The sequence below is a fragment of the Ewingella sp. CoE-038-23 genome, from assembly GCF_040419245.1.
Classification (GTDB): domain Bacteria; phylum Pseudomonadota; class Gammaproteobacteria; order Enterobacterales; family Enterobacteriaceae; genus Ewingella; species Ewingella allii.
The window spans coordinates 2,415,277-2,472,947 of sequence record NZ_JAZHOH010000001.1; the positions used below are offsets into that span (position 1 = coordinate 2,415,277).

Below are 57,671 nucleotides of genomic sequence, written 5' to 3' on the forward strand. Positions count from 1 at the left end.
CGCAATTCAGAATCAAGATTACCCAACGCAAACCCAACCAGGAAAGGCAGAACGGCGCCGACGAATACGTGAGGTTCGAAAGAGGCGATACCGGCAGTGCCGAGGATGATCATGGTCATCAACGGGCCGGATTCCAGAGACATCAGCACGAAAGCGCCCGCCTCTTCTTTGGTGCCGTATTGCTGCATCACCGAGGCGTACAGGCCGCCGTTGGTCATATCCATCGCCGCCACTAAGGCCAGCGTAGACAGCCCGGCGAAGAAGCCAAACTCGACGCCGTTTTCCGGAATAAAGTGCGACGCCAACGCGGCGACCACCCAGGCCACGGCGATTTTAGTCACCACCAGCGTGCCGGATTTACGCAGCACCGTCCCCGTGGCGCTGAGCTTGATTGACGCGCCCATACAGAAGAACCACACCGCCAGAATCGGCACGGTGCCGGAAATCAGCCCGTTGGTGAATGACCCGAAATATTTACCCGCGTCCGGCGCAAAGGTATGGCAAAGGGCACCGATAAACAGCGGCACCAGCATCATCCCACCGGGAATTTTTTCTATAGCACGTTTGATTTGCATGTTGTTTCCACCTGATCGTTTTATTCGCTCACGGCACTGTTTTCCAGCGCCGGGCGGTGTTGTAGTGAAAGCTAGGGTTAAGGGTGTAACGTGCCATTCCCGGTTGGCGTGACGACTTGGTTCTCTCATCGGCTCTTTCAATGATCGCTAAGGTATCCATTTCCGGAAGTTATAAAAGTGATCAAACACATATTTTTGAAACGACGTTTCTTTTTTATAGATCGCTAGTTTCATTTAAATGTCTGGAGGATTTTCAGGCATAAAAAAACCCGCGTCGGGGATGCCGAGGCGGGTTAGATAAGTCGATGAGTAGAGTGCGGAATTAATCCAGCGTGCTGCGCCCGAAAGCCTGTTGCCAGTCATTGTCGAACTGCGCCACGGCGGCGGTCACGGCGGGCGTGGTCAGCAGCTGCTCGGCGACGTCCACCGGCAGAGTGATTGACTGACAGCCCGCGAGCAAGCAGTCCATCGCCTGACGCGGCGTTCGGAAACTGGCGGCCAGCACTTTAGCGCCGGGCGCATGCAGGCTCAGCAGCTGTTGCAGCTCTGTCACCATGGCGATGCCGTCACCGCCCTGCGCGTCCAGACGGTTGACATAGGGCGCGACATATTCCGCCCCGGCCAGCGCAGAAAGTAACCCCTGCCCCGCGCCATAAACCGCCGTTCCCAGCGTGGGAATGTTCATCAGCTTGAGCTTTTTGATCGCCGCCAAGCCTTCCGCCGTCACCGGAACTTTGACCACTAAACCCGGCACGCGCTGGGTCATGCTCACCGCTTCGGCAACCATTTGCTCGGCATCAGACGCCAGCACCTGCGCAAAGAGTTTGCCGGTTCCGCCCAGAGCATCACGCAAGGCAGGCAGGACTTCCCATAGCGATTTGCGCTCTTTCGCCACAATGCTCGGGTTGGTAGTAACACCCTGCAACGGCAGGATGCGTGATAGTCGTTTTACCGCGCCAACGTCGGCGGTATCCAGATAAAGCTCCATCCCTCTCTCCTTAAACTTGTGAACCAAAACAAAGTATCGATGAGTCTACTCTTTCAAACGCCTATTTTGTTGATCGCAGTCAAAATCACTTTCGAATGAAAGTAGCTTAATTGCGAAAGAAAATAAATAGGCCGTTTTTGCTTGGAGTACCTCGATGATTTTTAACCTTCAACGCTATTCAACCCACGACGGGCCGGGAGTGCGTACCGTGGTGTTCCTCAAAGGCTGTTCTCTGGGCTGCACCTGGTGCCAGAACCCGGAGAGCCGCTCGGCCGAGCCGGACATTTTGTTCGACCCGCGCTTATGCAGTGAAGGCTGCAGCTACTGCGCCAGCGCCTTTCCGCACGCTATTAATGTAGAAGACGGCAAGCTGATTATCCGCCGCGAGAACTTCAGCGCCGCCGACCGGGCCGCCATTGAGCGCGTCTGCCCCGCCGGGGCCTTGAGCCTGTGCGGCGAGTCGGCGGATGTAGACCATCTGATGCAGCAGATCCTGCGCGACAAAGCCTTCTATCTGCGCACCGGCGGTGGCGTCACCCTCTCCGGCGGCGAGCCTTTCATGCAGCCGCAGGTGACTCACCGGCTATTGCAACGCTGCCGCCAAGAGGGGTTGCACACGGCGGTTGAAAGCTGCCTGCACGTGCCGTGGAAATACATCGAACCCTCACTGGACGTGCTGGATCTGCTGCTGGCCGACTTAAAGCACGTAGATGAAACGGCGTTTAAACGCCTGACCGGCGGCTCGGCCAAGCGCGTGCTGGATAATTTCCGCCGACTGGCTCATGCCGGGCAGTCGCTGATTGTCCGCGTGCCGCTGATCCCTGACTTCAATGCCGACCGCGCCTCGGTACGGGCGATTGTCGACTTCGCCGCTGAGGAAACCGGCTGCCAGGAGATCCATTTTCTGCCTTACCACACGCTGGGCATCAATAAATACGCTCTGCTCAACCAACCCTATCTGGCCCCGCGCCAGCCGCTGAATGACCCCGATCTGCTGACGTTTGCCCAAGATTACGCCGCCGAAAAGGGGCTGACTGCCCTACTAAGAGGATAATAATAATGACTCAACTGAGGCTGGAACATCTGTCTGACCGCATCAAAGCACACAAAGAGGCGCTGATTCATATCGTCAAACCGCCTATCTGTACCGAACGCGCGCAGCACTATACCCATGTTTATCAACAGCATGCCGACAAACCGCTGGCCGTGCGCCGGGCAATGGCGCTGGCCGAGCATCTGCAACAACGCACCATCTGGATTAAGCACGACGAGTTAATCATCGGCAACCAAGCCAGTGAAGTGCGCGCCGCGCCGATTTTCCCTGAGTACACTGTCGGCTGGATTGAAAGTGAAATTGACGCACTTGGCGACAGGCCGGGAGCCGGTTTCTCGGTCAGCGAAGCGAACAAGGACATCCTTCACCAGCTGTGCCCGTGGTGGCGCGGCCAGACGGTTCAAGATCGCTGCTACGGCATATTCACCGATGAGCAGAAGGCCCTGCTCGACAGCGGCATCGTCAAGGCGGAAGGCAATATGACCTCCGGCGACGCGCATCTGGCGGTCAACTTCCCGCTGCTGCTCGATCTCGGGCTGGACGGGCTGCGCAACAAAGTGGCCGAGCGCCGCGAACGGCTGCAACTCACCGACTGGGAAGACCTGCATAAAGAGCAGCTGCTGAAGGCGATTGATATCACGCTAGCGGCGGTGGGCGAGCACATCCTGCGTTTTGCTGCGCTGGCGCGGAAAATGGCGGCGACGGAGAGCCGCGAAGCGCGCCGCAGCGAACTGCTGAGCATGGCCGAAAACTGCGAGCTTATTGCCCACCAGCCGCCGCAGACCTTCTGGCAGGCGTTGCAGCTGTGCTACTTCATCCAGCTGATTCTGCAAATCGAATCCAACGGCCACTCGGTCTCCTTCGGTCGCCTCGACCAATATCTCTATCCTTACTATCGCCGCGATGTGGAAGTAGCTGAAACCCTGAGCCGCGATGCCGCCATTGAGCTTTTACAAAGCTGCTGGCTGAAGCTGCTGGAGGTCAACAAAATCCGCTCCGGCACCCACTCCAAAGCCTCGGCGGGCAGCCCGCTGTACCAAAATGTCACCATTGGCGGCCAGCAGTGGCGCGACGGCCAGATCAGCGACGCCGTCAACCCACTCTCTTACGCCATTCTGGAGTCATGCGGCCAGTTGCGCTCTACCCAGCCCAACCTCAGCGTGCGCTATCACGCCGGGATCAGCGATGACTTCCTCGACGCCTGCGTGCAGGTGATTCGCTGCGGCTTCGGCATGCCGGCTTTCAATAATGATGAAATTGTCATTCCTGAATTCATCAAACTCGGCGTCGAGCCGCAGGACGCCTATGACTACGCCGCGATTGGCTGCATCGAAACCGCCGTCGGCGGCAAGTGGGGCTATCGCTGCACCGGCATGAGTTTCATCAACTTCGCCCGCGTAATGCTAGCGGCGCTGGAGCAAGGTAAAGACGCCAAAAGCGGCCGCTGCTTCCTGCCGCAGCAGCGCGGGCTGTCGCTGGGTAACTTCGACAATTTCGAACAGGCCTTCGCCCAGTGGGATGAGCAGATCCGCTACTACACCCGCAAATCGATTGAAGTGGAGTGCGTGGTGGATACCGTGCTGGAAGAAAATGCCCACGACATCTTATGCTCGGCACTGGTTGATGACTGCATCGAGCGCGGCAAAACCATCAAACAGGGTGGTGCGAAATATGATTGGGTGTCGGGCTTACAGGTGGGGATCGCCAATCTGGGCAACAGTCTGGCAGCAGTCAAAAAGCTGGTGTTCGAGCAGGGTCAGGTTGGTCAGCAAGAGCTGGCGGCGGCGCTGGCGTCCGACTACGACGGGCTAGACGGCGAGCGCCTGCGCCAGCGACTCATCAACGGCGCGGACAAATATGGCAATGACTGCGACGAGGTAGACGACCTGCTGGTTCGCGCTTATCAGTGCTATATCGACGAGCTGTCGAACTATCACAACACCCGATTTGGGCGCGGCCCGATTGGCGGCACCTATTACGCGGGCACCTCATCAATTTCCGCCAACGTGCCTTTCGGCGCCGCCACCACCGCCACGCCGGATGGTCGCAAAGCCTTCACCCCGCTGGCTGAGGGTGCCAGCCCCTCTTCCGGTACGGACCATCTTGGGCCAACGGCGGTGTTCAACTCCCTCGGAAAACTGCCGACCGAGGCGATCCTCGGCGGCGTGTTGCTCAATCAGAAGTTGAACCCGGCTTCGCTGGAAAACCCGCACGACCGGCAAACGCTGATGCTCATGCTACGCACTTTCTTTGAAGAGCATCGCGGCTGGCACGTGCAGTACAACATTGTGTCGCGCGAAACTTTGCTGAAAGCCAAAGAGACGCCGCAGCATTACCGGGATTTAGTGGTGCGCGTCGCCGGATACTCGGCATTTTTCACGGCCTTATCACCTGAAGCACAGGATGATATCATCGCCCGTACCGAGCACTCGCTCTAACCCTTCCCTACCACAATGCGGGTAATCGACAGGTTGCCCGCTGTTTCGGAATCGCATGAACGACAGACAGCAGATTATTTTGCAATGGGTGAATGATAAACAGCGGGTTAGCGTCAGCACGCTGGCGCAGGTATGTCAGGTATCAGAAGTGACCATTCGCCATGATCTGACTTTGCTCGAAGGGCGCAACTATCTGCGCCGAGAGCACGGATTTGCCGTGGCGGTGCAGACCGATGATGTGGACCAGCGCATGATGTCCAATTTTGGCCGCAAGCAAAAGCTGGCCCAATATGCCGCGTCGCTGATCCAAGAGGGTGAAACCGTATTTTTCGAAAGCGGCAGCAGCGTCGCGCTGTTGGCGCAATATCTGAGTGATAAGCGCAGCCTGACGGTGGTCACGGTCAGCAGCTACATCGCCACCCTATTAAAAAGCATGCCGTGCGAGGTGATTTTGCTCGGCGGGATGTATCAGAAAGCCAGCCAGACGCTGGTCGGCCCCCTGACCAAACTCTGCTTGCAGCAGGTCAACTTCAGCAAAGCATTTATTGGTATCGACGGCTATACCCCTGAAACCGGCTTCACCGGCCGCGATATGCTGCGCGCCGACATCGTCAACGCCGTGCTGGCCAAAGGCGTGGAAAATATCGTGCTGACCGATTCCAGCAAGTTTGGACAGATCACCGGCCACTCCCTCGGCCCTATACGTCACGTCAGCCGGGTGATCACCGATGACCAACTTGCCGTCCCTGTGAGGCAGCACCTGACCAGCGCCGGGATTGCGGTAGATTGCATCAGCCAATAATGAGGTTTTTGTGCTTTGACCCAAAGACTTTGCAGTGAATTAGGACTATTCACCTAGTGCAAAAATGCCAATTTCATTAGTTTTATTCCACTGGGTCGCTATTGCGCCCGGTGAAAATGTGAAATTGAGCAAGTTGAGATAACTGTTTGACCCACTCTGAATATTGTTAGTTTTTCGCGGAGGTCTCGCGTTAAACACCCAGGTGATAGCGGCAATATTGCGTTGGTTAATTTCTCAGCGAAATATTGGTTATTACCTATACTTATGAGTGTGTCGGAGAGTTAATCCTATTAAGGAGAGTTACCATGATGCAATTATCAAGTCTTACTTCTAAACGTATTGCCAGCATTGCTTTAGTGATGACCTTGGCAATGTCAGTCACTGCTTGTGGCAACTGGTCTAAACGCGACCGTAATACCGCCATTGGTGCGGGTGCCGGTGCATTGGGTGGTGCAGTACTGACTGATGGCAGTACTTTAGGGACATTAGGTGGTGCAGCAGTCGGCGGGATCGTAGGACATCAGGTCAGTAAATAGTAGTAAAGAATGGTTAAAGCAGAATAAAGGATTAAAACAAAAATAGGTTGTTTGCTTTTTTCAGGTCTTTTTAATTTGTCTTCTACTAAGAAGACAAACCGGTATTCTCAAGATGCTGCTTTGATGAGAGAGCAGCATTTTGGCAATCACGTTTTTAATTTGTCTTTCCGGGTGAAATCGGCAAAAAATAAAATTTTTGCCGATTTAGCGATGCGTCTAAAATGCAGACAATATCAGCCACCGGCTAATTTCACCTTCATGCCTTTGGCTTCAAGCAGCTGTTTGAGCAAATCCCGCTTATCCCCCTGAATCTCGATCACCCCCTCTTTCACCGAACCGCCGCAGCCGCACTTCTTCTTCAGCTCAGCAGCCAGTTTCTCCAGATCGGCGTCATCACCGTCTACGCCGGTGATCAGGCAAACGCCCTTGCCTTTGCGCCCGCTGGTCTGGCGCTGAATACGCACAATACCGTCACCTTTCGGGCGTTCTACTTTGGCTTTTGGCTCATCAATTCGGCCGGTATCTGTGGAGTACACCAGACGGCTGTTATCATCATTTTTCATCGGCTGGCCTTAACGCAGTGAAGCGCGAATATCACGCAGGGTCTGAGCAGGATCGGCGGATTGGGTGATCGGACGCCCAATCACCATATAGTCGACGCCCGCCGTCAGTGCCTCAACGGGAGTCATCACGCGACGCTGGTCGTCGGCTTTGCTGCCCGCCGGGCGGATCCCTGGCGTCACCAGTTTAAACTCTTGCCCCAGCGCGGCTTTGAAACGGCTGGCTTCCTGCGCGGAGCACACCACGCCGTCCAGGCCGCAGTCGCGTGTCAGGCGCGCCAAACGCTCGGCGTAGTCCGCCGGAGAGAGTTGAATACCTAGATCAGCCAAATCGCTGCCTTCCATGCTGGTCAGCACGGTGACGGCAATCAACAGGGGCGCGTCGGCCCCGAATGAGGTTAACGCCTCTTTGGCGGCAGTCATCATGCGTGCCCCGCCGCTGGCGTGAACATTCACCATCCACACGCCGAGATCGGCGGCGGCAGCCACCGCGTGGGCGGTAGTGTTAGGAATGTCGTGGAATTTCAAATCGAGGAATACGTCAAAACCGCGTGATTGCAGGTCTTTAACGATTTGCGGGCCGAAGTGGGTGAACATCTCTTTACCCACTTTTAGACGGCAATCGCGCGGGTCGATGCGGTCGGCAAAGGCCAGCGCCGCCGACTTATCGGCGTAGTCGAGAGCAACGACAATGGGTGAGGATTTTAAGTCATTGTTATGGATATTATTTTCAGACTTCATGTCGTCAACCTCTTGTCAGTTTTTAAGGATATCGGGCTAAGGCAAATTCATCAGTGGAAAAAGCCGCCCGCATTTTACCTGTCATCTCCCCTAAATCCCAGTCGCGCGTTGTGTTACATTTTTATGAATTATTTGTTACACACTAGACAGCTTAACTTTGCTGACATAGCGTAAAGCTTTAGGCTGAAGGAAATAGAATAAAATGAGCGAGATATCTACCCTGACCATCAAGATACCTGTGGAATTAAAAGAGTTAATTCGTGCCGCAGCGGCTGAATCAGAGCGTTCATTAAGTGCCGAAGTGTGCGAGCGCCTAGAGGAAAGCTTTGCACCGAAGGGGAAAAAGGCCGCCAAAAATCCAGAACATGAAATCGACAACCAGCACACCAGCGAAAACACCGAACCGGCGCTGACTCAAAAAGAGATCAAAAAACTCCGCACCCTGCTGGTCTCCGTTCGCAAGACCATCAGTAAGAAGAAGTAGTCTTTATAGGTAGCAACATAAGCAGCAATGCCGAAGGCTCCTCAAAATCATTCGAGTTGTATCAAGGCGGCAATTGAACGAAGCCCCAGGAGCTGACATTAAGTCAGTGACTGGGGTGACAAATCTGCCGGGAGCAGATTTGAACGCTGCTCGCAGCGGCCCCGAAGGGGTGAGGCCCATGGACGGGCCGAATAACAGAGGAAGCCAACACAGAGACAATACAAAGGACGACGAGGATTTTATTGGCCGTCGAGACCACGGATAGGCTTGATGGTCGACCAAGCACGGCAAGACGGGCAATGCCAATACAACGAATGCGCGGTAAACCCACACTTATGGCAGCGATAGCGCGGCTTAGTGCGGATCTGCTCCCCTACCATGTCACGCAGTAAGACCAGACTCTCCTTGGCACGCCCCTCTTCTGCATCCGCCAGATGGTAATCCATCAGGTGATGGAACACGCGCATGGTCGGATGGCGCTGAAGCTGGCGGTTGATGTACAACTGCGCTACTTCGCGGCCTTCGGCTTGCTGGATTATCTCAGCCAGAATCAGCTCGGCGCTGGCGCCGGTGTTTTCATCCACGCAGCGTTTGAGGAATTCAGCCCACGCCTGCAGCTGGCCTAAGTGCTGATAGCACTCTTGCAGCATCGGCAAGGTTTCGCTCACCAGCTCTTTATCCTGCTCCAGCACGCGTTTTAAGGCGTCGGCGGCCTTAGCGTAGTCGCCCTGAGCCATCAGGATGCGACCCTGCATGATCGAGACGCGGGCGCAGAGTTTGTCGGCCGAGGCGGCTTTCTTCAGCAGGCCGGTGGCTTTATCTAGGTCGTCGCTGGACATGGCTTGCAGCGCTAGTTCACACCAGAAATGGGCAATCTCTTTGCGGCGATTGTCTTTACCCAGCTTAACCAGACGCTCGGCCACCTCGATGGCGCTTTGCCAGTCGCTGGTCGCCTGATGAATGACCAACAGCTGCTCCAGAGCAAAGACTTGGTAGTCCTGCTCTTTCACCAGCTGGTTGAACATGTCTTCTGCGCGGTCATACAGCCCGGCAGCCATGTAGTCACGGCCCAGTTGCTGCACGGCAAGCAGACGTTGTTCGAAGGTCAGCGAGGCGCTCTCCATCAATGACTGATGGATGCGGATGGCGCGGTCAACTTCACCACGCGAACGAAACAAGTTGCCCAGCGTTAAGTGAGCCTCGACGGTGCTGCTGTCCTCTTTAAGCATTTCAAGGAACAGGTCGACGGCTTTATCTTGTTGGTTGGACAGCAAAAAGTTAACGCCCGCCACGTACTCACGCGACAGGCGGTTAGCATTTTCCTGTTTATCCTGCTGAGAACTTCTGCGCCCCATGTACCAGCCATAGGCGGCCGCAACGGGCAACAACAGAAACAGCAGCTCTAACATAAAGGATTATTCCTTACTGATAACAGTAGGCGTGACAGTGGGAACAACCACAGGTTCAGGTTCGATTTGCTGTTCCAGACGCTTGATTTTACGCTGAGCGCGGCCTAGAGACAGGCGAACGCGCAGATAGAACAGACCACAGATCACCCAACCCAGCACGAAGCCGGTCGCAAATAGCACAGCCAGCAGCGTGGAGACGCGATAGTCGCCCTGCGCCAGCAGATAATTGAAAGTTACCACCTGATCGTTGTGGGCGCCGAGGGTGATGGATATCACCAACACGACCAACACAACTAAAAATATCAGCAAATATTTCACATTCATTCCTGTAATGCCGGATGTACCGGATGAATTATGCCAAAAATACGCGTCCTAACCTAATAAGTTAGCATTTCCAAACAAAGCTGGGAAATGCTCAGAACGGATAAAACCGACTTAGGATAAACTTCAGACAAAAGCGTAGCATAACTCCCTATTTGGCCTAGCGCCCCACAGTAAAAAGGGCGTGATAGTTAATATATGGGGACGCCACTCCCCGGTTAAAAGGGTAAACGGCCAGTTGTTGCCCTGCGCCGTCTACCCTGAGGGGCTATTTTGTCTCTTCGGCCTCGCGCTCGGCTATCTCGCGCTGCTCTGCCGGAGGCGGCTTGAGTGGCCCAATAAACCTTTCCGTCAGCCAACAGGCGATGATCACCAGCACCGCGCTTATGGCGGTAGAGGCCATCAAGTCTCGCGGCCAGTGCATGCCGAGCATCAAACGGCTGCCCATTACAATTACTGCCCAGGCCATCATAAAGGCCACGGTTTTGAAGTGGCGACGCGGCCAGAGAATACCCAGAGCCAGCAGCGCCCAGGTAGCGGCGAACATGGTGTGGCCCGATGGGAAGGCGTAGCCAGTGTCACTCTGCCAGCTCTTTTTCAGCCATTTCGGCAGGTCGCTGTCATCCCCCAGCAAGGCTTTCACCTCTTTGCCCCGCTCCTTGCCTTTCATGGCGTAGAACTCCAGCACGTCCATCTCATGAGAAGTGCCCAGCCATGCCACATAAGGGCGCGGCTCCTTGACCTCTGCCTTGATGAAATCCTTCACATACTGGCCGATGACAACGGACGCGCAGAGAATAACCACCAGCATTACCGCCGCCTTGAGCCGGAAACGCAGGCACCACAGGAACCAGGCGCAAAACACGAGGGTGGTGAGAATGCCCCAAGGCTCACTCACGGTTTCCGTCACCCAGAACAGCGGGCGCAAAATGTCCGGATTCATCCCCGGCGTCCATAACCATCCCGAAGCCCACACGACGGCGGGCATGGCCAATAGAATCACTGTGCCTAGCAAGACACGTCTGACAATGTGATACATAAGCATCCTTAAACAGCCAAAGAATCGCAGTGTAACAATCTTGTTACTGCTTAACATCTAATAAGAAAATCGGCTTTTGCTGCGACCGATAATTCATAACTTATGACGTAATCATTCAAATATTCGCGCTAAGCGCCGCTGCGATTTGTGGCAGAATATTCATAGGATTGTTGCAATCTCTGCTGTCGCTGAGATTTTTACTGGTCAATCCGCGCATTGGAACGTAGCATGCGCAACAATAAATAAAATACTGAACGTTAATAAACACTCTATCACCCTCACCTGCGACCCCGCGCTAAGATTGCGATGAAATGACGCAACCCGGCATGAAAGATGAGGAGTTACTCAGCATTATTCGCGCTGCGGCAAGGCAGTAACCGAATGAATGAGAGTCGCTAACGCAGCCCCAGCGTGAAGGATGAAGAGTATTGGAGTATAAAATGCAGCTGAAACGTGTGGCAGAAGCCAAATTACCTACACCATGGGGTGATTTCCTGATGGTGGGTTTCGAAGAACTGGCAACCGGTCACGACCATCTGGCACTGGTTTTTGGTGATATTACTGGCGACACGCCGGTACTCGCTCGCGTTCATTCCGAATGCCTGACGGGAGACGCGCTGTTCAGCCTGCGCTGTGATTGTGGTTTCCAACTGGAAGCCGCGCTAAATCATATCGCCGAAGAAGGACGTGGCATTCTGATGTACCACCGCCAGGAAGGTCGTAACATCGGTTTGCTGAACAAAATCCGCGCCTATGCATTACAAGATAAAGGCTACGACACCGTAGAAGCCAACCACCAGCTAGGCTTTGCCGCCGATGAGCGTGACTTCACCCTGTGTGCCGATATGTTCAAGCTGCTGGGCGTCCCTGCCGTTCGCCTGTTGACCAACAACCCGAAAAAGGTCGAAATCCTCACCGAAGCCGGGATCAACATCGTCGAGCGCGTGCCGCTGATCGTCGGCAAAAACCCGAAAAACGAACACTATCTGGCAACCAAAGCCGCCAAGATGGGCCACCTGTTAGAAAAGTAATCTTGGTTTAGGTTGAATGCTAAAAAAGCCCCTTACGGGGCTTTTTTCATTTCATCGCCAAACTGACGGGACTTAGAGCATTTTGCGGATCACATAGTGCAGGATGCCGCCGTTCTCGAAGTAGGTCAGCTCATTGCCGGTGTCGATACGGCAACGGGCATCGACGGTTTCGACATGGCCGTCGGCGAAGGTGATTTTAACTGGCACCGTCTGGCCCGGCTTGAGGGACTGCATACCGCTGACGCTGATGGTTTCGTCACCCGTCAGTTTCAGCGTTTTGCGCGTCACGCCCTGTGGGAATTCCAGTGGCAGGATGCCCATGCCGATCAGGTTCGAACGGTGGATACGCTCGAAGGATTCGGCAATCACCACGCGAACGCCCAGCAGGCGAGGGCCTTTCGCTGCCCAGTCGCGGCTGGAGCCGGAGCCATACTCTTTACCGGCGATAACCGCCGTCGGCACGCTTTCATGCTGATAACGCATGGCGGCGTCGTAAATCGCTAACTGGTCCTGAGACGGAATGTGGCGAGTGAAGCCCCCTTCCACGCCCGGCACCATTTCGTTGCGAATACGAATGTTGGCGAAGGTCCCGCGCATCATCACTTCATGATTACCACGGCGAGAACCGTAGGAGTTGAAGGATTTTGGCGGTACGCCGTGCTGCTCTAAATAGCGTCCTGCCGGGCTTTCAGCCTTGATATTCCCCGCCGGGGAAATGTGGTCAGTGGTCACCGAGTCGGCCAGTATCGCCAGGATACGCGCGTCTTTGATGTCCTCTACCGGGTCCGGTTGGGCTTTCATGTCGCTGAAGAACGGCGGATGGCGGATGTAGGTAGAATCTTCCTGCCACGCGTAGGTTGGTGTGCCTTCGACCTTGATAGCCTGCCAGTTGGCGTCGCCGTTGAACACTTCGGCATACTCTTTGTGGAACATGTCGGTTTTCACCTGCTCCACGGCTTTGGCAATCTCATTGGCTGACGGCCAGATGTCTTTCAGGTAGACCGGCTTGCCGTTTTGGTCCTCGCCCAGAGGATCATGGGTCAAATCAACCTTCATGTTACCCGCCAGCGCGTAGGCCACCACCAGCGGCGGAGAAGCCAGCCAGTTGGTTTTAATCAGCGGGTGAATACGCCCTTCGAAGTTACGGTTGCCGGAAAGCACCGCGCCCACGGTCAGGTCGCCCTCTTTGATCGCCGCCTCAATCGGGTCAGGCAGTGGACCTGAGTTCCCGATACAGGTGGTACAGCCGTAGCCGACGAGATTGAAGCCGAGCTTTTCCAGATGCGGCATCAGGCCAGCGGCGTTGAGGTAGTCGGTCACCACTTTCGAGCCGGGGGCCAGCGAGGTTTTCACCCAAGGTTTACTGGTTAAGCCGCGATCCGCCGCGTTCTTCGCCAGCAGGCCCGCCGCCATCAGCACGCTCGGGTTGGAAGTGTTGGTACAAGAGGTGATGGCCGCAATGACCACCGCGCCAGTGGTGAGCTGGTGATGCTGGCCGTCGAGGGTGAAACTTTCAGACTGGCTCTGCTTGCCTTTGGCATTGCCGATTTCCAGCTCGGTCGCGGCATTGAAGGCTTTTGGCACATTCGGCAAGGCGACGCGGTCCTGCGGGCGTTTCGGGCCAGCGAGGCTCGATTCCACCAGCGACATGTCCAGTTCCAGCGAGCTGGTGAAGATTGGCTCGTCGCCTTCGTGACGCCACAGGCCCTGCGCGCGGCTGTAGGACTCGACCAGTGCAATTTGCTCGTCGCTGCGCCCGCTGAGTTTCATGTAGCTGAGGGTCACTTCGTCAACCGGGAAGAAGCCGCAGGTCGCGCCGAACTCAGGGGACATATTGGCAATGGTCGCGCGGTCGGCCAGCGGCAGGTCCGCCAGGCCGTCGCCATAGAACTCGACGAATTTACCCACCACGCCGTGCTTACGTAGCATTTGGGTGACCGTCAGCACAAGGTCGGTGGCGGTAATGCCTTCACTCAGTTTGCCGGTGAGTTTGAAGCCCACCACGTCTGGGATCAGCATGGAAACCGGCTGGCCGAGCATCGCGGCTTCTGCCTCGATACCGCCCACGCCCCAGCCGAGAATGCCGAGTCCGTTAATCATGGTGGTGTGGGAGTCGGTGCCGACTAGGGTGTCAGGATAGGCGACGGTGCGGCCGTCAATCTCTTCGTGCCAGACGGTTTGGCCGAGATACTCAAGGTTGACCTGGTGACAAATCCCGGTGCCCGGCGGGACAACGCGGAAACGGTTGAAGGCCTTTTGCCCCCAGCGCAGGAAAATGTAACGCTCGTGGTTACGTTCCATTTCGAGACGGACGTTTTCGTCAAATGCCTCGTCGTCGCCGAACTCATCCACGGTGACCGAGTGGTCAATAACCAAATCCACCGGGGAGAGTGGATTGACTTGGTCGACATTCCCACCCAGTCGCTTGACCGCCTGGCGCATGGCCGCGAGGTCAACCACGGCGGGAACGCCGGTGAAATCTTGCATCAGTACGCGGGCCGGTCGGTAGGCAATTTCGCGGTCGGCGTGGCCGGTTTTCTGCCAATCCACCAGCGCCTGTAAATCCTCTTCGGTGACAGTGTCACCATCCACGTTACGCAGTAAATTTTCCAGCAGGACTTTTAGAGATTTTGGCAGGCGTTGAATGTCACCCAGCTTTTGTGCCGCTTTCGGCAGGCTGTAATAGTGATATTCCTTATCGAGGGCTGCCAGCTTATCCTGACTATTCTTGCGAAGATCGGACGACATAGCTTCTCCTTTTTATAACGCTTATCTTTCAGACTTCTGTTCTTTCTCAATGCTTTTCAAGGCGTTTTTACCTCAAAAAGTGCAAAGCGGGTGAAAGACCAATAACCGGACGGTCAATAAGTCCACTTATAAAGATAACACAAATTCTGGTTAACATTTTGATAACAACACGAAGTGTTCATCACTTGCCGTATGCCACCCTGCTGATACAGGATGGCATACCCATCGTTCATGTCGCCGCTGCATTATAAAAAGCAGATGTTGGCCTGAGTTTAGGCTTGCAGCAGGTTACGCAGCACCTCTTCCAGCTCGGTTTCGCCAATGACGCGTTCTGACTTTGGCCCTTCGAAACAGATCCACTCTTGGTTAAAACCGTCGATCATCTGCATACGCGGTGACGGATACTGATGCCCCTGGGCGCGGAAAACGGCTTCCCACGAGTGGCGCTCGACCACTTCGGCCACCACCGGGCGACCCAGAATCTGCGCGAAGGTGCTGGCGATGTCGTTTGGCGTAACGCGGCGCGGCCCTTCCAACTCGACCACGCGCTTACCTTCCCAGCGCTGCTGGAGCAAATTGGCCGCCAGCTTGCCGACGTCGGCGGTGGCAATCATCGGCACGGGTTTATCCAATGGCTGAAGGTAGCTGTGAATAACGCCCGCGTCGCGCGCGGAAGCCACGTCCAGCGCGCAGTTTTCCATAAACCAGCCCGGACGCAGGAAGGTAACTGGCAGCGCCAACGCATTAAGCGCCTGCTCCAGCAACGTGCGCTGAGTCAGCAGGTTAGTTTGCGCCGCCTGAGCACCAATGGTGGAGAGGCAAACCACTTTTTCCGGCGAGGCCGCGCTGATGGCCGTGACGATAGCTTCGATGAAAATGCGCGCCGCCGGGAAGCCCGGAGCCGGGTCAAAATCTGAAGGCGGCAGGATGAAGACGCCGGTCGCGCCTTTAAAGGCTTCAGTCAGTGCCTTGGCGTCATCCATCTCGGCAATCGCGACTTCACAACCCAGAGCGCGCCATTTGTCGGCTTTGCTGGCATCACGCATCACGCCGCGAACAGGAAGGTTTTTGCTCAATAACGTGCGGGCAACCGCGCCGCCGACTTTTCCGGTAATACCTGTGATCACATACATTTGATAGCTCCTGTTTGCTGAGAAATAGCCTGATGCTAAATCAGTGAACGGGAGTATAGAGAAGTGGACTGCTTGACAGAATGCACGAATGATCAATACTTTGATGACTTAAAATCACCATTCAGTCACCAAGAGAATTTACCATGAGCTTTGATGGACGCCTGCTGTCGAATATCAGCGTATTAGCCGCCATTGTGCACAGCGGCAGTTTTGCGCGTGCCGCAGAAGCCCTGAACTTGTCCCCTTCAGGCGTCAGCCGGGCGGTGACACGGCTCGAAGGCAGTATCGGCGTGCGGCTGTTTGACCGCACCACCCGCGCCGTCACCCTGACCGATGAGGGGCGCACCCTGTATGAAGAGATAAGCCCGCTGCTGGCGGGCATCGGCGACGCGGTGAGCCTGGCGTCCGGCGCTTCTACCGCGGTACACGGTCGGCTGCGGGTCAATGTGGATACCTTCTTCTCGCGGCGCATTCTGGCTCCTCACATCCACTCCTTTATGCAGCGTTACCCGGAAATTGCCGTCGAGCTGGTCGTGCGGGATCAACTGGGGGATTTGGTGTCGGAAGGTTTTGATATCGCGGTGCGCTTCGGCCATCCGCCCTCTTCTTCACTGGTGGCGCGTAAGCTGCTGGAGACGCCCACCGCCACCGTCGCCTCGCCAGAGTATCTGCGCCAGCACGGCGTGCCGCAAAGCCCTAAGGACCTGATTCATCACGCCTGCATTCAGGTCAGAAGCTCTATGACCGGCCAGCCGCTGGAGTGGGAATATTCGCTCAAGGGGGAAGTGTTTCCGGCTAAGATTTCCAGCCGACTCATGGTGAATGAGTCCGGCACCCTGCTCGGTGCCTGTCTGGCGGGCGCGGGAATTGCGCGAATGAAAACCAGCGGCATTGAGGATCTGCTGGCCGATGGCCGATTAGTCGAGCTACTGACCGACTGGAAGGGGGAGAGCTTCCCACTGTACGCCCTCTATCCTTCAAGCCATCTGCCTCCCGCCAAAGTGCGCGCCTTTATCGACTTTGTGATGCAAATACTTAAAATAGACGAGGTGCTGACTACCTAAAGTCAGGCCCGCCCACCTTGCTGGCGGGCGGTTTATCTACCGGCGCAAGCCGCTGGCCATCATGGCGAAAGCCTCTTGGGCTTTTGGCAGATTTTCCTGCGGATTGTCGCTGGCGGCGACCCACAGCGCCGCGTTAAGCGCCGTGCCGCTGAGCAGCCGCGCGGCGGCTTCTACATCCACCGGCTTGAGCGTGCCATTCTTCACCATCCTCGCCACCGCCGATCGCGTGCCCTCAAGGCAAGCATTCTGGCTAGGCCACAGGGAAGGATCGCCGAGGAAAGCCGGACCGTCGAGCAGCACGATACGCTGAACCTCTGGATCGAGGGCCATTTTGATATAAGCCTCGCCTTCGGCCACCAACTGGCTCCAATCGTCTGGCGCAACACTGGCAATCTGCTTCGCCCGCTGGGCTATTTCCCCGTCCACCTGCGCCACCACCGCGGCCAACAGCCCCTTTTTATCGCCGAAGTTGTGATACAGCGCGCCACGGGTCAAACCGACGCTGGCGGTCAGTTCATCCATCGAAGCGGCGGCAAAGCCCTTTGTAGCAAAAGCCTTGCGCGCGGCGGCGATCAGCTTCTCACGGTTCTCTTCCATTGTTTCTGCACGACGTTTCGCGGCCATCATTCCTCAACTTAACATACGGAGTGTATGTTAATTGACATACGCCCCGTATGTGATTACATTCGCATACGAAGTGTATATTAAATCAAGGTTGTATTTTTCGCATCCCAACATTACTCCAAAGGAGGCAAAACCATGATGAACAATCAAGCAATCTTCCCGGCCGATCGCCATGCTCTTTATGAACAACACGGTTACTCCGCTGCCATTCGTTCCGGCGATTTGCTGTTTGTCTCCGGGCAAGTGGGCAGCCGCGCCGATGGCTCGGCGGAGCCTGACTTTGCGGCTCAGGTCAGACTGGCGTTCGACAATCTAAAAGCCACTCTGAGTGCAGCAGGCTGCGGGTTGGAGGATCTGGTGGACGTCACCACTTTCCACACGGATCCGGAAAAGCAGTTTGCCAGCGTGATGGAAGTGAAGAGTGAAGTGTTTCCAAGCGCGCCCTACCCAAACTGGACCGCAGTGGGCGTGAATTGGCTGGCTGGCTTCGATTTTGAAATCAAAGTTATTGCCCGTGTGCCGAGCAAAGTGCAATAAAGCAAAAAACTCAGCCCCGCATAAGCAGGGCTGAATGATAGGATTGCCGACTAAAACTGGGCTTATTTCACCGGCAGCTTGATGTCTTTGAACATCGCTTCGATGTCTTCATTGGAGCGCAGGGCGATGGCGGTATCCACCACGTCGCGCGTCAGGTGCGGGGCAAAGCGCTGGATGAAGTCATACATGTAGCTGCGCAGGAAGGTGCTGCGGCGGAAGCCGATTTTGGTGGTGCTGTAGGTGAAGATGTCGCGGGCGTCGACAGTGACCAAGTCTGGGTCTTGGATGGGGTCAACCGCCATGCTGGCGATCACGCCCACGCCCAGGCCGAGGCGCACATAGGTTTTGATCACGTCGGCGTCAGTGGCGGTGAACACAATGCGCGGGGTCAGACCGGCGCGATTAAAGGCGGTGTCCAGCTCTGAACGGCCGGTGAAGCCGAAGGTGTAGGTCACAATCGGGTACTCGGCCAGCTCTTCAATCGTCACTTTCTCTTTGCCAGCCAGCGGATGGTCCGGCTGCACCACGACCGCGCGGTTCCAGTGGTAGCAAGGCAGCATGATCAAATCGTCGTACAGGTGCAGCGCTTCGGTGGCGATAGCAAAATCGGCATTACCTTTGGAAACCGCTTCGGCGATTTGCGTTGGCGAGCCTTGATGCATATGCAGGGAGACGCGCGGATAGCGTTCGATAAAGCCTTTGATGACGTTGGGCAGCGCGTAACGGGCCTGAGTATGAGTTGTTGCGACATACAGCGAACCCTTGTCAGGGTAAGTGTGTTCCCCAGCAACCGCTTTGATGGCGTCGACTTTTGACAGCACTTCGCGAGCAATACGGATAATTTCCTGCCCGGCTGGCGTGACCTGCGTCAGATGCTTGCCGCTACGGGCAAAGATCTGGATACCCAGTTCGTCTTCTAACATACGAACTTGCTTACTGATGCCGGGTTGCGAGGTGTAAAGGCCTTCCGCCGTCGAAGAAACGTTAAGATTGTGATTAACAACCTCGACGATATAGCGCAGTTGCTGCAATTTCATAACTTATACCATCCTAGTTTTCAAACCCTGTCAGCCATTCCTGTTCGCCCTGCGGCTGAGAGGTCTGGAAACATACTGTTATCTACTTATTGATACCCAAAATTCACTCCGTACCGACAGCCGTCATCGGCGGATATCTATAATTTTTAAGTATAAGAAGAGATTTTATATAACAATTATATCAATTATTTGCACGTTGTATAGTCGGATGCGAATGACTTCAGCACGTGAATAACTTGCCCAAAAGACCTTGGCATGAAAAGGCGTAAAGCTTTGCGATGATAGATCTTAACCTAATAAAAAAACCAGCCCGAAAGGCTGGTTTTTTGCACGTTTGCTAGCGGGTTAAAACACTTTGCTTACTTTTTGCCTTCAACCCACTTGCCGTCAACGTAAAACGCTGACCAACCTGTGGCTTTACCGTCTTTCTCGGAAGAGACGTATTGCTGCTTGGTTTTGCGGCTGAAGCGAACCATGGACTTATTGCCCTCTGGGTCAGCAACCGGCGCATCGGCCAGGTAGCTCAGTTTCTCCGGCAGGCGATCTTTGAAGCGAGCTAACTCTTCCACCAGCGGCGCACGGGTTTCGCGCGATTTAGGGAAAGTATTGGCCGCCAAGAATACACCGGCTGCGCCATCGCGCAGAACAAAGTAGGCATCCGATTTTTCGCAAGGCAGCTCTGGCAGCGGCACCGGATCTTCTTTCGGTGGCGCGACGTCGCCGTTACGCAAAATCTTACGGGTGTTTTTACAGTCGTCGTTGGTACAGCCCATGTACTTGCCGAAACGCCCCATTTTCAGGTGCATTTCAGAACCACACTTCTCACACTCAACGATCGGGCCGTCATAGCCTTTGATGCGGAATTCGCCCTGCTCGATTTCATAGCCATCGCACTCCGGGTTGTTACCGCAGACGTGCAATTTGCGCTGGTTGTCGATCAGGTAGCTGTCCATCGCCGTGCCGCACTTGCCGCAACGGCGCTTGGCGCGCAGTGCGTTGGTTTCGGCTTCGTCGCCTTCCAGCACGTTAAGGATTTCAGCATCAGCAATCAGGTTGATGGTGGTTTTGCAGCGCTCTTTCGGCGGCAAGGCATAGCCTGAACAGCCAAGGAACACGCCGGTGCTGGCGGTACGGATACCCATTGGGCGGCCGCAGGTTGGGCACTCGATGCTGGTCAGGACCATCTGATTCGGGCGCATACCGCCCTCTTCTGGCTCTTTCTCAGCGGTTTCCAACTGCTTGCTGAATTCGGTGAAGAACTCGTCCAGCACGGCTTTCCACTCGGCCTGATTGTTAGCAACCTGGTCAAGGCCGTCTTCCATACGCGCGGTGAAATCGTAGTTCATCAGTTCGCGGAAGTTATCTTCCAGACGGTCGGTGACGATCTCGCCCATTTTTTCGGCGTAGAAGCGACGGTTTTCAACGTGAACATAGCCGCGATCCTGAATGGTCGAAATGATCGACGCATAGGTAGACGGACGGCCAATGCCGCGTTTTTCCAACTCTTTAACCAATGACGCTTCGCTAAAACGCGCTGGCGGCTTGGTGAAGTGCTGGGTTGGCAACAGCTGTTGCAGGTTAAGCTCGGTGCCCACTTCCATCACTGGCAGCACGCGATCTTCATCGCCTTTGCGCAGCGCTGGCATGACCTTAGTCCAACCGTCAAAGCGCAGAGTACGGCCTTTAGCACGCAGCGAGTAGTCGCCCGCTTTCACCGTCAGGGTGGTGGAATCGTACTGCGCTGGCATCATCTGGCAGGCAACGAACTGGCGCCAAATCAGCTGGTACAGCTTCTGCGCGTCGTTTTCCATATCCTTCAACTGCTCGGACACGACGTTGACGTCGGAAGGACGAATCGCTTCGTGCGCTTCTTGTGAGTTCTCTTTGTTACTGTAGTGATTTGCGGCTTTTGGCAGGTATTTCGCGCCAAAGTTATCGCCGATATAACCACGCACCATTTCTACCGCGTCCTGACTCAGGTTAGTGGAGTCGGTACGCATGTAGGTGATGTGGCCCGCTTCGTAGAGACGCTGCGCCATCATCATGGTTTTCTTCACGCCGAAGCCCAGACGCGTACTGGCCGCCTGCTGCAACGTGGAGGTAATAAAAGGTGCACCCGGCTTGCTGCTGGTCGGTTTGTCTTCGCGATCAACAACGGTGTAGCGCGCCTTTTCTAATAAAGAGACGGCGGCATGAGTCTGCTCACGATTCACCGGTTTGAACGGCTTATCGTTGTGATGCGTCACCTGCATTTGCAGCGCGGTTTTGTCTTGCGCGTTGAGGTCAGCGTGCAGTTCCCAATACTCTTCAGGAACAAAGGCTTTGATCTCTTTTTCGCGCTCAACCACCAGACGCACAGCAACCGACTGCACGCGGCCGGCAGACAGGCCACGCGCAATTTTCTTCCACAGCAGTGGCGAAACCATGTAACCCACCACGCGGTCCATAAAGCGACGCGCCTGCTGAGCATTAACACGATCAATATTCAGCTCGCCCGGTTCTTTAAAGGCGTTCTGAATCGCGTTCTTGGTAATTTCGTTAAACACCACGCGGCTGAAACGTTTGTCATCACCACCAATCACTTCCCGCAAATGCCAGGCAATAGCCTCTCCTTCGCGGTCAAGGTCGGTTGCGAGATAGATGTGGTCGGCTTTATCCGCCAAGGCTTTTAACTCGGCAACCACTTTTTCTTTGCCGGGCAGAATTTCGTATTGCGCTTCCCAACCGTGGTATGGATCAACGCCCATGCGGTTAACTAACGCCGTTTTCTCATCCTTTTTTACTTTTTTCTTTGTTTTTTCTTCGGCTGAGGCGGCAGTTTTTTTGCTGGCGGAACCACTGGTAGGCAAATCGCGGATATGACCGACGCTGGACTTAACCACGTAGTCATTTCCTAAATACTTATTAATCGTTTTGGCTTTTGCCGGGGACTCAACTATTACGAGAGCTTTGCCCATAATTACCTTTTACCTAATTTGTTCTTCTAATGAAGAAGATTTTAACTTGTTATGCCGCGGCACAATGTAACGTCTTTTTTTATATTGCGGCAGTGAGTCAGGAGATCAACTAATTTTTTCTTTTAGCGAATCAAACAGACTTCCAGAGGCACAATTCTCTGATTTAACGGAGGTTTAACGCTATCCCTCCCACAGACTTATAGAGCATGAAATGATAAAATTTTGTGAAGCGTAAACAAAACATTCCACCTAAAGCCACAAAATCCCACACTCTACCTGATAAAAATTGCCACGCAACTTAATTAGCACGGAAAACTGCTTTTCGCCAACACGAACAAAAATGCAGCAATAAATTCACCCTACCCGCACTGGGTTTGCGGTTTTGTTCGGCGCAGGATTACAATATCGGCAGAAATTCTACATGGGAGTAAATATCATGCAGGGAAATACAACGGCAATTAGCCGAGAATCTTTACTGGCCGAGGCGAATAAAGTCATTCGCGCACACGGTGATTATCTGCACGGCATGGAGGCAACAGACGTCGAGCAGAAAGGCAATGTGTTGGTGTTTCGCGGGGAATTCTTTCTCGATGATAATGGATTGCCGACCTTAAAAACCACCGCCGTATTTAATATGTTTAAACATTTAGCACATCTTTTTTCAGAAAAATATCATCTGCAAGATTAACCAAATTGTCATCAAAATGACCGTGTTTCCTTAACGTAATAAAGGAAGAAAATCTGGCTGTTTACTTTTAGTGCGCATTAACGCGCTGTGGCCAATAAAAAAGGGACCGAGGTCCCTTTTTTCATTACTAAAATTCTTAACTTATTCTATTACAAAAGCGGCTTCTGGCTGCGCTGTAACCAGCGTAAGAACAGGCGATCGGCGCTTTCTGCCGCGCTGCCGGTAAATCTGTCCATCATGCGTTTACGACGGCTATAACGCACCGCGATAACTTCGTGATTTTGCATCTCGGCAATCAGCAAATCATCACTGGTACCAATGGCGTCAATCAGCCCTTTTTCACGCGCCTGAGTGCCAAACCAGTGCTCGCCGGTGGCAACGCTGTCGATATCCAGCGACGGGCGATGCTGATGAACAAACTCTTTGAACAGCACGTGAGTTTCATTCAGGTCTTCACGGAATTTCTCGCGCCCCTCTTCGGTGTTCTCGCCGAACAGCGTCAGAGTACGCTTGAACTCACCCGCGGTGTGCAATTCCACGTCGATATCGTTCTTTTTCAGCAGGCGGCTGAAGTTAGGGATCTGCGCCACAACGCCGATAGAACCGATGATGGCAAAAGGTGCCGCCACGATGCGGTCAGCCACGCAGGCCATCATATAGCCGCCGCTGGCTGCAACTTTATCCACCGCCACGGTCAGGCGAATGCCGCCCTGACGCAAACGCGCCAGCTGTGAAGAAGCCAGACCATAGCCGTGAACCACGCCGCCCGGGCTTTCCAGACGCAGCAAGACTTCATCTTCAGGCGTGGCAACCGCCAGCACCGCCGAGATCTCTTCGCGCAAAGAAGTGACTTCGTGAGCGTCCATACTGCCTTTGAAATCAAGCACGTACAGACAAGGTTTGCTTTTGATCGTCGCGCCGCTTTTCGCCTGTAACTTCTTCTGTTTGGCGTCCGCTTTTTCCTGCTTTTTGAACGCCTTGTTTGTCAGTTTTTGCTCAATAGGATTGAGGCGAGCCGTGCGCATTTCGCGCTGCATTTCACGGTATTCTTCACCTAAATCAACCAGGTGTAACTGACCTTTGCCATGAGTCTTACGCTGTCTCAGGCCGATAACCAGCACCACTAACGCGCCAATGGCGATCACTACGGTGACCACTTTGGCCAAAAACAAACCATATAGAGATAATAGATCCACACATACCGCCTTTTACGCTGTGGTAATAAGATGCTGCTTATTCTAGACAATTGGCGCTAAAGCGTCTTGCGTGATTGTGTCCGAATGCCGCTGTTTGGGCATAACCTGCCCGCTTAGGCCGCGCAGATGGCAAAAAGGGGTGCAGGCTTGTTCCATTTTTGTTACAAAAGATCCGCCGATAATCGGGGTAAACATTGAAACCGGTGGTCATTTCAGGCATATAAACCCAGTATTCATCTTCGTGATGATCCATTTTCCAGCCAAGCGCCCGCCCGCGGTTGAGCCTTTTGCTCCTGCCAGCGCGCCGCTTTGCGCCGATGTGGCGATGCACTCCATCGCCGTGTCCTGACTCAGGTAAGAGGAATTCCCGTGCATTACCATCCAAAATCCGATCTGCTCAATCAACGCATCATTCTGGTCACTGGCGCAGGTGACGGCATTGGCCGCGAAGCCGCGCTGACCTATGCGCGCTTCGGCGCACAGCTGATTTTACTTGGCCGTACCGAAAGCAAACTGGCGAAAGTTCAGCAAGAGATCGCCGAGCGCGGTTACCGTCCGGCGCACATTTATACTCTTGATCTGCTCACGGCCTCGCAGGCCGACTGCCAGCGCGTGGCTGACCAAATTGCTGAATGGGTGCCGCACCTCAACGGCGTGCTTCACAACGCGGGCCTGCTGAGCGAAATCGTGCCGATGGCCGAGATTAAGCTCGAAGACTGGCACAACGTCATGCAGGTAAATGTGAATGCCACTTTCATGTTGACCCAGTCACTGCTGCCTCTGCTGCTGAAAGCGCCGTCTTCGTCGCTGGTGTTTACCTCTTCCAGCGTCGGCCGCGAAGGCCGCAGCGGGTGGGGAGCCTATGCGGTGTCTAAGTTCGCTACCGAGGGCATGATGCAGGTGCTGGCCGAAGAGTACAAACAGACCAACTTGCGGGTGAACTGCATCAATCCGGGCGGAACGCGCACCAGTATGCGGGCATCTGCCTTCCCGGATGAGAACAGCGCCAAGCTGAAAACCCCGGCCGATATCATGCCGCTGTACCTCTATTTGATGGGTGAAGACAGCCGCCGTAAAACTGGCATCAGCTTCGACGCCCAGCCGGGGCGCAAAGCCGGTCCTGCGGAATAAATGTCATGAGCGAGGATCGCCACAAGCAGCGCCAACAGCGGCTTAAAGAGCAGGTTGATGCGCGGATTGAAGCCGCGCAGGAGCGGCGCGGCATTTTAATTGTCTTCACCGGCAACGGCAAAGGCAAAACAACTGCCGCCTTTGGCACGGTGACTCGCGCCGTCGGCCATGGCCAGCGCGCGGCGGTGATTCAGTTCATCAAGGGCGAATGGCCAAACGGCGAGAAAAACCTGCTCGAGCCGCACGGCGTTGAGTTTCAGGTAATGGCCACCGGCTTCACCTGGGAGACGCAAAACAAAGAGACGGACACCCTCGCCTGTCAGGCCGTTTGGCAGCACGGCAAGCGTATGCTGGCCGACCAGTCTCTGGACTTAGTGGTGCTCGACGAGCTGACCTACATGGTCAGTTTTGGCTATCTCGACTTACAGGAAGTGATTGACGCGCTGAAAGCGAGGCCTGTGCATCAAACCGTGATTATTACCGGGCGTGGCTGCCACCGCGACCTGCTGGAATTGGCAGATACCGTCAGCGAATTGCGTCCGGTGAAGCATGCTTTCGACGCGGGAATTATGGCCCAGCAGGGTATCGACTGGTAGCCCCCCTTCTCTTATTAACTAACTCGCTGAATTAAGAACAAAAAAACCGCAGTCAATGGCTGCGGTTTTTCATTTATTGGCTACTAACTTATAAACTCATCGTTAGCTGCGTTTTGACGGCGTACCGCTACGACGGGCTGGGGCAACCTGAGTGTGGCGCTTCACGGCGCGACGGATCTGGTTAGCTTTCACACGGCGACGATCGCGCTCAACCGGCAATTTGCTGACGGTCTCTTCCGGCATATCCACCAGCGTGCGCAGGTAGTTAGTTTCCGGCAGATCCAGCTCTTTATAGCCACCGCGCGGCAAGCCTTTCGGCAAGGTCAGGTCGCCGTAGCGAACGCGGATCAGGCGGCTAACCTGCACGCCAACCGCTTCCCACAACCGGCGAACTTCGCGGTTGCGGCCTTCGGTCAGGGTCACGTTGTACCACTGGTTCAGACCCTCGCCACCTTGATACTTGATGGTGCGGAATGCCGCCGGGCCATCTTCAAGCTGCACACCACGACTCAGCTGTTTGATTTTTTCATCATCAATCTGGCCGAATACGCGTACCGCGTACTCACGCTCAACTTCTCGGCTTGGGTGCATCAGGCGGTTCGCCAGCTCACCGTCGGTGGTGAACAACAGCAGACCCGAGGTGTTAACGTCAAGACGCCCTACGGCAACCCAGCGTGAACCACGCATTTTTGGCAGACGGTCGAACACGGTCGGACGGCCTTCCGGGTCGCTGCGGGTGCACAACTCGCCTTCCGGCTTGTAGTAAGCCAGCACGCGGCAGACGGTGTCCTGAGACTCGATAATCGACAGCACGTGGCCATCAAGACGGATTTTGGTGCCCGCGTGCATTTCTACACGGTCGCCCAGAGTCGCAATCTTGCCGTCAACGCTGATACGGCCAGCCTGCAACATGGCTTCCACTTCGCGGCGTGAACCGTGACCGGCGCGAGCCAGAATTTTTTGCAACTTTTCACTCTGGCCTTCGGTGGAGTCCAGCGCGTTCTTCGGCTTTTCGTATTTTGGTTCGTCGTCTTCGACTTCATCAGCCACATTTTTCAGCGCCGCAGGAGCCTTTGGCTTGGCTGCGTTACGTGAATTTTCAAAACGTGGCTTATCAGCACGCGCGCTGTCTGGACGGCCTTTGCCAGCCGGACGCGCTTTTTCGATACGTGATTTTTCACCGCGCGGTTTCTCATTGCGCGGCTTTTCAATGCGTGAGTCATCACGACTGTTGTCTGAACGTGAACGGCCGCGTGATTGGTCTGAACGCGCTTTGTCAGTCTGTGGCTTGTCGCCACCGGCTTTTTTACCACGTGAATCACTGCGCGTTGACTCAGGGCGGCCTTTGGCTGCACCGGAATTTCTGCCGTTTTTTGGTTTGTCGGTGGCCGGACGGCCTGATTTGGATCTGTCGCCTGACGGCTTCTGGGAATTAAACTTCTCGCTCATTGAGCAACCTCATTTGTCGCCTTCACAGGCGTCGGGGAGAGCCAGCAGCACAATGTGACCCATTGTCTGCCCGCCAGAATATATATCGGTAATGTTTGTCTGACCTATTGAGAACGGGTTAATGGATAAAGTATTAACCCATAAATCGGTCAGCGGGCTGTCGCGGAATGCCTGATAAACAGGAAAGTCTCGTCATCGCGTTAACAGCATTGCTCAACATAACTCAGGATTGAAAAACAAAGAGTTATGAAAAGTCAGCCCGCCATTATACACATTTACCGTGCTTTTGTATCTATTAGCCGTCCACGGACTGGTTTAATTATAACCAAAAAATGCGCAATTATCTGAACGGCGCGGGGTCACCGGCACCTTCACGCACCACTTCCGGCGTGGACTCGGTGAGGTCAACCACGGTGGTCGGCTGTTGGCCAATCGAACCGCCGTGAATAATCAAATCGACTACTTTCTCCAGACGGTCTTTGATGTCCTCTGGATCAGATTCGGCGAAGTCATTGCCCGGCAGCATCAGCGTAGTGGACATCAGTGGTTCGCCCAAGACATCTAGCAAGGCCAGTGCAATCGGGTTGGACGGCACGCGCAGGCCGATGGTTTTACGCTTCTCGCTCATCAGGCGGCGCGGCACTTCTTTGGTCGCCTTGAGGATGAAGGTGTAGTTACCCGGCGTGTTGTTTTTAATCAGGCGAAATGCCGTGTTATCGACATACGCATAGGTCGACAGCTCGGACAGGTCGCGGCACACCAGGGTGAAGTTGTGATTGCCATCGAGTTGGCGAATGCGGCAAATACGCTCCATGGCGTTTTTGTCTTCCAGACGGCAGCCCAGCGCATAGCCGGAATCCGTTGGGTAAACGATAACCGAGCCTTTACGCAGCATTTCCACTGCTTGGTTAATCAGGCGCGGTTGCGGGTTCTCGGGGTGAATATAGAAAAATTGACTCATAATTCCCTTCTTAACTCATTCTGTAATGGTCGCGGTCTGGGTCCAGTCTTTCCACACAGGCTCGACACCCGCGGGCAGCCAGAGTTTGCGTCCCAGTTCTATCCACGAGCAGGGCTGATGGAAATCAGATCCCTGCGATGCCAGTAAATTATAGTCTCTCGCGAAGGCGGCGAGCTGGGTGCGTTCATTTGGCCCCTGCTGACACTGCGCCACTTCCATCGCGTCTCCACCCTGCTCGGCAAAATAGGCCAGCAGCCGTTTTAACCATTTGGTGGAGAGGTCATAGCGCCCCGGATGGGCGACAACTGCCTGACCGCCGGACTGATGAATTGCTGCAATTGCTTGTTCTATTGTACACCAGTGTGGCGGAACGTAGCCGGTCTTGCCCTTAGCGAGGTACTTTTTGAACACCTGCGCGATGGTGTCGCACTTACCGATTTCCACCAAATAGCGGGCGAAGTGGGCGCGGGTCACGGCGCCGTTTTGCGCCAGACGCAGCGCCCCTTCCCATGCCCCTTCAATGCGGGCTTTCTCTAAGCGGCGGCCCATTTCCTGTGCCCGTTCGATGCGCAATGAAGTCTGCAATGCCAGTAAATTCACCATCGCGGGGTGTGCCGGGTCGATGCCCAAACCCACAATATGGATTTCGTGATTTTCCCACAGGGTCGAGATTTCGACGCCGTTCACCAGATGCAGCGGCAAATTCAGCGCCGCAATGGCCTGCGCGGCGCGAGCAAGGCCGTCAGTGGTGTCGTGGTCGGTAATAGCCAGCACGCCGACTCGCATCTCTACCGCGCGGCTGACCAGCGCCTCGGGCGTTAAATAGCCGTCGGAGGCGGTGGTGTGGCTGTGCAAATCGTAGAGAGTGAAGGCGGAACCGAGCTCTGGCGTTTCTGTGGCAAGTAAAGTCATAAGGTAAGGGTTGTAAACCTGTTGCTGAAAGCGACGGTTATCATAACCCGTTAACCCTTTGCGGTTAACCCTATTGGCCTGAATCAGCCGAGATACTTGGGGATAGCGGCCAAAGCTTGGCTGCTAAATGGCAATTCCCGAGAGAAAGAGTAAAAAGAGGGTTGACTATCGCCTCACGAACTAGTTTACTAGTACGCAAGTTCACGGCATAACGTGATAACCCTTTTATGCCCGATATATGAAATATGACGCAAGGTATCTGATGATGAATATTTTAATGATTTCTGTACTCAGCTGGTGGCGCCACTTCCCTTCGCGGGCGGTGTGATCACGCATTTCGGTTTACAGACCATGCAGATACCCGAAGCCCGCTGAACGCGGGCTTTTTTATGGCCGTCTTCTTCACCATTTGGTAGAAAAATTTTAGGAACTATCATGACAATTCAAAAACCTCGCTTAGAACTGCTGACAGTACAAGGAAGCTATCGTGGTGACCCGACGGCCATCTTCCACCAGCTTTGCGGCGCTCGCCCGGCAACTCTGTTGCTCGAATCGGCGGACATCAGCAGCAAACAGAATCTGAAAAGCCTGCTGGTTATCGACAGCGCGCTGCGCATTACCGCCCTTGGCAACAAAGTTTCAGTACAGGCATTGACCCCGAACGGCGCGTCCCTGCTGCCGCTGATGGACGCAGCGCTGCCAAAGGACGTGCAGAATGAAGTGCGCCCAAACGGCCGCGAGCTGACCTTCCCGGCTATCGACCAGATGCAAGAAGAAGACGCCCGTCTGCGTTCACGTTCGGTGTTCGACGCTCTGCGCAGCATCCTCGATCTGGTGGAAACCCCGGAAGAGGAGCGCGAAGCCATGCTGCTCGGTGGACTGTTCGCTTACGACTTGGTTGCCGGTTTTGAAGACCTGCCGCAGCTGCGCGCCGACCAGCGTTGCCCGGACTTCTGCTTCTACCTGTCCGAAACCTTACTGGTTCTCGATCACCAGAACCGCAGCAGCCGCCTGCAAGCCAGCCTGTTCACGCCAGATAGCGATGAAAAACAGCGCCTGCACGGCCGTCTGGAGCAGCTGCAACACCAGCTGCAATTACCGCCGCACGCCATCCCGCACCAAGACGTGACTGACATGCAGCTGAGCGTGAATCAGAGCGATGAAGAGTTCGGCGCGGTGGTTGAGAAGATGAAAGAAGGCATTCGCGCCGGGGAAATCTTCCAGGTAGTGCCTTCACGCCGTTTCTCCCTGCCTTGCCCTGCTCCGCTGGCGGCTTATGAAACGCTGAAAAACAACAACCCAAGCCCGTACATGTTCTTCATGCAAGACAACGATTTCACCCTGTTCGGCGCATCGCCGGAAAGCGCGCTGAAATATGACGCGACCAACCGCCAGATTGAAATTTACCCGATTGCCGGGACTCGCCCGCGCGGTCGCCGTGCCGACGGTTCGCTGGATAACGATCTGGACAGCCGCATCGAGCTGGAAATGCGTACCGACCACAAAGAGCTGGCCGAGCACCTGATGCTGGTTGACCTGGCGCGTAACGACTTAGCGCGCATCTGTGAGCCGGGCAGTCGCTACGTGGCGGATTTGACCAAGGTTGACCGTTACTCCTTCGTGATGCACTTGGTGTCTCGCGTCGTCGGCACCCTGCGCGCCGATTTGGACGTGCTGCACGCCTATCAGGCCGTCATGAACATGGGCACCCTGACCGGCGCACCAAAAGTTCGCGCCATGCAGCTGATCGCCGGTTCTGAGAAAACCCGTCGCGGCAGCTACGGCGGCGCGGTGGGCTACTTCACGGCGCAGGGTGATTTGGATACCTGCATCGTGATCCGATCGGCCTATGTCGAAGACGGCATTGCCACCGTCCAGGCTGGCGGCGGCGTGGTGCTGGACTCCGTACCTCAAGCCGAAGCTGACGAAACCCGTAATAAAGCCCGCGCCGTGCTGCGTGCCATCGCCACTGCCCACAATGCCAAAGAGGTGTTCTAAGATGGCCGATATCTTATTGATTGATAACGTAGATTCCTTCACCTACAACCTGGTGGACCAACTACGCTCCAGCGGCCACAACGTGGTGATTTACCGTAACCAGATCCCTGCTGAGGTGATTATCGAGAAACTCAGCCAGCTGGAAAAACCGGTGCTGATGCTCTCTCCGGGTCCGGGTGCGCCGTCTGAAGCAGGCTGCATGCCTGAACTGCTGAAACGCCTGCGCGGACAACTGCCGATTATCGGCATCTGTCTGGGGCATCAGGCGATTGTCGAAACCTACGGCGGCTATGTCGGTCAGGCTGGCGAGATCCTGCACGGTAAAGCCTCTTCTATCACTCATGACAACGAAGGCATGTTCGCCGGGATGAACAACCCGCTGCCGGTGGCTCGCTACCACTCACTGGTTGGCAGCCAGATCCCAGAAGGTCTGGTGGTCAATGCGCGCTACGGCGACATGGTGATGGCAGTGCGTCATGAAGAAGATCGCGTTTGCGGCTTCCAGTTCCACCCGGAATCAATTTTAACCTCTCAGGGCGCGCGTCTGCTGGAACAGACGCTGGCTTGGGCGTTGGCGTAAGGTAAGGAGCCGATCATGCAAAAACACACTATTTCCGGCATCCTCGAAAATCTGTATCGCGCCCAGGTGATGACACAGGAGGAGAGCCAGCAGCTGTTTACCGCCATTGTGAATGGTGAACTTGAACCCGCTCAGCTAGCCGCTGCGCTGATCAGTATGAAAGTGCGCGGCGAGCAACCGGCAGAAATCGCCGGGGCCGCTCAGGCACTGTTAGCCCACGCCGAGCCTTTCCCGCGCCCGGATTACGCTTTTGCTGACATCGTCGGCACCGGCGGCGACGGCACCAACAGCATCAATATTTCGACCGCCAGCGCCTTTGTGGCGGCGGCCTGTGGTATCCGCGTGGCGAAGCACGGCAACCGCAGCGTGTCGAGCCGCTCTGGCTCTTCCGACCTGCTGGCGGCCTTCGGCATCCAGTTAGATATGGCGGCGGAGAAATCCCGCGCCGCGCTGGACGATTTGGGCATCTGCTTCCTGTTCGCGCCGCAGTACCATACCGGTTTTCGCCACGCGATGCCGGTACGCAAGGCGCTGAAAACCCGCACTCTGTTCAACGTGCTGGGGCCGCTTATCAACCCTGCGCGTCCGCCGCTGGCGCTGATTGGCGTCTACAGCCCCGAGCTGGTGCGCCCAATAGCTGAAACCCTGCGCACCTTGGGTTATCAACGTGCCGCCGTGGTTCACGGCGCCGGGATGGATGAAGTGGCGATCCACGCCGCGACGCAAGTGGCAGAGCTGAAAGATGGCGAAATCACCACGTATGAGCTGACGCCGCAGGACTTCGGTCTGGACAATTACCCTCTCGAAGCCCTGCTGGGCGGCGAGCCGGAAGAAAATCGTGACATTCTGGCACGCTTGCTACAAGGTAAAGGCGACCCGGCGCACGAAGCCGCCGTGGCGGTAAACGTCGCCATGCTACTGCGACTTTTTGGGCAGGAAGATTTAAAGCAAAATGCGCAACAGGCGCTAGAAGTGATTCGCAGCGGAGCCGCCTATCAGCGCGTGACCGCACTGGCAGCAAGAGGATAAGTCATGCAGAAGGAAACCGTGCTTAACAAGATTGTTGCTGATAAAGCAATTTGGGTTGCAGCACGTAAAGAACAGCAACCTCTGGCGAGTTTTCAAAACGAGATAAAGCCCAGCGAGCGCAACTTTTACGACGCACTGCAAGGAGCACGAACCGCGTTCATCCTTGAGTGCAAAAAGGCGTCCCCTTCCAAGGGCACCATTCGCGAGAACTTTGACCCGGTAGAGATTGCCGGCGTCTATAAAGAGCACGCGTCCGCCATCTCGGTGTTAACCGATGAGAAGTATTTTCAGGGCAGCTTTGATTTCCTGCCGCTGGTGAGCAACGCCGTGACGCAGCCGGTGTTGTGCAAAGACTTCATCATCGACCCTTATCAAATTTATCTGGCTCGCCATTATCAGGCGGATGCCATTTTGCTGATGCTCTCGGTGCTCAGCGACGAACAGTATGTCCAGCTGGCCGCCGTGGCGCACAGCCTGAAGCTGGGTATTTTGACCGAAGCCAGTAATGAAGAAGAGTTAGACCGCGCCGTGCAGCTGAAAGCGCGCGTAGTGGGCATTAATAACCGTGACCTGCGCGACCTGTCGATTGACCTCGACCGCACTCGCCAGCTGGCACCGCGCGTGCCGCACGGCGTGACGGTGATCAGCGAATCAGGCATTAACACCTATGGTCAAATCCGCGAACTGAGCCGCTTCGCCAATGGTTTTCTGATTGGCAGCGCCCTGATGTCCGAACCTGACCTGAGCGCCGCAGTGCGCCGCGTCACCTTAGGCGATAATAAGGTCTGTGGCCTGACTCGTCCGCAGGACGCCTCGGTCGCCCATCAGGCGGGAGCCATTTACGGCGGATTGATCTTCGTCGAAGCCTCTCCGCGCTACGTCACGCTGGATAAAGCCCTCGACGTGCAGGCCGGCGCGCCGCTGAAATACGTCGGCGTGTTCCGCGACCATGCGCCAGGCAGCGTGGCCAACATCGCTAATAACTTACAGCTCGCCGCCGTTCAACTTCACGGCAGCGAAGATCAAAGCTACATCGACAGCCTGCGCCCGCTTCTTCCGGCAGAGTGCCAGATTTGGAAAGCGCTGAGCGTCAAAGAGACCATGCCAGCGCGCGAACTGAATCAGGTTGACCGTTACGTGCTCGACAACGGCAAAGGCGGCACGGGCCAGCGTTTTGACTGGAGCAAGCTGGCCGGGCAAGACCTGAGCAACGTTTTATTAGCCGGTGGGCTAGGCGCAGATAACTGCGTTGAAGCCGCCCAGCTAGGCTGCGCGGGGCTGGATTTCAACTCCGGCGTTGAACGCGAGCCGGGCATCAAAGATGCTGACAAGATCACTGCGGTATTCCAGACGTTACGGGCTTATTAATCTCCCCGTGACGATGAAAAAATTGACAGACAGGATGGAATAACATGACTTTACTAAATCCCTACTTCGGCGAATTCGGCGGTATGTACGTTCCGCAGATTTTGATGCCCGCTCTTACCCAATTAGAAGAGGCCTTCGTCAGCGCCCAGCGTGACCCGGAGTTTCAGGCCGAGTTTATCGACCTGCTGAAGAACTACGCGGGTCGTCCGACGGCCCTGACGTTGTGCAAAAATCTGACCGCCGGTACCAAGACCAAGCTGTATCTCAAGCGTGAAGATTTGCTGCACGGCGGCGCGCACAAAACCAACCAAGTGCTGGGTCAGGCTCTGCTGGCGAAGCGCATGGGCAAAACTGAGATCATCGCCGAAACCGGCGCGGGTCAACACGGCGTGGCTTCTGCTCTGGCCTGTGCCCTGCTCGGTCTGAAATGCCGCATCTACATGGGTGCCAAAGACATTGAGCGCCAGTCGCCGAACGTATTCCGTATGCGTTTGATGGGCGCGGAAGTGATCCCCGTACACAGCGGCTCCTCCACGCTGAAAGATGCCTGTAACGAGGCGCTGCGCGACTGGTCTGGCAGCTATGAAACCGCGCACTACATGCTCGGCACGGCGGCAGGCCCGCACCCTTACCCAACCATCGTGCGTGAATTCCAACGCATGATTGGTGAAGAAACAAAAGCGCAGATGCTTGAGCGCGAAGGTCGCCTGCCAGACGCAGTGATTGCCTGCGTGGGTGGCGGTTCCAACGCTATCGGCATGTTCGCTGACTTCATCGATGAAACCACCGTTAAGCTGATTGGCGTTGAGCCAGCAGGCCTCGGGATTGAAACCGGGCAGCACGGCGCGCCGCTGAAACACGGCCACGTGGGGATCTATTTCGGCATGAAAGCCCCGATGATGCAGACTTCAGAAGGCCAAATCGAAGAGTCTTACTCGATTTCCGCCGGTCTGGACTTCCCCTCCGTCGGCCCGCAGCACGCCTTCCTGAACAGCATTGGCCGTGCCGACTATGTGTCAATCACTGATGATGAAGCACTGGACGCGTTCAAAGCGCTGTCGCGCAGCGAAGGCATCATCCCGGCGCTTGAGTCCTCTCACGCACTGGCTTATGCCCTGAAACTGATTAAAGAGACGCCGCAGAAAGAGCAAATTCTGGTGGTTAACCTGTCTGGCCGTGGTGATAAAGACATCTTTACCGTCCACGACATCCTGTCCGCGCGGGGAGAAATCTAATGGAACGTTATCAACAATTATTTAAGCGTCTGGAAAGCAAAAAAGAAGGCGCTTTCGTTCCCTTCGTGACGCTGGGCGATCCGGGCGTAGAGCTGTCGCTGTCTATCATTGATACGCTGATTGAAGCCGGTGCCGACGCCTTAGAGTTGGGTATTCCCTTCTCTGATCCACTGGCCGACGGCCCGACCATTCAGGGCGCTAATCTGCGCGCTTTTGCCGCCGGTGTGACGCCGACCCAGTGCTTTGGCATGCTGCAACGCATCCGCGAGAAGCACCCGGATATCCCCATTGGCCTGCTGATGTACGCCAATCTGGTGTTCCACAACGGCATTGATACTTTCTATCAGCGCTGCGCCGAAGTGGGCGTGGACTCCGTGCTGGTCGCCGACGTGCCGTTTGAAGAGTCAGCGCCATTCCGTGCCGCAGCCATGCGCCACGGCATCGCGCCAATCTACATCTGCCCGCCGAACGCCTCAGATGACCTGTTGCGCGAAATCTCTTCCCACGGCCGGGGTTACACCTACCTGCTGTCACGCGCAGGGGTGACAGGGACTGAGAAACGCGCCCTGCTGCCATTGAACCACTTGGTCGATAAGCTGCGTGAATACAACGCGGCTCCGCCACTGCGGGGCTTCGGTATCTCTGAACCTTCTCAGGTCAAAGAGACGCTGGCCGCTGGTGCAGCAGGCGCTATCTCCGGCTCGGCTACCGTGCGCATCATCGAAAACAATCTCCACCAGCCGTCCGAAATGCTGGCCCAGCTCTCGCGCTTCACCAGTGAGATGAAAGCCGCGACTCGCGCTTAAGTCATTTCCACGCTTTAAAGCCCAAGGCCTTATCTGTTTGCGCGGATAAGGCCTTGTTTCTTTATAAGTAAAATGAGACGGAACGTGCTTTTTTTATCTTGATGAGTTTGTATATCCGGCGACCTTACACCACAATCATACTACCCGCAGGATCCGTTCTGTTTGAGTGACCGCGCGGGAAGTGCGCGTTATGAATGATAAATGGTGAGTTTCAAACCTAGCATGGAGAGTTATTTTATGAAGCTATTCAAGACTTTGTCAGCATTTTGCATGGCAGCGGTGGTAGTGATGTCCGTTGCGGCCTGTGCTCCTACCCAGAAATCTGAAGGGACCGGCGGCTATATCGACGACACCGTGGTGACCACCAAAGTTAAGTCTGCACTGTTGGCCGACAAAAACATTAAATCGCGTGAAATTAGCGTGGAAACCTTCAAAGGCCGCGTACAGTTGAGTGGCTTTGTGACCTCAACGGCCGAGGCGAATCGCGCAGTGGAAGTGACGCGTGGCGTGGCGGGTGTGAAATCAATTGAAAATGATACGCGGGTGAAATAACCCAAGTTTTGATGCACAACGTCAAACATCATAGAGGCGCTGAGAGCGCCTCTTTTTTTGGATATTTACACCAGACGGATGGATCAGAAACGATAACCCGCGGCGAACATAAATACCCAAGGGTCGATGCGCGTATGGATTGACTGATCTTCCCCTGCTGCTTTGAATTTGATGTCAGTGTCGATGTCCATCCACCAGACCGACATGTTCAGCAGCCAGTTGTCGTTCAGGTTATAATCCATCCCGACCTGCGTCGCCACGCCCCACGAGTCTTTAACACTCAAATCTGACAATCCGGCATCGCGACCGGTTTGGTTGAAATCAGCATCATAGAAGGTGGTGTAGTTGACGCCCAGACCTACATAAGGACGCAATTTATCCTGACGGTCGCCAAAATAGTATTGCGCCATTAATGAAGGCGGCAGCTGTTTCACTTCAGCAATGGTGCCAGTGCTGTTTAAACCGACTTTATGCTTGAAAGGCGTGGCGCCCAGTAACTCCACGCCAATATTGTCGGTAAACATATACCCCAGCGTTAACCCCATCTGAGTATTGTTATCAATGTTGAACGATCCCAGACCCATTACGTTGTCTGACCCTTCGGTCGGCCGTACCGTTGCGGTACCAACGCGGAAAATGATATCTCCAGCCTGATTTGCACTGGCGATTGACGGCAGAACTGCCGCCGCGAGAAGAACCCAAGATGCTGCTTTCATATCCATTCCCTTTATGTGGATTTATCACCTGCACGAATATACCTACTCTGGGTTAGGAATTGATCCGTGTCGGGTCACATCTTTAAATGATTTATTTAGAAAATGCATCCCTCGCAATTCATTCTAAACCTTTAAAAAACAAGGAATTGATCTAGATCAAAATAACCCCTTCACCTGCTACCTCTCAACCTTGATAAATATCTATTGCTTAAAAAAAATGGCCTGAGTAATTTGCTTGCTCCTAGGTTGGTTTTGGGTCAGTGCCGTGAGGAGTCGGTGGCGTCCAAGATGAGCGAAATTAACAATCCCTGTGTATCCTGTGGCGCATGCTGCGCTTACTTCCGCGTTTCCTTTTATTGGGCTGAATCTGAAGAAGCCGGTGGCGTGGTCCCCCAGGCTTTAACTGAGCAAGTCACCCCCTTTCTAAGTTGTATGCAAGGCACCAACAGTAAATCTCCGCGCTGCGTGGCGCTGGAGGGTGAGATTGGCCAATCCGTTTCATGTTCTATTTACCTCAATCGCCCGACGCCCTGTCGTGAGTTCGACCAATCGGGTTTGAACGGCGTGGGTAACGAATCCTGTGACCGCGCGCGGGCCAAATATGGTTTACCGCCGTTGGAGATGGAGATCCCCCTGTCACTGGTGGCCGCAGCCGCCATGCCGGATCCGGTCAGCTATCACGTCGATTGATAAGAAATCAGTGAGATAACCTATGGCGGGGTGCCACCTGTTCACATTACAGGGTACAATCCCCGCCTGATTGTCTTTTGATTATTTTGCCAAGGAGCGTTCATGCCTATCGCGGCCAATACCTTGTACCGTGACAGTTTCAATTTCCTGCGTAATCAGTTCACCAGCATCCTGCTGTTGGCGTTACTGACCGCGCTGATCACCGTCATTTTGAATCAGATTTTCACTCCAAGCGCTGAACAGCTCAGCCTGCTGAGTGCTAACAGCGATGATTTGTCCGGTACCGCAGGCATGAGCCTTCAGGAACTTATTCAGAACATGTCGCCTGAACAGCAGATGGTGCTGTTGAAAGTCTCCGGCGCAGCCACCTTCTCAGCGCTGGTCGGCAATGTGCTGTTAGTGGGCGGCATGCTGACGCTGATTCAGATGGTGTCCAGCGGGATGCGCACCAGCGCCCTGCGCTCAATTGGTGCTTCCGCGCCAATCCTGCCTCGCCTGCTGGGCCTGATGTTACTCTGTACCTTGCTGGTGCAGTTGGGTATCACCCTGTTTGTGGTGCCGGGCGTGCTGATCGCGGTGGCGGTTTCACTGTCGCCGGTGATTAGCAGTGTCGAAAGAATGGGCGTGTTTAAGTCGATTAAAGTCAGCAGCAAGCTGGCCTTTAGCAATGCGCGTCTGGTGCTGCCAGCGATTATGTTCTGGCTGGCTGCCAAGATGCTGGTGTTGCTGGCGGTGAGCCATCTGAGCGCCCTGCCAACCATGGCGGCGACCATTGTGTTGAGTACGTTGAGCAACTTGATTTCAGCTTTCCTGCTGATCTACTTGTTCCGTCTGTACTCCAAATTGCGTGCCTAATCTCGGCGATGACAAAAGGGTGCTCTGGCGCCCTTTTCTTTTGTCGAAGAAATGATTCCGGTATAGTCAAACCCTACATTAGCTATGGAATGAAGTATGAAGCAGCTCCTCGATTTTCTTCCCTTGGTGGTCTTTTTTGTTTTTTATAAGCTTTACGACATTTATTACGCGTCAGGTGCGCTGATTGTCGCCACCGCCCTCGCGCTGATTTTCACGTGGATTAAATACCGTAAAGTGGAGAAAATGACGCTGATCACCTTCGCCATGGTGGCCATTTTCGGCACCCTGACGCTGGTCTTCCATAATGACGAATTCATTAAATGGAAAGTGACGGTGATTTACGTGCTGTTCTCCGGCGCACTGCTGGTCAGCCAGCTGATCCTGAAAAAGCCGCTGATTCAGCGCATGCTGGGCAAAGAACTGACCCTGCCGGATCACGTCTGGAACAAGCTGAACGTCAGCTGGGCAATCTTCTTCCTGCTGTGCGGATTAGCAAATATTTACGTTGCGTTCTGGTTACCGCAAGAAGTATGGGTTAACTTCAAAGTGTTCGGCCTGACCGTGCTCACGCTGGTCTTTACCCTGCTGAGTGGGGTCTACATTTACCGGCATATGCCGGACGAAGAAAAAAAATAAGCATTCTCCTGCATGGGTCTTTCTTCTTGAAAGACCTTAATTTTGATTAATTCAGTGTGAAGCAACTCAATGAACGAAAAACATAGCTTACCTAATGGTGAAATGGTGTTGCGTACACTGGCTATGCCAGCGGATACCAATGCTAACGGTGATATTTTTGGCGGATGGCTGATGTCACAAATGGACATGGGCGGCGCGATCCAGGCGAAGGAAATCGCTAAAGGCCGCGTGGTGACTGTCCGTGTTGATGGCATGACGTTTCTGAAGCCCGTCGCTGTAGGTGATGTTGTATGTTGTTACGCACGCTGTATTCGAACCGGTAACAGTTCGATTACCATCAATGTGGAAGTGTGGGTGAAGAAGGTCTCTTCTGAGCCTATTGGTCAGCGCTATCGCGCTACCGAGGCCGTGTTTACCTACGTGGCCGTGGATGATGAAGGCAAGTCACGCAAACTGCCAGATGGCAGAAGCAACTTCAGCGTAGACTCTGACGGCGTTTCGCAGGACTAAGCCGCCGGTTCAAGCCGCGCCATAAACAAAAAGGTCGCCCTAAGAGGCGACCTTTTTGTTTTTCACTTGGCGGCGGTGTTACTCGACGGTAGACCCGCCGTTGATTTTAAACACCAAGTTGACCACCAGGTTGTTGGCGGCTTTCGGCTCATAGCGCCATTTACGCATTGCCTGTTTCACCTCGCGTTCAAACATATTGCGCGGTTCGGCGGACAGAATGCGGATGTTATCTACCCGACCGTCACTGTCCACGTCAAACTGCACCCGCACACGCCCTTCTATCTGCAACGCGAAGGCTCGGGCCGGATACTGTGGCTTAGAGCGATCTAACGGGCGCGGCCCGCTGCTGGCACTTGGCGTGGACTGCGCTGGCGGCTGGGCCGCAGGCTTGACGTCCGGCTTGCTGTTGTTGAACGGCGACGCGTCATCGGTGACTTTCGGCTTCTCAACCTTCTGCACCGGCTTCTCAACAGGTTTAACTTTTGGCTTAGGCTTCTCAACCGGCTTTTTGACCGGCTTAGGTTTTGGCTTCGGCTCAGGAAGCGCGACCGCCTCTGGCGGCGGTGGCGCTTCCGGCTTCACTTCTGGCTCGGGTTCTGGCTCTGGCTCTGGCTCCGGTTGCGGCTGCACCTGTGGTTTCGGCGGCGGAGCGAAATCCGCTGGGTTCACCATGGTCACGCTCATGACCTGCTGCTCTTGTTTGGGCAGTGTCACGGCGTCCTTCATGGTGACATAAAGCAAGGCGCCAATAACCGCGCTGTGGAAGGCGACAGAAAATACCAGTGGCAGTGTGACCTTGCGAACAAATCTAAACTTTTTTAGCGGCATAATGAGTCTGTTTCCCCGTGAAGCCGCAAGTTTAAATGCAAATAGCAATCATATTCAACACCGCAATGACAACTATTCTCAAATCAAAGCTGAATTGATCCAACGCAAAGCACTTTCCAGCGACTACGGGTTTCGCTATGGTGTTAACACCTGCCGTGATGACAGGCATTTCGCGTTATTCCCTGTTAAAGCTAATGATTTTAAAGGTGATGCATGCTCTATGTAATTTATTCTGAAGATGTACCCGACTCTTTGGAAAAACGTGCCGCTGCGCGTCCTGCACACGTCGAACGTTTGCAAAAGCTCCATGATGAAGGCCGCGTGATCGTCGCTGGCCCAACGCCTGCAATTGACAGTGCAGATCCGGGCGCGGCAGGCATGACTGGTTCAGTGGTTATCATTGAATTTGAAACCCTGAAAGATGCTCAGACCTGGGCCGATGCTGACCCTTACGTTGCCGCCGGCGTTTATAAAAGCGTGACCGTGAAGCCGTTTAAGCGCGTTTTCTAAACACCGCGCTTGAAATAATAAAGGCCACTCAGGTGGCCTCTTTTTTTGCTTGTACTCAGGGATATGTCACAGACGCTAAAGCAATCACAGTGTACGAGCAGTGGCTGTGTTAGACTGCCTCTCCCTACCCCAGAGGTAAGCTACTATGTCATTCTTCGACGGATTGAAGTTTCTTTCTAGCCAGAAAACTAAAGTCACCTGCCCGGAATGCAAAGCGGTGAGTGAACAAATGAGCACCAAAGTGCGCAAGAATTCAACGCTGGTCTGCCCGAAATGCGGTGCTTTATTTCAACCGAAATCACAGTGATCACGAGCGCCATTCATAAGTAACGGCATATAAAGAAAGACGTTGATGCTGCTGATGGTGAATCTGCCGAATGCGGTAGATGTGGCGATAACGTCTTGATTGACCTTCCAGCCAGCGGCTTCTGCGGCGCTGAGACTGGCGTAGCATGCGCCAGCGCCCTACTTCATTCTTACTACGTTTCATGCACATTGTTCCCGTTGACAACTTTCCCTGCGTTTTAAAACGCAGAATGCGTGCACATTATAGGCCGATGAAATTGTGATCCAAGCCCTGTTTCACCCTAATGTGTCAGTTATCAGCTACCCTTGATGACAATCAGATGAAATTCACGGTTTCTGATAATGATTTCAGAGGTAGCTGATTGATTGAAAGGTTTAAAGTCGTTAAAAAGTTTCCCCTTTCACCGACTCTGCGTACACTCTCCCAACGGCTTGCGAACAGGACTTTTCGCCCAATGACAACTTTTTATGCGGTAATTAGCTGGCTTCTTATTTTTGGCTACTGGTTACTGATTGCCGGCGTGACGCTGCGCATTTTAATGAAGCGCCGCGCGGTGCCTTCGGCTATGGCATGGCTGCTGATCATTTATATTATTCCGTTGGTCGGCATTATCGCCTACCTGTCGTTTGGGGAGTTGCATCTTGGGAAACGGCGTGCAGAACGCGCCAAGGCGATGTGGCCTTCTACCGCGCGCTGGCTGAATGATCTCAAAGGCTGTCATCGCATTTTCGCCACCGAAAATAGCGAGATAGCCAGCTCACTGTTTCAGCTTTGCGAACGCCGTCAGGGCATCGCGGGCGTGAAAGGCAACCAGCTGCAACTGCTGACCACCAGTGACGACACCCTGCACGCCATGATGCGCGATATTGAGCTGGCGCGGCATAACATCGAGATGGTGTTCTATATCTGGCAACCCGGCGGTTTGGTCGATCAGGTGGCTGAATCCCTGATGGCGGCCTCGCGTCGCGGTATTCACTGCCGCCTGATGCTCGACTCCGCGGGCAGTGTCGCCTTCTTCCGCAGCCCTTATCCCGCCATGATGCGCAACGCCGGTATCGAAGTGGTCGAGGCGCTGAAAGTCAGCCTGTGGCGCGTATTCTTGCGCCGCATGGATTTGCGTCAGCACCGTAAAGTGGTGCTGATCGACAACTATGTGGCTTATACCGGCAGCATGAACATGGTCGATCCGCGCTATTTCAAACAGGACGCAGGCGTGGGCCAGTGGGTCGATTTGATGGCGCGTATGGAAGGCCCGGTCGCCACCACCATGGGTATCGTCTACTCCTGCGACTGGGAAATCGAAACCGGTAAACGCATTCTGCCGCCGGAGCCTGACGTCAATCAGATGCCGTTTGAGCAAGAGAGCGGCCACACCATTCAGGTCATCGCCTCCGGCCCGGGCTTCCCTGAGGATATGATCCATCAGGCGCTGCTCACCGCCTCGTATTCGGCGCGCGAGCAGTTGGTGATGACTACCCCTTATTTCGTGCCGAGCGACGATTTGCTGCATGCGATCTGTACCGCAGCCCAGCGCGGCGTTGACGTCAGCATCGTTATGCCGATGAAGAACGACTCGATGATGGTCGGCTGGGCCAGCCGCGCCTTCTTCAACGAGCTGTTGGAAGCCGGCGTGAAAATCTACCAGTTCGAAGATGGCTTGCTGCATACCAAGAGCATTCTGGTCGACGGCCAACTCAGTCTGGTGGGCACCGTGAACCTCGACATGCGCAGCCTGTGGCTGAACTTCGAAATCACGCTGGTGATTGATGATGACGGCTTTGGCAACGATTTGGCGCAGGTGCAGGCCGACTATATCGCCCGCTCGCACTTGCTTGACGTCGAAGCCTGGTTAAAACGCCCCTTCTGGCATCGCATTATTGAACGGCTGTTCTACTTTTTCAGCCCGCTGCTGTAAAAGCCGCAGCGAGAATGTTCTAATAGCCCGAGACACTCTTTTACTGATCACCATTTATTGATAGGAACGTTATGGATTTAAATAACCGCCTGACCGAAGACGAAACCCTTGAGCAAGCCTATGACATTTTTCTGGAACTGGCGGGCGACAATCTCGATCCGGCGGATATCTTGATCTTCAATCTGCAATTTGAAGAGCGCGGCGGTGCCGAACTGTATGACCCGGCCGAAGATTGGGTTGAGCACGTGGATTTCGATCTGAACCCGGACTTCTTCGCCGAAGTGGTTATCGGGCTGGCCGACGCTGAAGATCAGCCGATTAATGATATTTTCGCGCGCGTTCTGCTGTGCCGCGAAAAAGACCACAAGCTGTGCCATATTTTGTGGAAAGAATAATCCCCCTGCATCCTTCAACCTAACTCGGCGTTGGCCGCCGACATTCACCCCGGTCACATACTGATGTATGCTCCCAGAGTTCATGCCGTTGCCGCCTTAATTCAGGTCGAATGATTTTGGGGATAGATTTGATAAAAAAAACCTGCCATGGGCAGGTTTTTTTATGCTTCAAGAGTGACTCCAGTGGCTTAGAGCGGGTCCACTTTAAGGCAAGAGACGGCGTGGCGGAAGCTGCCTTCCAGCAGTGGGCGAGTTACTGCGCACTCTGGGCCAGCAATCGGGCAGCGGGTGCGGAACACGCAGCCTGACGGCGGGTTGATTGGCGACGGTAAGTCCCCTTCCAACAGCTGAATCACTTTATTGCGCTCTTTGTCCGGGTCTGGAACCGGCACGGCTGACATCAATGCGCGGGTGTAAGGGTGCTGAGGATTGTGGTACACCTCATCGTATGTCCCTAACTCCACGGCGTGACCGAGGTACATCACCAGTACGCGGTCAGAGATGTGTTTCACCACCGCTAGGTCATGCGCGATGAAGATCAGCGACAGGCCCATCTCACGCTGCAAGTCTTGCAGCAGGTTCACCACCTGCGCCTGAATCGACACGTCGAGGGCTGAAACCGGCTCGTCACAGATAATCAGCTTCGGCTCAAGGATCAGCGCGCGGGCGATACCAATACGCTGACACTGGCCGCCGGAGAACTCGTGCGGATAACGGTTGATCAGGTTTGGCAGCAGGCCAACCTTCAGCATCATCGCCTTCACTTTCTCTTTAACCTGAGAGCGAGGCATTTTCGGGTGATAGGTTTTCAGCGGCTCGGCGATGATTTCGCCGATGGTCATGCGCGGGTTAAGCGATGCCAGCGGGTCCTGGAAAATCATCTGAATGTCGCTACGGGTTTGTTGCCACTCCGCCGCAGACATGCCCAGCAGGTCTTTACCCAACCAGGCCACTTTGCCGTCAGTGGCTTTCACCAGACCGATAATGGCGCGGGCGAAGGTCGATTTGCCGCAGCCTGACTCACCCACAACACCCAGAGTTTCCCCTTCATACAGGCGCAGCGTCACGCCATCCACCGCTTTCAGGGTTTTGGATGGCTGCCAGAACCACTGCTTACCATCTTTGATATCAAAGTGGACTTTTAAATCCGCCACTTCCAGCAGAACTTTTTTGTCTGGTGGCGCTTCGTGCTTGGACGGGCTGTGAATTACTGTGTGATCTGTCATACCAACTCCTCGACCGGCTTAAAGCAGGCGCGTAAACGCCCTTCACCGAAACGCTCCAGTGGAGGTGCGGTGTTACAGATTTCCATCGCGTGCTGGCAGCGAGGCTGGAATGGGCAGCCTTTTGGCAAGCGCAGCAGGTTTGGCGGGTTACCGGCAATGGTAGTCATCATGCCACCCTCGGAATCCAAACGAGGAACGGCATTAAGCAGGCCGATAGAGTAAGGATGAGACGGCTGGTAGAACACGTCGCGCGCCTGACCATATTCCATGGTGCGCCCGGCGTACATCACCAGCACTTTGTCACAGATCCCGGCAACCACGCCCAGATCATGGGTGATCATGATGATGGCGGTGTTGAACTCGCTTTTCAGCTCATTCAGCAAGGTCATGATCTGCGCCTGAACGGTCACGTCCAGCGCGGTAGTCGGTTCGTCAGCAATCAGCAGTTTTGGTCGGCACAGCAGCGCCATGGCAATCATCACGCGCTGGCGCATACCGCCAGAGAACTCGTGCGGGAACATCTTCATGCGCTTGCGCGCTTCAGGCATTTTCACCGCGTCCAGCATGCGCACTGACTCGTCGAAGGCTTCGCGACGGCTCATATTCTTATGCAGCATCAGGACTTCCATCAACTGCTCGCCAACGCGCATGTACGGGTTCAGCGAGGTCATTGGATCCTGGAAAATCATCGAAATCTGCTCGGCACGCAGCTTGTTAAGCTCGCGCGGCGGCAGGTTCAAGATTTCACGGCCATTAAATTTAGCCGAACCGCCAATGCGGCCGTTGCTGGCCAGCAGTCCCATCAGCGCAAACGCGGTCTGGGATTTGCCCGAGCCGGACTCCCCTACGATGCCCAGTGTTTCACCAGCACGCAGGTCAAAGTTCAGGTCGTTAACTGCCGTCACGTCGCCGTCTGGCGTGCCGAAGGTGACGCGCAGGTCTTTCACATCAAGCAGGATTGGCGGCGCTTTGCCGTCAACGGACGCCGGTGACGCGAAAGTTGAATGTTCAATGGTGCTCATGATTGCACTCCTTAACGATCTTTCGGGTCGAGGGCATCACGCAGGCCATCGCCGATAAAATTGAAACAGAACAGAGTTACAACCAGGAAGCCTGCCGGGAACAGCAGTAACCAAGGTGAAACTTCCATAGAGTTGGCGCCGTCGCTCAGCAACGCACCCCAACTACTTAACGGCTCTTGCGTACCCAATCCCAAGAAGCTAAGGAAGGATTCGAATAAGATCATGCTCGGTACCAGCAGTGAGGCGTAAACCACCACCACGCCCAGTACGTTTGGCACGATGTGGCGCAGAACGATGTTGCGGGTAGACACCCCGCTCACCAGCGCCGCTTCGATAAACTCTTTACGCTTGAGGCTCAGGGTCTGTCCACGCACGATACGCGCCATGTCCAGCCATGAAACCATGCCGATAGCGACGAAAATCAGCAAAATGTTTTGGCCGAAGAAGGTCACCAGCAGGATAACGAAGAACATGAATGGGAAGGAGTTGAGGATCTCCAGGAAGCGCATCATCGCAGAGTCAATTTTGCCACCAAGGTAGCCGGAAACTGTGCCATATAAGGTGCCCAGAATAACCGCGACCAGTGCTGCCGCCACGCCCACCATCAGAGAGATACGCCCGCCGATGGCCACGCGTACCAGCAAATCACGGCCCGAGGAGTCGGTACCGAAATAGTGGTGAGAAGCAAAGTCCGGCGCAGCTGACATCATATTCCAGTCAGTATCTGCGTAGGCAAATTGTGAAATCATTGGCGCGAAGGTCACGAATAACGCAATCACTGCCAACACGATAAGACTGGTGACAGCCGCGCGGTTGCTGATGAAACGGCGACGCGCGTCCTGCCATAAGCTGCGGCCTTCAACTTCCATCTTTTCGGTGAAGTTTTCCAGAGCTTCGCTGTTTTTCTTACTTAACATCATTGATAAGCTCCAGCATTAATAACGGATTTTTGGATCGATAACGGCGTAAAGCACGTCGACGATCGCATTGAACAAGATGGTCAGTGCGCCAACCAAAATGGTCAGACTCAGAACCAGCGAGTAGTCACGGTTAAGTGCACCGTTAACAAACAGCTGGCCGATGCCCGGCAATCCGAAAATGCTTTCGATAACCATTGAGCCGGTGATGATACCGACGAAGGCAGGTCCCATGTAGGACAGTACTGGCAACAGTGCAGGCTTCAACGCGTGGCGCATAATAATGCGGCGCAGCGGTAAACCTTTGGCACGCGCTGTACGGATAAAGTTGGAGTGCAAGACTTCAATCATTGAACCGCGGGTAATACGCGCGATGCTGGCGATATAGGCCAGTGACAGAGCCACCATTGGCAAGATCATAAATTTGATCCCACCGCCGTTCCAACCGCCGCCCGGTAACCACTTCAGGGTAATGGCGAAGATCAGCACCAATAAAGGTGCCACCACAAAGCTCGGGATAACAACGCCGGTCATGGCTACCCCCATTACCGTGTAATCCCATTTAGTGTTCTGATTAAGCGCGGCAATAACACCGGCAGAGACACCAAATACAATCGCCATAATGAAAGCTGCCAGACCCAATTTAGCGGAAACCGGGAAAGAGGCGGCGACCAGATCATTAACGGTATAGTCTTTATATTTGAACGACGGGCCGAAATCACCTTTCGCCAGTTGCCCTAAATAGTTGAAGTACTGCTTATAGATTGGATCATTGAGGTGATATTTCGCCTCAATGTTCGCCATAACTTCTGGCGGAAGATTACGCTCACCTGAAAATGGACTTCCCGGTGCGAGACGCATCATAAAAAACGAGATGGTAATTAAGATGAATAGCGTCGGAATCGCTTCCAGACAGCGGCGTAAAATAAACTTTAACATTGCCCGTACCTGTTTCTAAGCCTGCACTACAGCTTGATAGTTTTGGCTTTATCGCCGTAATAATAAAAATATTACGACGGTGGCTCTCTGCTTCAGCGCTGAAACGGTCAGCGCCAAGAACGATACCTTTATCAAAAATAGGCAGGGCATCTCGGGGATGCCCTGCCAGACACTAATTAGTGTTTGATAATGTACAGATCTTTAACGTAGACGTTGTCCTGTGGATCTTTACCGGTGTAACCACCCACGTATGGTTTCACCAGACGGGCGTTCACGTAGTAATAAACAGGCACGATGGCGGAATCTTTGTCCAGTTGCTGTTCAGCTTTCTGGTACAGAGAAGCGCGCTCTTCGTCAGTCTTGGCAGTCAGAGTGTCAGCAATCGCTTTATCGAAGGCTGCGCTCTTATAGTGAGCCGTGTTGTTGCTGCTGTTAGACAACAGCATGTTCAGGAAGGATGAAGGTTCGTTGTAGTCAGAACACCATGCCGCACGAGAAACATCGAAGTTACCCTGATGACGGGTATCCAGGAAGGTTTTCCACTCTTGGTTTTCCAGCTGAACGTTAACGCCCAGGTTTTTCTTCCAAATTGCCGCTGCGGCGATTGCCAGCTTCTTGTGCAGGTCAGACGTGTTGTAAAGCAGTTTGAAGGTCAATGGCTTAGCGTCGGTGTAACCGGCTTCTGCCAACAGTTTCTTCGCCTGTGCATTACGTTGATCCTGAGTTTCTTTGAACCAGGCTGGAGGAGTCAGTTTGCCGTCAGCGCCGTCAGTGTATGGCGGGGTGAAGCCGTAAGCTGGCAGGTCGCCCTGTGCTTTAACTTTCTCAACAATGATGTCGCGATCCAGACCCAGTTTCAGAGCTTCACGAACGCGTTCGTCGGTGAATGGCGCTTTCTGGTTGTTGATTTCGTAATAATAAGTACACAGATATGGGTCAACATGGACTTCAGTTGGGATCTCTTTCTTCAGTTTCTGGAACAATTCGATCGGCATGTTGTTGTAAGTCATGTCGATTTCGCCGCTGCGGTAGCGGTTAACGTCAGTCACTTCTGAAGAGATTGGCAGGTAAGTTACCTGATTGATAACAGTGTCTTTGTTATCCCAATATTGTGGGTTACGTTCCAGAACGATACGTTCGTTGACGGTCCAGGTTTTCAGTTTATAAGCGCCGTTGCTCACGTAGTTTGCTGGCTGAGTCCATTTGTCGCCAAATTTCTCAACAGCATTTTTGTTTACCGGCTTCATCGCGGTGTGAGACAGCATTTTAACGAAGTAAGGAACTGGCTCAGTCAGAGTCACTTCCAGAGTGTGGTCGTCGATAGCCTTCACGCCCAGAGTGTCAGGGCTTTTCTTACCGGCAATGATGTCATCGATATTAGCGATGTGACCATATTGCAGGTAGCTTTCGTATGGGGATGCAGTTTTCGGGTCAGCCAGGCGCTGCCAGCTATAAACGAAGTCCGCAGCAGTCACTGGGTCGCCGTTGGACCATTTAGCGTCTTTACGCAGGTGGAAAGTCCACACTTTAAAGTCTTTGTTGTCCCAAGTTTCAGCTACGCCTGGGATCACGTGGCCGTCAGCGTTAGAGGTGTTAACCAGGCCTTCCAGCAGGTCACGGATAACGTTGGACTCTGGCACACCTTCCACTTTATGTGGGTCAAGGGATTGCACTTCAGAACCGTTGTTACGAACCAGTTCTTGTTTGTCAGCCAGTTGCACACCGGCTGGAACGGTAGCAGCAAAAGCGCTTCCCGCGGTCGTCACGCCCAATGCTGCTAATACGCAGGCAGCGAGGATAGTTTTCTTTGTGATGTTGGTCATTTTATATTCAACTCCAGTTTTTATTATGAACTTGCGCACGATGGAGCAAGATAAACCCTTGCTGGGCTTTTGGTTAATCGCGGGCAGGAACGAATTACCCGATAGAAAAACCGCATGTATTTAGTCGCTGTGAATAAGACGACTATCCCCTACTACATTTCTAACTTTTGAAGTTTGAGACTGTTAATCGTCTTTCATCTTCAGAGATCCTTTAAGGAAGACCCCTCTCCTTTTGCTCGCCCTGTTGATTAGTATTTCACGCAGTGTGGTAATACCTTTTTCAAACACGGCAGGCTAATGCTTAATTTGACTTAACAATGCAATTTCAGACGAACACTCTCGGACTGCAGTTTTTAGCAGCCTGAAAAAAGAATTTTAATGGGAACTAATGTGCAGCGTTTCTGACTTAAACGAAGACATGCATCAACAGTGCCAAGGAGTGCTTTTGGGAAAAGCAGTGACACTAAAAGCGCGTTGGCTCTGTAAGGATGCAAAGTTTCGACCACGACATTCTCCAACAACAAATGAAATTGCTAAATTTAAATCTCTTTGCAAGATCCATTCTCACTTCGGCATAAGCCCGAAACAACTTTCCATTTGTGAAGACGTCCCGAAAATTATCAGAAGCCTGTTAACTGCGCCAATAAATTTTGCGAAAATGTTACGCGTTTCTCCTTTACTGGGCTTCGAAGTCATTTAGCCGTCTGGCATGCCAGTAAGGGATGCTTATCTAACTTATTGCTTTTATTCTGTTTTAATCGATTTATAACCTACAGCCATCTTACGCTTCTGTTTAAAAATTCGACTGATACAAAAAGTTAACATTTTGTAGGTTTGAAGAATAAATGGCTGTTTCTGACAGAGTAAACACTAATAACATCTCGATACAGCATGCACAAGCCCTACAGAATGATGTGGTTAAATTAACATCGATTCGGGCAGAGAAAGTCATAAAAAAGGGATTTTTTGGGGAAGGAAACGTATAGAAATAGCTGTTTGAGTTATAAATAGGCTCAGGAAAGGAGTTTAAGCCACATTTAGGTGCAACTGGTCATAAATAAGTCATTAGTTGCACTATATTGAGGCATTCGGTTATTAGCAAAGTTAATACTGTAGGCACCAATAACCGAATGTTTAGAAAGATAAAGAGTAGCCCGAAGAATATTATTGCAGCAGACCAGGGAAAATAGCTTTAATCCCGGTCACGATAAACTCAATACCCAGTGACATCAGCAGCAAGCCCATAATACGGGTGATGACGTTAATGCCGGTCTGTCCAAGCAGTCTCACCAGTAAAGGTGCTGCACGGAACAGCAACCAACAGCTGAAAGCAAAGAGCGCAATGGCTACGGTCAAACCCAACAGGTTCTGCCAACCGTGGAAACGTGAACTCCAGACAATGGTCGAACTGATGGCACCCGGCCCCGCCATTAAAGGTAACGCCAATGGCACAACCCCGACGTTTTCGCGGATCGCCGTTTCCGACTTCTCCTGCTTGTTCTGTTTATCCTCGCCTAACTTCCCGCTGATCATCGACATCGCAATGGACACCACCAGAATGCCGCCCGCGATACGGAAAGAATCAATAGAGATGCCGAAGATATGCAAAATGGCGTCGCCGAGGAATAAAGCTGTCCACAATATAATGGCCACCGACAGGTTGGCGGTCATATTGGTTTTGTTTCTACCGGCGGCGGCTTGGTAGCTGGTCATGCTAATAAAGACCGGCAAGATCCCCACTGGGTTAACCAATGCGAATAGCCCGACGAAAAATTTGATATAGCCTGAAAGATCTAACAGAGATTGGCTCACGCAGAACTCCGCACAACACGCCAGAAGAGGAAGGTTTCAATGGGCGCTAATGTACTGTAATTGCCGCTGGGATTCCACGAGACTTTTTAGCGCGTACCACCAGATTTTTTAATATAAGCAGTGATTCATGCTGATGTTAAAAATAATAGGGGTCAATCCGACCAAAATTCGCACATTTTGTTAAATAAAAACGGGTTAATGATAACCAATCTCATCAACGGCCTGCTGAAAGGTGTCAGCAAGTCACTTTAGTGATCCAGATCAAAAATCGCCTGCCCCCAAGTGAGTATGCTTTTCACGTAGTCAGTGAGTAGGCGACAGGATAAACACCTTGCAAGCTGGCGAAGTTAACTCGTTTTCTCCTACAGGATGTTCAACCTTATTAAAAGCTGTTTGAGCAAATAATGAGACAGATGCAACCGACTGATAATAAATGTGTAAATTTGTATCGGACGGTATGTCATAGCACAGCTATACTGAATTCTGGCGGATTATTTACTAAAAGAGTTTAACTTTATCAGGAGAGCATTATGGCTGTAACAAATGTCGCTGAATTGAACGCACTCGTAGCACGAGTCAAAAAAGCCCAGCGCGAATATGCTAACTTCACCCAAGAGCAAGTTGATAAGATCTTTAGTGCCGCCGCGTTGGCCGCTGCTGATGCCCGTATCTTACTTGCGAAACTGGCTGTTGAAGAATCTGGAATGGGGATTGTTGAAGACAAAGTCATCAAAAACCACTTCGCCTCTGAATATATCTACAACGCTTACAAAGACGAAAAAACCTGCGGTATCCTGTCACAAGATGACACCTTCGGCACCATCACTATCGCTGAGCCTATCGGCATCATCTGCGGTATCGTACCGACGACCAACCCAACTTCTACTGCGATTTTTAAAGCGCTGATCAGCTTAAAAACCCGTAACGGTATTATCTTCTCCCCACACCCACGCGCTAAAAATGCGACCAACAAAGCTGCAGATATTGTACTGCAGGCTGCTATCGCGGCGGGCGCACCAAAAGACCTGATTGGCTGGATTGACGAGCCAAGCGTTGAGCTTTCCAACCAACTTATGCATCACCCAGACATCAACCTGATCCTCGCTACCGGTGGTCCAGGCATGGTGAAAGCGGCATACAGCTCTGGTAAACCAGCCATCGGCGTAGGCGCAGGTAACACCCCAGTAGTGGTGGATGAAACCGCTGACATCAAACGCGTTGTTGCTTCTATCCTGATGTCCAAAACCTTCGATAACGGCGTTATCTGTGCTTCTGAACAGTCCATTATCGTGGTTGATTCCGTATACGATGCCGTTCGTGAGCGTTTCTCCACTCATGGCGGTTACTTGCTGCAAGGCAAAGAGCTGAAAGCAGTTCAAGATATCATCTTGAAAAATGGTGGCCTGAATGCCGCTATCGTGGGTCAGCCAGCGACTAAAATCGCTGAAATGGCCGGCATCAAAGTGCCTTCACACACCAAAGTATTAATTGGTGAAGTGAAAAACGTTGATGAGTCAGAACCTTTTGCTCATGAAAAACTGTCCCCTACCCTCGCGATGTACCGCGCTAAGAACTTCGAAGACGCGGTAGAGAAAGCCGAGAAATTGGTAGAGATGGGCGGTATCGGCCATACCTCTTGCCTGTACACCGACCAGGACAATCAGCCAGAACGCGTAAACTATTTTGGCGACAAAATGAAAACCGCGCGCATCCTGATTAACACTCCGGCGTCTCAGGGTGGTATCGGTGACCTCTACAACTTCAAACTTGCTCCATCACTGACTTTAGGTTGCGGCTCATGGGGTGGTAACTCCATCTCTGAAAACGTCGGTCCTAAACATTTGATCAACAAGAAAACTGTAGCGAAGCGAGCAGAAAACATGTTGTGGCATAAACTTCCGAAATCTATCTACTTCCGTCGCGGTTCATTACCTATCGCTCTGGAAGAAGTGGCGACCGATGGTGCAAAACGCGCCTTTATCGTAACCGACCGTTTCCTGTTTAATGCCGGCTATGCCGACCAGATCACCAGCGTGTTGAAAGGTCACGGCATCGAAACTGAAGTCTTCTTCGAAGTGGAAGCTGACCCAACGTTGAGCATCGTTCGCAAAGGTGCTGAGCAGATGAACTCCTTCAAACCAGACGTGATCATCGCACTGGGTGGTGGTTCACCAATGGACGCAGCTAAAATCATGTGGGTACTGTACGAACATCCGCAGACTCAGTTCGAAGATTTGGCACTGCGCTTCATGGACATCCGTAAACGTATCTACAAATTCCCGAAAATGGGTGTGAAAGCGAAAATGATCGCCGTCACCACCACTTCAGGTACGGGTTCAGAAGTCACGCCATTCGCCGTTGTAACCGACGATGCGACAGGTCAGAAATATCCACTGGCTGACTACGCGTTAACACCAGACATGGCTATCGTTGATGCTAACCTGGTGATGAACATGCCTAAGTCACTCTGTGCCTTCGGTGGTCTGGACGCAGTCACTCACGCACTGGAAGCTTACGTTTCTGTTCTGGCTAACGAATACTCAGACGGTCAAGCTCTGCAAGCGCTGAAATTGCTGAAAGAGTTCCTGCCAGCCAGCTACAAAGACGGCGCGAAAAACCCAGTGGCTCGTGAACGTGTTCACAATGCTGCGACCATCGCGGGTATCGCGTTCGCCAACGCCTTCTTGGGTGTCTGTCACTCCATGGCCCACAAATTGGGTTCAGAGTTCCACATCCCACACGGCCTTGCTAACGCGATGTTGATTGCCAACGTTATTCGCTATAACGCCAATGACAATCCAACTAAACAGACCGCTTTCAGCCAATACGACCGTCCACAAGCGCGTCGTCGCTATGCAGAAGTAGCCGACCATTTAGGTCTGAGTGCACCGGGCGACCGTACTGCACAGAAAATTGAGAAACTGCTGAACTGGCTGGATGAAATCAAAGCTGAGCTGGGTATCCCAACCTCTATTCGCGAAGCGGGTGTTCAAGAAGCTGACTTCCTGGCGAAAGTGGACAAACTGTCTGAAGATGCCTTTGATGACCAGTGTACCGGTGCTAACCCACGTTACCCACTGATCTCCGAGCTGAAACAGATTCTGATGGACACTTACTACGGTCGTAAATTCACCGAAGAAGAAGAGGCAGAAGTGGTTACTGCTGCTCCAGTATTTAAAGCTGAAAAGAAGTCCGCTAAAAAATAATCATTAAGTGAAGATTAAAAAGTGATTATGAAAAAACCCGCCTTATGGCGGGTTTTTTATTTGTGCTCAAGTTTGAGTGCTTTAGCTAAATATAACGCGGCTTATTACGCCTTTGGGGCCTTCTCAGCGCATGCCGCCATGGCCTCTTTAAAGTGCTTACGGCATACCGATACATAGCTCTCATTGCCGCCTATAACCACCTGTGCGCCATCGTGCATAGGTTCGCCTTGCTCATCCAGACGCAGCACCCTATTCGCCTTACGACCGCAGTGACAGATGGTTTTCAACTCGACCAGCTTATCAGCCCAGGCTAAGAGATATTCACTGCCTTCAAAAAGCTCACCCCGGAAGTCTGTCCGCAGTCCGTAGCAGAGAACGGGAATATCCAGACTGTCCACAACATCGGTTAATTGTGCAATTTGTGCTTTAGTGAGGAACTGGCTTTCATCTATTAATACGCAGTGCACGGTCTGCTCACGATGCTCGTGTGCAACCAAGCCAAACAGATCGCTATCTTTATTATATAACTGGGCTTGCGAAGACAATCCGATACGCGAGCTCACCTTCCCCACGCCAAAGCGATGGTCAAACTCTGCAGTTAATACCAAGGTGCGCATACCACGTTCTTGGTAGTTATAAGATGACTGCAGTAGAGAGGTCGATTTCCCTGCATTCATGGCCGAATAGTAGAAATAAAGCTGAGCCATAAAATGGTGACTCCGTAAGTATATTGAAAGGTTAACCACTAAGTTGCCAATTGTATCATAAGCCTTACGCTGACTGACATTCGCTTGTTAGCGAGCAGCAAGTGGCCGTAAAACAGTGCTTTATTTCAAATTTCAAAGTCACAGTTATTTACAATCGAATATTAGGAATAAGTTTAAAGTTTATAAGTGTTTTGCTTTTTTAGCCGGTCATAGAACCCGCGCCAAGCCCCATATAACACAACTAAAACAACATTTAGCCTTATTAAGCACCACCCCTTAACCTCAGTTGCCTAAGCATTTAGTGTTCTCAAACTGTTCAGCCGTGGCACTAATAGACAAGAACTTGTTAACGCTCCCCTTACATTACAAGCCACACCAGGCGTGGGTTAGAACTCAACTTATTTGTGAGCTGTGGCCACTGAGTTATAAAAACTGCTGCATCAAGTCACAAAAAAACGCCTGCCAACATATTGAAATTTAGCTTACAGCCACCCGTTAAATAGTGCTCTTTAAGACGGTTATATTTTTATCAGCTAATGTAATTATGCTTTTAATTGGTAAATTCGAGTGAACTAAACAAATTGTCTATTGCAGAACGCTAAAGAGCAATCTATTATTAGCTCAACGCCCCCCACCAATATAATTCGAGACTAGTATAATGAGCGAAGCATTAAAGATTCTGAACAACATCCGTACTCTCCGTGCCCAAGCAAGAGAATGTACTCTGGAAACATTGGAAGAGATGCTTGAGAAATTAGAAGTTGTAGTTAACGAGCGCCGCGAAGAAGATACTCAGGCAGCTGCTGAAATTGAAGAACGTACTCGCAAACTGCAACAATACCGTGAAATGCTGATTGCCGATGGCATTGACCCTAACGAATTGCTGCAAACTATGGCTGCTACTAAAGCTACTGGTAAAGCGAAACGTGCTGCGCGTCCTGCTAAATACAAATACATCGACGAGAACGGCGAAAACAAAACTTGGACTGGCCAAGGTCGTACTCCAGCTGTGATCAAGAAAGCTATCGAAGAGCAAGGTAAATCACTCGACGATTTCCTGCTGTAATCTTCTTGATGTAATAAAGTATTACCGCTTCAGCTTAATACGTTTTGAAAAAAACCTGCCTTTCGAGGCGGGTTTTTCATTTTTAAATCTGCATATATTTCCTTCTATCAATACTTGAATGCCGTTAACGCATCGATGAAATATCCATCACTTCCCCATCTATGAAAAATGCGGGCATAAAAAAGGCCGCCTAAGCAGCCTCTGTTATCCGGATTGCGGTTACCGCTGATAGAATTCGCGATACCACTCCACGAAACGTTTTACGCCTTGCTCAACTGACGTCTCAGGACGGAAACCAATCGCCTTATACAAAGCCTCTGTATCCGCGCTGGTGTTCAACACGTCCCCAGCCTGCATTGGCAGCATATTCTTGTTCGCTTCAATACCCAGAGCCGTTTCCAGCGCTTTGATATAGGTCATCAGGCTGATGGGATCACTGTTACCGATGTTATACACCACATAAGGCGCTGAGCTGCCGGCGGTGGAACCCTCTTCAACCGTCCAGTCCTTATTCGCCACCGGTACGACGTCCTGCAGGCGCACCACGGCTTCTGCGATATCGTCAATATAGGTGAAGTCGCGGTTCATTTTACCGTGGTTATAAACATCAATGCTCTCACCCGCCAGAATAGCCTTAGTGAACTTAAATAAGGCCATATCTGGACGCCCCCAAGGGCCGTAGACGGTGAAGAAGCGCAGCCCAGTGGTTGGCACGCCGTAAAGGTGCGAATAACTGTGAGCCATAAGCTCATTGGCTTTTTTGGTGGCGGCATACAATGAAATAGGATGGTCAACCGAATCCTCAGTAGAGAACGGCTGCTTTCTATTTAAGCCATAAACCGAGCTGGATGAGGCGTACAGCAAGTGCCCCACTTTATTATGGCGACAGCCTTCCAGCACATTAACAAAGCCGATCAAATTAGAATCAGCATAGGCTAAAGGGTTTTGCAGCGAATAACGCACACCGGCCTGAGCACCCAAATGAATCACGCGCTCGAACTGGTGGGTGACA

54 protein-coding genes, 1 pseudogene and 1 other annotated feature (2 of these 56 only partly in view) are annotated in these 57,671 nt (G+C 53.3%); of the genes and pseudogenes, 28 read left to right on the forward strand and 27 right to left on the reverse strand.

Features of this window, described 5'->3' with window-relative positions; genetic code table 11:
• On the reverse strand, positions 1-575 hold the 5' portion of the coding sequence (gene kdgT, locus V2154_RS11300) for a 2-keto-3-deoxygluconate transporter (RefSeq protein ID WP_353502338.1). The gene continues 424 nt to the left of window position 1, outside the view; 575 of the gene's 999 nt are visible here — the first part of the coding sequence; its start codon is at positions 573-575; its stop codon lies off the left edge, out of view.
• A gap of 322 nt (positions 576-897) precedes the next feature.
• Positions 898-1,563 carry a fructose-6-phosphate aldolase gene (fsa, locus tag V2154_RS11305; protein WP_100937193.1) on the reverse strand — a complete coding sequence of 222 codons (666 nt, stop codon included), beginning with the start codon at positions 1,561-1,563 and terminating at the stop codon, positions 898-900.
• 154 nt (positions 1,564-1,717) lie between these two features.
• Here fsa and V2154_RS11310 point away from each other — a divergent pair, with 154 nt between their 5' ends.
• From V2154_RS11310 to osmB, 4 genes are all read left to right on the forward strand, one after another.
• Positions 1,718-2,617, forward strand: coding sequence for a glycyl-radical enzyme activating protein (locus tag V2154_RS11310; RefSeq protein WP_353502339.1), 900 nt, complete (start codon positions 1,718-1,720; stop codon positions 2,615-2,617).
• A 5-nt stretch (positions 2,618-2,622) separates the two neighbouring features.
• Entirely contained in the window at positions 2,623-5,055 is a 2,433-nt protein-coding gene (locus tag V2154_RS11315; protein ID WP_353502340.1) for a formate C-acetyltransferase/glycerol dehydratase family glycyl radical enzyme, read from the forward strand.
• A gap of 55 nt (positions 5,056-5,110) precedes the next feature.
• Positions 5,111-5,857 carry a DeoR family transcriptional regulator gene (locus tag V2154_RS11320; RefSeq protein WP_353502341.1) on the forward strand — a complete coding sequence of 249 codons (747 nt, stop codon included), beginning with the start codon at positions 5,111-5,113 and terminating at the stop codon, positions 5,855-5,857.
• A gap of 308 nt (positions 5,858-6,165) precedes the next feature.
• Complete coding sequence (gene osmB, locus V2154_RS11325) at positions 6,166-6,393, forward strand: osmotically-inducible lipoprotein OsmB (protein ID WP_034791472.1); 228 nt, start codon at positions 6,166-6,168, stop codon at positions 6,391-6,393.
• Positions 6,394-6,626: 233 nt separating this feature from the next.
• Here osmB and yciH read toward each other — a convergent pair whose 3' ends face one another.
• Positions 6,627-6,956 (reverse strand): stress response translation initiation inhibitor YciH, encoded by a 330-nt coding sequence (gene yciH, locus V2154_RS11330; RefSeq protein WP_353502342.1) that lies wholly within the window; start codon positions 6,954-6,956, stop codon positions 6,627-6,629.
• Positions 6,957-6,965: 9 nt separating this feature from the next.
• A complete protein-coding gene (gene pyrF, locus V2154_RS11335; protein ID WP_353502343.1) occupies positions 6,966-7,694 on the reverse strand; it encodes an orotidine-5'-phosphate decarboxylase in 729 nt (242 codons plus the stop codon).
• 202 nt (positions 7,695-7,896) lie between these two features.
• Here pyrF and V2154_RS11340 point away from each other — a divergent pair, with 202 nt between their 5' ends.
• Positions 7,897-8,178, forward strand: a complete 282-nt coding sequence (locus V2154_RS11340; RefSeq protein ID WP_100937199.1) for an Arc family DNA-binding protein — start codon at positions 7,897-7,899, stop codon at positions 8,176-8,178.
• 239 nt (positions 8,179-8,417) lie between these two features.
• On the opposite strand, the gene lapB is transcribed toward V2154_RS11340, so the two are convergent.
• The 3 genes from lapB to pgpB all read right to left on the reverse strand — a co-directional run bounded on the left by lapB (position 8,418) and on the right by pgpB (position 10,947).
• The gene (lapB, locus tag V2154_RS11345) at positions 8,418-9,587 is read right to left on the reverse strand and encodes a lipopolysaccharide assembly protein LapB (protein ID WP_353502344.1); all 1,170 of its coding nucleotides are present in this window, start codon (positions 9,585-9,587) and stop codon (positions 8,418-8,420) included.
• A 6-nt stretch (positions 9,588-9,593) separates the two neighbouring features.
• A complete protein-coding gene (locus V2154_RS11350) occupies positions 9,594-9,905 on the reverse strand; it encodes a LapA family protein (RefSeq protein WP_353502345.1) in 312 nt (103 codons plus the stop codon).
• A 271-nt stretch (positions 9,906-10,176) separates the two neighbouring features.
• Positions 10,177-10,947 (reverse strand): phosphatidylglycerophosphatase B, encoded by a 771-nt coding sequence (pgpB, locus tag V2154_RS11355; protein ID WP_353502346.1) that lies wholly within the window; start codon positions 10,945-10,947, stop codon positions 10,177-10,179.
• 440 nt (positions 10,948-11,387) lie between these two features.
• Between pgpB and ribA the strand changes: the two genes are divergently transcribed.
• The gene (gene ribA / locus V2154_RS11360) at positions 11,388-11,978 is read left to right on the forward strand and encodes a GTP cyclohydrolase II (protein ID WP_353502347.1); all 591 of its coding nucleotides are present in this window, start codon (positions 11,388-11,390) and stop codon (positions 11,976-11,978) included.
• A 72-nt stretch (positions 11,979-12,050) separates the two neighbouring features.
• Here the strand turns inward: ribA and acnA are convergent, their stop codons facing one another.
• Complete coding sequence (gene acnA / locus V2154_RS11365) at positions 12,051-14,726, reverse strand: aconitate hydratase AcnA (protein WP_353502348.1); 2,676 nt, start codon at positions 14,724-14,726, stop codon at positions 12,051-12,053.
• A 272-nt stretch (positions 14,727-14,998) separates the two neighbouring features.
• Positions 14,999-15,859, reverse strand: a complete 861-nt coding sequence (locus V2154_RS11370; protein ID WP_353502349.1) for an NmrA family NAD(P)-binding protein — start codon at positions 15,857-15,859, stop codon at positions 14,999-15,001.
• Between the two features lie 143 nt (positions 15,860-16,002).
• Here V2154_RS11370 and V2154_RS11375 point away from each other — a divergent pair, with 143 nt between their 5' ends.
• Positions 16,003-16,923: a LysR family transcriptional regulator gene (locus V2154_RS11375; RefSeq protein ID WP_353502350.1), complete on the forward strand. Its 921-nt coding sequence runs from the start codon at positions 16,003-16,005 to the stop codon at positions 16,921-16,923.
• 36 nt (positions 16,924-16,959) lie between these two features.
• Here the strand turns inward: V2154_RS11375 and V2154_RS11380 are convergent, their stop codons facing one another.
• Positions 16,960-17,547, reverse strand: coding sequence for a TetR/AcrR family transcriptional regulator (locus V2154_RS11380; protein WP_353503981.1), 588 nt, complete (start codon positions 17,545-17,547; stop codon positions 16,960-16,962).
• Between the two features lie 135 nt (positions 17,548-17,682).
• Between V2154_RS11380 and V2154_RS11385 the strand changes: the two genes are divergently transcribed.
• The gene (locus V2154_RS11385) at positions 17,683-18,084 is read left to right on the forward strand and encodes a RidA family protein (RefSeq protein ID WP_353502351.1); all 402 of its coding nucleotides are present in this window, start codon (positions 17,683-17,685) and stop codon (positions 18,082-18,084) included.
• Positions 18,085-18,146: 62 nt separating this feature from the next.
• On the opposite strand, the gene cysB is transcribed toward V2154_RS11385, so the two are convergent.
• Together cysB and topA are read right to left on the reverse strand one after the other, a co-directional pair.
• A complete protein-coding gene (gene cysB, locus V2154_RS11390; protein WP_034790971.1) occupies positions 18,147-19,121 on the reverse strand; it encodes an HTH-type transcriptional regulator CysB in 975 nt (324 codons plus the stop codon).
• 359 nt (positions 19,122-19,480) lie between these two features.
• Entirely contained in the window at positions 19,481-22,078 is a 2,598-nt protein-coding gene (gene topA / locus V2154_RS11395) for a type I DNA topoisomerase (protein WP_353502352.1), read from the reverse strand.
• 436 nt (positions 22,079-22,514) lie between these two features.
• Here topA and V2154_RS11400 point away from each other — a divergent pair, with 436 nt between their 5' ends.
• Complete coding sequence (locus tag V2154_RS11400) at positions 22,515-22,766, forward strand: YciN family protein (protein ID WP_353503982.1); 252 nt, start codon at positions 22,515-22,517, stop codon at positions 22,764-22,766.
• A gap of 149 nt (positions 22,767-22,915) precedes the next feature.
• On the opposite strand, the gene sohB is transcribed toward V2154_RS11400, so the two are convergent.
• Positions 22,916-23,962: a protease SohB gene (gene sohB / locus V2154_RS11405; RefSeq protein WP_353502353.1), complete on the reverse strand. Its 1,047-nt coding sequence runs from the start codon at positions 23,960-23,962 to the stop codon at positions 22,916-22,918.
• Positions 23,963-24,331: 369 nt separating this feature from the next.
• Between sohB and V2154_RS11410 the strand changes: the two genes are divergently transcribed.
• Complete coding sequence (locus V2154_RS11410) at positions 24,332-25,093, forward strand: YciK family oxidoreductase (RefSeq protein ID WP_034790976.1); 762 nt, start codon at positions 24,332-24,334, stop codon at positions 25,091-25,093.
• Between the two features lie 5 nt (positions 25,094-25,098).
• Positions 25,099-25,689 carry a cob(I)yrinic acid a,c-diamide adenosyltransferase gene (gene cobO / locus V2154_RS11415; protein ID WP_353502354.1) on the forward strand — a complete coding sequence of 197 codons (591 nt, stop codon included), beginning with the start codon at positions 25,099-25,101 and terminating at the stop codon, positions 25,687-25,689.
• 102 nt (positions 25,690-25,791) lie between these two features.
• On the opposite strand, the gene rluB is transcribed toward cobO, so the two are convergent.
• The 3 genes from rluB to rnm form a co-directional block, all read right to left on the reverse strand.
• Complete coding sequence (rluB, locus tag V2154_RS11420) at positions 25,792-26,685, reverse strand: 23S rRNA pseudouridine(2605) synthase RluB (protein ID WP_353503983.1); 894 nt, start codon at positions 26,683-26,685, stop codon at positions 25,792-25,794.
• Between the two features lie 793 nt (positions 26,686-27,478).
• On the reverse strand, positions 27,479-28,099 hold the full coding sequence (locus tag V2154_RS11425) for an L-threonylcarbamoyladenylate synthase (RefSeq protein WP_353502355.1): 621 nt from the start codon (positions 28,097-28,099) through the stop codon (positions 27,479-27,481).
• Positions 28,100-28,114: 15 nt separating this feature from the next.
• Positions 28,115-29,011 (reverse strand): RNase RNM, encoded by an 897-nt coding sequence (gene rnm / locus V2154_RS11430; RefSeq protein ID WP_353502356.1) that lies wholly within the window; start codon positions 29,009-29,011, stop codon positions 28,115-28,117.
• Between the two features lie 289 nt (positions 29,012-29,300).
• Positions 29,301-29,402, forward strand: a sequence feature (Trp leader region).
• A gap of 44 nt (positions 29,403-29,446) precedes the next feature.
• Between rnm and V2154_RS11435 the strand changes: the two genes are divergently transcribed.
• From V2154_RS11435 to V2154_RS11460, 6 genes and pseudogenes are all read left to right on the forward strand, one after another.
• Positions 29,447-31,009, forward strand: coding sequence for an anthranilate synthase component 1 (locus V2154_RS11435; protein ID WP_353502357.1), 1,563 nt, complete (start codon positions 29,447-29,449; stop codon positions 31,007-31,009).
• A gap of 1 nt (position 31,010) precedes the next feature.
• Positions 31,011-32,618, forward strand: a pseudogene (trpD, locus tag V2154_RS11440) (bifunctional anthranilate synthase glutamate amidotransferase component TrpG/anthranilate phosphoribosyltransferase TrpD).
• A gap of 3 nt (positions 32,619-32,621) precedes the next feature.
• Entirely contained in the window at positions 32,622-33,986 is a 1,365-nt protein-coding gene (gene trpCF, locus V2154_RS11445) for a bifunctional indole-3-glycerol-phosphate synthase TrpC/phosphoribosylanthranilate isomerase TrpF (protein WP_353502358.1), read from the forward strand.
• Between the two features lie 44 nt (positions 33,987-34,030).
• Complete coding sequence (gene trpB / locus V2154_RS11450; RefSeq protein WP_353502359.1) at positions 34,031-35,221, forward strand: tryptophan synthase subunit beta; 1,191 nt, start codon at positions 34,031-34,033, stop codon at positions 35,219-35,221.
• On the forward strand, positions 35,221-36,027 hold the full coding sequence (gene trpA, locus V2154_RS11455; protein WP_353502360.1) for a tryptophan synthase subunit alpha: 807 nt from the start codon (positions 35,221-35,223) through the stop codon (positions 36,025-36,027). The genes trpB and trpA overlap by 1 nt, the downstream gene beginning before the upstream one ends.
• 237 nt (positions 36,028-36,264) lie before the next feature.
• Entirely contained in the window at positions 36,265-36,579 is a 315-nt protein-coding gene (locus V2154_RS11460; RefSeq protein WP_034790995.1) for a BON domain-containing protein, read from the forward strand.
• Between the two features lie 83 nt (positions 36,580-36,662).
• Here V2154_RS11460 and ompW read toward each other — a convergent pair whose 3' ends face one another.
• Positions 36,663-37,295 (reverse strand): outer membrane protein OmpW, encoded by a 633-nt coding sequence (gene ompW / locus V2154_RS11465; protein WP_353502361.1) that lies wholly within the window; start codon positions 37,293-37,295, stop codon positions 36,663-36,665.
• A gap of 288 nt (positions 37,296-37,583) precedes the next feature.
• On the opposite strand from ompW, the gene V2154_RS11470 reads away from it, so the two are divergent.
• From V2154_RS11470 to yciA, 4 genes are all read left to right on the forward strand, one after another.
• Complete coding sequence (locus V2154_RS11470; RefSeq protein ID WP_353502362.1) at positions 37,584-37,985, forward strand: YkgJ family cysteine cluster protein; 402 nt, start codon at positions 37,584-37,586, stop codon at positions 37,983-37,985.
• A 102-nt stretch (positions 37,986-38,087) separates the two neighbouring features.
• Positions 38,088-38,840, forward strand: coding sequence for a YciC family protein (locus V2154_RS11475; protein ID WP_353502363.1), 753 nt, complete (start codon positions 38,088-38,090; stop codon positions 38,838-38,840).
• 96 nt (positions 38,841-38,936) lie between these two features.
• A complete protein-coding gene (locus V2154_RS11480) occupies positions 38,937-39,476 on the forward strand; it encodes a septation protein A (protein ID WP_100937215.1) in 540 nt (179 codons plus the stop codon).
• Between the two features lie 69 nt (positions 39,477-39,545).
• Complete coding sequence (gene yciA / locus V2154_RS11485; RefSeq protein WP_034791002.1) at positions 39,546-39,986, forward strand: acyl-CoA thioester hydrolase YciA; 441 nt, start codon at positions 39,546-39,548, stop codon at positions 39,984-39,986.
• A 78-nt stretch (positions 39,987-40,064) separates the two neighbouring features.
• Here the strand turns inward: yciA and V2154_RS11490 are convergent, their stop codons facing one another.
• A complete protein-coding gene (locus tag V2154_RS11490; protein ID WP_353502364.1) occupies positions 40,065-40,814 on the reverse strand; it encodes an energy transducer TonB in 750 nt (249 codons plus the stop codon).
• Between the two features lies 1 nt (position 40,815).
• On the opposite strand from V2154_RS11490, the gene V2154_RS11495 reads away from it, so the two are divergent.
• The 3 genes from V2154_RS11495 to V2154_RS11505 all read left to right on the forward strand — a co-directional run bounded on the left by V2154_RS11495 (position 40,816) and on the right by V2154_RS11505 (position 41,631).
• Positions 40,816-41,040, forward strand: coding sequence for a hypothetical protein (locus V2154_RS11495; RefSeq protein ID WP_353502365.1), 225 nt, complete (start codon positions 40,816-40,818; stop codon positions 41,038-41,040).
• The gene (locus tag V2154_RS11500) at positions 41,028-41,324 is read left to right on the forward strand and encodes a YciI family protein (RefSeq protein ID WP_353502366.1); all 297 of its coding nucleotides are present in this window, start codon (positions 41,028-41,030) and stop codon (positions 41,322-41,324) included. The genes V2154_RS11495 and V2154_RS11500 overlap by 13 nt, the downstream gene beginning before the upstream one ends.
• A 145-nt stretch (positions 41,325-41,469) precedes the next feature.
• On the forward strand, positions 41,470-41,631 hold the full coding sequence (locus tag V2154_RS11505) for a YnfU family zinc-binding protein (RefSeq protein WP_218586968.1): 162 nt from the start codon (positions 41,470-41,472) through the stop codon (positions 41,629-41,631).
• Here the strand turns inward: V2154_RS11505 and V2154_RS11510 are convergent, their stop codons facing one another.
• Complete coding sequence (locus V2154_RS11510) at positions 41,632-41,814, reverse strand: YciY family protein (protein WP_072009887.1); 183 nt, start codon at positions 41,812-41,814, stop codon at positions 41,632-41,634.
• 271 nt (positions 41,815-42,085) lie between these two features.
• Here V2154_RS11510 and cls point away from each other — a divergent pair, with 271 nt between their 5' ends.
• Together cls and V2154_RS11520 are read left to right on the forward strand one after the other, a co-directional pair.
• The gene (gene cls, locus V2154_RS11515) at positions 42,086-43,546 is read left to right on the forward strand and encodes a cardiolipin synthase (protein ID WP_034791010.1); all 1,461 of its coding nucleotides are present in this window, start codon (positions 42,086-42,088) and stop codon (positions 43,544-43,546) included.
• 71 nt (positions 43,547-43,617) lie between these two features.
• Positions 43,618-43,941, forward strand: coding sequence for an HI1450 family dsDNA-mimic protein (locus tag V2154_RS11520; protein ID WP_013575941.1), 324 nt, complete (start codon positions 43,618-43,620; stop codon positions 43,939-43,941).
• Between the two features lie 188 nt (positions 43,942-44,129).
• Here V2154_RS11520 and oppF read toward each other — a convergent pair whose 3' ends face one another.
• The 6 genes from oppF to V2154_RS11550 form a co-directional block, all read right to left on the reverse strand.
• The gene (gene oppF, locus V2154_RS11525) at positions 44,130-45,167 is read right to left on the reverse strand and encodes a murein tripeptide/oligopeptide ABC transporter ATP binding protein OppF (RefSeq protein WP_353502367.1); all 1,038 of its coding nucleotides are present in this window, start codon (positions 45,165-45,167) and stop codon (positions 44,130-44,132) included.
• Complete coding sequence (locus V2154_RS11530; RefSeq protein WP_353502368.1) at positions 45,164-46,189, reverse strand: ABC transporter ATP-binding protein; 1,026 nt, start codon at positions 46,187-46,189, stop codon at positions 45,164-45,166. Before V2154_RS11530 ends, oppF begins: the two co-directional genes overlap by 4 nt.
• A gap of 11 nt (positions 46,190-46,200) precedes the next feature.
• Positions 46,201-47,109, reverse strand: a complete 909-nt coding sequence (oppC, locus tag V2154_RS11535) for an oligopeptide ABC transporter permease OppC (RefSeq protein ID WP_034791020.1) — start codon at positions 47,107-47,109, stop codon at positions 46,201-46,203.
• 15 nt (positions 47,110-47,124) lie between these two features.
• The gene (gene oppB / locus V2154_RS11540) at positions 47,125-48,045 is read right to left on the reverse strand and encodes an oligopeptide ABC transporter permease OppB (protein WP_353502369.1); all 921 of its coding nucleotides are present in this window, start codon (positions 48,043-48,045) and stop codon (positions 47,125-47,127) included.
• A gap of 176 nt (positions 48,046-48,221) precedes the next feature.
• Positions 48,222-49,868: an oligopeptide ABC transporter substrate-binding protein OppA gene (gene oppA, locus V2154_RS11545; RefSeq protein ID WP_353502370.1), complete on the reverse strand. Its 1,647-nt coding sequence runs from the start codon at positions 49,866-49,868 to the stop codon at positions 48,222-48,224.
• Positions 49,869-51,032: 1,164 nt separating this feature from the next.
• On the reverse strand, positions 51,033-51,680 hold the full coding sequence (locus tag V2154_RS11550) for a YchE family NAAT transporter (protein WP_353502371.1): 648 nt from the start codon (positions 51,678-51,680) through the stop codon (positions 51,033-51,035).
• Positions 51,681-52,210: 530 nt separating this feature from the next.
• On the opposite strand from V2154_RS11550, the gene adhE reads away from it, so the two are divergent.
• Entirely contained in the window at positions 52,211-54,886 is a 2,676-nt protein-coding gene (adhE, locus tag V2154_RS11555) for a bifunctional acetaldehyde-CoA/alcohol dehydrogenase (RefSeq protein ID WP_353502372.1), read from the forward strand.
• A gap of 104 nt (positions 54,887-54,990) precedes the next feature.
• Here the strand turns inward: adhE and V2154_RS11560 are convergent, their stop codons facing one another.
• On the reverse strand, positions 54,991-55,593 hold the full coding sequence (locus V2154_RS11560; RefSeq protein ID WP_353502373.1) for a thymidine kinase: 603 nt from the start codon (positions 55,591-55,593) through the stop codon (positions 54,991-54,993).
• Positions 55,594-56,251: 658 nt separating this feature from the next.
• On the opposite strand from V2154_RS11560, the gene hns reads away from it, so the two are divergent.
• On the forward strand, positions 56,252-56,659 hold the full coding sequence (hns, locus tag V2154_RS11565; protein ID WP_034791036.1) for a histone-like nucleoid-structuring protein H-NS: 408 nt from the start codon (positions 56,252-56,254) through the stop codon (positions 56,657-56,659).
• Between the two features lie 219 nt (positions 56,660-56,878).
• On the opposite strand, the gene V2154_RS11570 is transcribed toward hns, so the two are convergent.
• On the reverse strand, positions 56,879-57,671 hold the 3' portion of the coding sequence (locus V2154_RS11570; protein ID WP_353502374.1) for an NAD-dependent epimerase. 215 nt of this gene lie beyond the right edge of the window; the window shows 793 of its 1,008 coding nt (coding positions 216-1,008); its start codon lies off the right edge, out of view; its stop codon occupies positions 56,879-56,881.

Coding starts and splice junctions, on each gene's coding strand:
- fsa (WP_100937193.1), bottom strand. CDS start 1,563: ATGGAGCTTTATCTGGATACCGCCGACGTTGGCGCGGTAAAACGACTA.
- V2154_RS11310 (WP_353502339.1), top strand. CDS start 1,718: ATGATTTTTAACCTTCAACGCTATTCAACCCACGACGGGCCGGGAGTG.
- V2154_RS11315 (WP_353502340.1), top strand. CDS start 2,623: ATGACTCAACTGAGGCTGGAACATCTGTCTGACCGCATCAAAGCACAC.
- V2154_RS11320 (WP_353502341.1), top strand. CDS start 5,111: ATGAACGACAGACAGCAGATTATTTTGCAATGGGTGAATGATAAACAG.
- osmB (WP_034791472.1), top strand. CDS start 6,166: ATGCAATTATCAAGTCTTACTTCTAAACGTATTGCCAGCATTGCTTTA.
- yciH (WP_353502342.1), bottom strand. CDS start 6,956: ATGAAAAATGATGATAACAGCCGTCTGGTGTACTCCACAGATACCGGC.
- pyrF (WP_353502343.1), bottom strand. CDS start 7,694: ATGAAGTCTGAAAATAATATCCATAACAATGACTTAAAATCCTCACCC.
- V2154_RS11340 (WP_100937199.1), top strand. CDS start 7,897: ATGAGCGAGATATCTACCCTGACCATCAAGATACCTGTGGAATTAAAA.
- lapB (WP_353502344.1), bottom strand. CDS start 9,587: ATGTTAGAGCTGCTGTTTCTGTTGTTGCCCGTTGCGGCCGCCTATGGC.
- pgpB (WP_353502346.1), bottom strand. CDS start 10,947: ATGTATCACATTGTCAGACGTGTCTTGCTAGGCACAGTGATTCTATTG.
- ribA (WP_353502347.1), top strand. CDS start 11,388: ATGCAGCTGAAACGTGTGGCAGAAGCCAAATTACCTACACCATGGGGT.
- acnA (WP_353502348.1), bottom strand. CDS start 14,726: ATGTCGTCCGATCTTCGCAAGAATAGTCAGGATAAGCTGGCAGCCCTC.
- V2154_RS11370 (WP_353502349.1), bottom strand. CDS start 15,859: ATGTATGTGATCACAGGTATTACCGGAAAAGTCGGCGGCGCGGTTGCC.
- V2154_RS11375 (WP_353502350.1), top strand. CDS start 16,003: ATGAGCTTTGATGGACGCCTGCTGTCGAATATCAGCGTATTAGCCGCC.
- V2154_RS11380 (WP_353503981.1), bottom strand. CDS start 17,547: ATGGCCGCGAAACGTCGTGCAGAAACAATGGAAGAGAACCGTGAGAAG.
- V2154_RS11385 (WP_353502351.1), top strand. CDS start 17,683: ATGATGAACAATCAAGCAATCTTCCCGGCCGATCGCCATGCTCTTTAT.
- cysB (WP_034790971.1), bottom strand. CDS start 19,121: ATGAAATTGCAGCAACTGCGCTATATCGTCGAGGTTGTTAATCACAAT.
- topA (WP_353502352.1), bottom strand. CDS start 22,078: ATGGGCAAAGCTCTCGTAATAGTTGAGTCCCCGGCAAAAGCCAAAACG.
- V2154_RS11400 (WP_353503982.1), top strand. CDS start 22,515: ATGCAGGGAAATACAACGGCAATTAGCCGAGAATCTTTACTGGCCGAG.
- cobO (WP_353502354.1), top strand. CDS start 25,099: ATGAGCGAGGATCGCCACAAGCAGCGCCAACAGCGGCTTAAAGAGCAG.
- V2154_RS11425 (WP_353502355.1), bottom strand. CDS start 28,099: ATGAGTCAATTTTTCTATATTCACCCCGAGAACCCGCAACCGCGCCTG.
- rnm (WP_353502356.1), bottom strand. CDS start 29,011: ATGACTTTACTTGCCACAGAAACGCCAGAGCTCGGTTCCGCCTTCACT.
- V2154_RS11435 (WP_353502357.1), top strand. CDS start 29,447: ATGACAATTCAAAAACCTCGCTTAGAACTGCTGACAGTACAAGGAAGC.
- trpCF (WP_353502358.1), top strand. CDS start 32,622: ATGCAGAAGGAAACCGTGCTTAACAAGATTGTTGCTGATAAAGCAATT.
- trpB (WP_353502359.1), top strand. CDS start 34,031: ATGACTTTACTAAATCCCTACTTCGGCGAATTCGGCGGTATGTACGTT.
- trpA (WP_353502360.1), top strand. CDS start 35,221: ATGGAACGTTATCAACAATTATTTAAGCGTCTGGAAAGCAAAAAAGAA.
- V2154_RS11460 (WP_034790995.1), top strand. CDS start 36,265: ATGAAGCTATTCAAGACTTTGTCAGCATTTTGCATGGCAGCGGTGGTA.
- ompW (WP_353502361.1), bottom strand. CDS start 37,295: ATGAAAGCAGCATCTTGGGTTCTTCTCGCGGCGGCAGTTCTGCCGTCA.
- V2154_RS11470 (WP_353502362.1), top strand. CDS start 37,584: ATGAGCGAAATTAACAATCCCTGTGTATCCTGTGGCGCATGCTGCGCT.
- V2154_RS11475 (WP_353502363.1), top strand. CDS start 38,088: ATGCCTATCGCGGCCAATACCTTGTACCGTGACAGTTTCAATTTCCTG.
- V2154_RS11480 (WP_100937215.1), top strand. CDS start 38,937: ATGAAGCAGCTCCTCGATTTTCTTCCCTTGGTGGTCTTTTTTGTTTTT.
- yciA (WP_034791002.1), top strand. CDS start 39,546: ATGAACGAAAAACATAGCTTACCTAATGGTGAAATGGTGTTGCGTACA.
- V2154_RS11490 (WP_353502364.1), bottom strand. CDS start 40,814: ATGCCGCTAAAAAAGTTTAGATTTGTTCGCAAGGTCACACTGCCACTG.
- V2154_RS11495 (WP_353502365.1), top strand. CDS start 40,816: ATGAGTCTGTTTCCCCGTGAAGCCGCAAGTTTAAATGCAAATAGCAAT.
- V2154_RS11500 (WP_353502366.1), top strand. CDS start 41,028: ATGCTCTATGTAATTTATTCTGAAGATGTACCCGACTCTTTGGAAAAA.
- V2154_RS11505 (WP_218586968.1), top strand. CDS start 41,470: ATGTCATTCTTCGACGGATTGAAGTTTCTTTCTAGCCAGAAAACTAAA.
- V2154_RS11510 (WP_072009887.1), bottom strand. CDS start 41,814: ATGAAACGTAGTAAGAATGAAGTAGGGCGCTGGCGCATGCTACGCCAG.
- cls (WP_034791010.1), top strand. CDS start 42,086: ATGACAACTTTTTATGCGGTAATTAGCTGGCTTCTTATTTTTGGCTAC.
- V2154_RS11520 (WP_013575941.1), top strand. CDS start 43,618: ATGGATTTAAATAACCGCCTGACCGAAGACGAAACCCTTGAGCAAGCC.
- oppF (WP_353502367.1), bottom strand. CDS start 45,167: ATGACAGATCACACAGTAATTCACAGCCCGTCCAAGCACGAAGCGCCA.
- V2154_RS11530 (WP_353502368.1), bottom strand. CDS start 46,189: ATGAGCACCATTGAACATTCAACTTTCGCGTCACCGGCGTCCGTTGAC.
- oppC (WP_034791020.1), bottom strand. CDS start 47,109: ATGATGTTAAGTAAGAAAAACAGCGAAGCTCTGGAAAACTTCACCGAA.
- oppB (WP_353502369.1), bottom strand. CDS start 48,045: ATGTTAAAGTTTATTTTACGCCGCTGTCTGGAAGCGATTCCGACGCTA.
- oppA (WP_353502370.1), bottom strand. CDS start 49,868: ATGACCAACATCACAAAGAAAACTATCCTCGCTGCCTGCGTATTAGCA.
- adhE (WP_353502372.1), top strand. CDS start 52,211: ATGGCTGTAACAAATGTCGCTGAATTGAACGCACTCGTAGCACGAGTC.
- V2154_RS11560 (WP_353502373.1), bottom strand. CDS start 55,593: ATGGCTCAGCTTTATTTCTACTATTCGGCCATGAATGCAGGGAAATCG.
- hns (WP_034791036.1), top strand. CDS start 56,252: ATGAGCGAAGCATTAAAGATTCTGAACAACATCCGTACTCTCCGTGCC.